This window comes from Corynebacterium sp. 13CS0277, from assembly GCF_002994655.1.
In the GTDB taxonomy this organism is placed as follows: domain Bacteria; phylum Actinomycetota; class Actinomycetes; order Mycobacteriales; family Mycobacteriaceae; genus Corynebacterium.
Map to the genome: position 1 here is coordinate 57,672 of NZ_PPDL01000010.1, position 45,225 is coordinate 102,896.

Here is a 45,225-nt window from a genome sequence, read left to right on the forward strand (position 1 = left end):
GGACGGCGTTGCCGGCGGCATCGTGACGGTCGCGGTCGACTTGTCCTCGACGGCGACGTTCTTCTCATCCGCCGGATCCTTGCGGGTACCGGCGGTGACCTCGACGAGGTTGACGATGTCGCGGCCCACGTTGACGTCGGCCTGGGTGACCTCGTACGCCTCGTTCAGGGTGCAGCGCAGCTTCGCCCCGGGGGCGAACTCCAGCTCGGCGGGGTTGACCTCGGTCTCGCCGTCGAAGCAGGTGAACGCCGGGGTGGCGGCAGCGCCCTCACGGTAACTGCCCTCACCGTTGTAGTCGAAGGTGTCGACCAGGTTGACGCGGTGGAGGGTGGTGTTACCGGTGTTGGTGACCCAGAAGTCGAAGAGCACCTTCTCGCCGGCAGCCTTCGCCTTGTAGTTCTGCGGCTCGGCTTCGTCGATCGGAGCGGACTCCTCGCGGGCTGCCTTGACCACCTTGATGGCGGGCTGCGTCGGCACGGGGCTGATATCCGCCGGGTCCTCGAGGGACTCCTCCGGGGAGTTGTCCGGGTTGCCCTTGTGGTAGTTGACCTGGGCAATGTTCTCGATCTTGACGCCCTCGTCGACGTCGGCCTGGGTGACGGTGTACTGGCCGGAGCACAGCAGCGTCTTGCCGACCTCGAGGGTGTCCTCGCCGTTGAGCGCGAACTCCTTGTTGTCGGAGTCCTTACAGGTGAAGGTGACACCGCGGAAGTCGTCGGTGAACTTCACCTTGGTGGCGCGCACGTTGGACTCGTTGGTGATACGCGCGGTCCAGGTGACGACGTCACCGGCCTTGACGTTCTCCTTGGAGTTGCGGCCGTCGACCATCTTGACGAGCTTGAGCTCGCCGTCGATGGCGGGGACGGTCACCGTGGCGGTCGCTTCGCCGCCGTCGATGAGCTCACCCTGGGGGGATTCGCCCGTGGCGGAGGCGGTGTTGGGCAGCTCCTTCTGGTTGTCGATGTCGTCCTGCGTCACCTCGTAGGTGGCGTAGCAGACGACCTCGTCACCAGCGCCGAGGGTATCGCCGCTGTTCCAGCCGTTGTCGCAGTTGAGGGCGAGCGGTGCACGACCGGCCCACTCGTCCTTGACGACGACGTTGCTCAGGGTGGTGTTACCCGTGTTCCGCAGCGTAATGGCGAAGGTTGCGGACTGGTTGAGGCCGCGCTCGATGGTCTCCTCGGTCGCGGAGTAGCGGTCGGCGCCGACGAACTTGTCGATCGTCAGGCCCGGCGACTGCGCCTTCGGAGTCACGGTGACGGAATCTTCACCGGTGACCGTGGTGCTCTCGTCGGGGTTGCGCGGGTTCGTTGCCGTACCCGTCACAGCCACGCGATTGACCATGTCTTCCTGGGTGTCGATCATCGACCCTGGCGTCGTCAGCACGTAGGTACAGGTGATCGTCTTGCCCGGTGCAAGTGCACGGGTGCCGTCGATCGGGAAGTAGCCGCCCTCGGAGTCTTCACACCGGATGGTGGCGTTCTCAACGGCGGTGCCGTTGTTCACGTCCTCGAACGTGACGTCGCGGAGCGTGACCTTGCCCGTGTTGGTGAAGACCACCTGGTACTCGACGCGCTCGTTGTTGCCAGCGAGTGCACCGCGATCGAAGCTGGTGTCATCGTCGAGGTTACGGACAGCCTTGACGACCTCGATGGCCGGGTCTTCCTTCGGGATGACGATCGTGGCCGTGTCGGGGTCGCCGACGAACGGTGCACGGTTGTCTTCCGTGGTGAAGTAGTCGCCCTTCGGCGTCGCCTTATTCGGCAGATCGCGCTGGGCATCCAGGTCAGCCTGGGTCACCTCATAGGTCGCAGAGCACAGGATCTCCTCGCCGGGAGCGAGGGTATCCGTCCCGAGCACGAACTCGTCCTCGGTGCCTTCGAAGACACAGGTCAGCGGTTCGGTGAAGACCTTGCCGCCGAAGTCGTCGTCGATGGCGACGTGGTTCATGGACACGTTGCCGTCGTTGACAACAGCGATGGTGAACTGGGCCTTCTCGCCGACGTTCTTTTCGACGCTCTTCTCATTGTCGACCTTCTTGGTCAACGTGAGGTGCGGCTTACGCTCGACGAGCGGAACCTTCGCCTCGCCCTTATCGTCGACGACGCGGGAGTTGTACTTACCCGTGATCGTCGCGGTGTTGAGGAGGTTGGTCTGCTTGTCGATGTCTTCCTGGGTGATGCTGCCCTTCGGCCACACTGCGGTACAGCGGTAGCCTTCGCCCACACCAAGGTTGATGCCGGGCTCGTCGAGGATGCTGGCGCCGGAGCCGGACAGGTCACGCTTCGCGCGGACCGGCAGGCTCATCGGAACCTCTCCGTCATCGTCATCATCGTCATCGGTCGACTCTGCGGTCAGCGAGTCGTCCGCCTCGTCGGATGCGACGGGCTCCATTTCCTGACCAGCGGCGTCGAAGTAGACGCACTCGAGCTCGAGCTGCGGGTCGCGCACGAAGACGTCCTTCAAGACGACCTCGGTGAGCGGCACGTCGCCGGCGTTCTTACCCTCGAGGGTGAAGGTGGCGTCGCCGTCGAGATCGCGGCCGACCTCGGGATCGTTGACAGTCTTGTCCAGGGTGATCTTCGGCTCGGCCACGTAGTAGCCAAAGTCGACGTCCTTGATGGCCTCGCGCTCGCCGCCGTTACGGACGGGGCTGAAGCCGTTGATGATCAAGGTGCCGGAGGTCCAGGAACCCACATTGGCCTTGTCCTTGCCGGACTCGGTGTTGATCTCCTGGTCGGAGGCCGGAGTGACGACGACCTTGTAGTTACCTGCAGGCAGGTTGTCGAAGGCGTAGTCGCCCTGGCCGGCGGGCACCACGGTCTCGGCGTAGGGCCGCTCGTCACAGCGTTCGCTGCCGTCGGCCTCCGCGTAGCAACGGAGAAGCTTCACCACGTGCGCGGTCGGCGCGGGGATGTCACCGTCGTTATCGTCACCGTCACGGTTCTTGTCTTCGTAGATGGTGCCGGAAATGAGGCCGGAGTACACCTCGGTTTCGACAGCATCCGGCGCCGGGGCACCCGGGGCGCCCTGCAGCTTGCCGTCCTCGGACGGGCTAATGGAGACCACACCAATGGAGTTGGCGTAGATATCGCCGTTGTTGTTGCGGTCCGTACCCATCGGAATGTAGTAGGTGCGGTTCGCCTCAGACACGAAGGACTTCGACTGGAAACGCAGTGCGGTGATACGCGGACCCTTGTTCGGGCCGCGCTGCTTCTCGATAACCTCGGGAGTCAGCACCTCCCACGTCGAGTCGTTGCGCTTCGCATCAACGCTGCGGCCCCACTTTTCGGCCATTGCCTGGCACAGCACCAAGTCCTCTTCGGACGCGGTGGGCGGGCACTGGGAAATCGAAGCCGAGGGTGCGGTGGTGTATTCGATCGGCAGGGACTGGTCGTCACCCGCGTAGCGGGGCATCTCTTCGAGCCAGTACTCACCGGAGTACTTGGTGCCGCGACCATCACCGTTGTAAGGCAGCAGGTCGATGTAGTCCGACGGACCGAAGGAGGCCTTCGTCTGGTTCTGGATGTTCACGGCGTGGGTGAACTTGTTGTTCACCGGAACCAGCGAATCCATGGCGGCCTTCTGCGCCAACACGACGTCCACAGCGGGGATCGTGATCTCAATACCATTGGACTGGGAGTCCAGCGGCTCGTAGGCTGCCGGCTCCGGCTGCCCCTTGGGGCCCCAGGTCACCTTGCTGATCACCTTGACATCTTGGCCCGGCTGTGCGGACAGGGTGTCAGTGAAGGGCGTCGCGTTGGGATCAACGTTCGGAGTACCAGTCAGACTCCACGTGTCCAGCACCTTGAAGTGGTTGTTCGGTGCCGCCCACACGGGGGTGAACACCGGGAACTCGAGGAGGTTCTGCTTCGTGCCGAAGTACTTGCCACTGAAGGGGGTGTCAGATGTGGCCGGATTCTTCAGGTACGTAGCCTGGTACTTTTCAAACTCTTCCGGGGTGTACCACGGCTGGTTGTACGGGTCGGTCGAGGGCTCGGTGCCCAGCGCCCAGGTCTGCTCGATGTAGCGGTTGGCATCGAAGCCACAGTCGCTCGGGTCATCGGAAGCCGGGCCGCCAATGAAACGGGAGTTCTTCGGCAGCAGGTCGACGTCCACATCCAGACACTTCGACAGGTAGGTGCGGTGCACGACCTGAACAGGCTTGTTGTCCGTATCGAGGATGGTGGAGTTCACGGCGTTGAGGCCGTTGACGAATTTAATGCCCGGAACGGACTTCACGACGTACTTCTGGCGACCCAGAGTCAGCACCTCGGGAGCCTTGTAGCTCAAGTCCACCTTCGACACTCCAGCCTTCGGGCGGGAGAACAGAATGCGGGATTCGAGCTTCTTGGGCTCCATGCAGCCACCCGTCACAGTGGCGTAATTCTTGGTAATCGAGTAGGTGCCGCCAGCCTTGGATTCAGCCTTCGGAGCAGCTTCCAAGTTGGTCGGGTTCGCGCCCTTGACCATGTACTGGATCGTGATGGGACGCTCAGACAGCTTGACACCCGGCAGCGCAATGTAGAAGCCGGAGATCTTCGTCAGGCTGCCAACAACGGCGTTGAAGTCCCGGTTGATGCCCTTATCGGCATCGTAGACGGTCTCCCAGTTGAGCTTGTCGCAGTTGGTGCCGTCACCAGACTCGGTGGTCAGATAAATCTTTGCGTTCGGGAACGCGTCCTGCAGACGACCGCCACCGGGGCCCTTGAGGAAGTTTTCGGCGACATACTGATCGCCGGCGGTCCAACCGATGCAGATCCGGGGATCCTGCTTCACCGCGTCGGGGGCGAGGATGATCTTCACGTCCGCCTGGTCGAGCGGTTCCACGTCGAGGTTGCTGTCCGCCATCGACACCCAGTCGACATTTTCAGCACTGGGGTTCGAGTTACGACGGGAATCGAACTTCTGGGTCACACCACACTGCTTATCGCCGGGAACACATTCCTTCTCGACGGTGATGGTGGTCTTGCCACAGTTGTTGTTCTTGATGCCGCCGCGCCCCTCAACAGAACCCTGGGCAGCGTCGGCCGTGGAGACGGAGCACTCCTGGCCGTTACCGGGGTCGACAACATTGTTGCCGAGGGCAGCATTGCCCGCGAACGGCGGCACGTTAATGCCGTCGCCCTGGAGCGATTCGAGCGACTTGGTCGGGTTACCTTCCGCGTCGACGACATCCATGCGCATCATGTACGAGTTCGCACCGAGCTGCAGACGGTTTTCGGGGATGTAGAACTTGAACAGCGCAGGGTGCGACAAGCCGCCAAGAACCTTCGGGTTCGCACTGGTGTAGCGGGCGTCGATGTAGGGGTTGCCCTTGTCGTCAAGCTTCGTTTCGACGGGCTTGCCGTCGTAGAACGCCAGCACTTCCTTGCCCCAGTCAGCGCCAGCCAGGTCCAGGGTGGCGCGCGTCAGCTGGTCAGCGGAGATGCTGTTGGTGATGCCAAGGTGCTTGTTGTAGTACTCCTTGCCATTGACCTTCGGCATGATGACGCCGGTCACCTCGTTCCAGGAACGCGGCAGATTAGCCTTCGCGGACACGCCACGGTAGCGGGTGCCCACCTGTGCACCAGTCTCGTCGTCGGCGATACATTCACCGGCGGGAGCCGTCGGAGAAAAGTCGGTCGAGCCGGCAGAGTCGCCGCCGAAGGTGGTCCACACCGGGTCGGCGTTCTGCACAAGGATCTGCTGATCGTAGCGGTTCGCCTCAAGCACGTTGAGCTTGCGCTCCGTGTGCGCGACACCGAGTTCGGTGACTTCCTTGCCTTCAATACCCTCGACGCGCACGCCGAGACCATAGGTGCCGCCCTGCTTTTGGCTCAGGCTGCGGGGCTCCTTGGTGCTCGCCGTACCCTTCCAGGCGATGGCGTACGTTGCACCGTCAAGCTGCTTGAAGTTGAAGGTGTAGGAACCATCAGTGTTCTTCTTGTACGTCACACCGGTGGTGGCCACGAGGTCGAAAACGATCTCCGGGCTCTGCGTCGGCGCCGCCTGGCCAGGCAATGCCTCAATGGTCTCCCAGAAAGGAGTGAGGCGCAGCTCGCGGTCCTTCGGGCCGGTTTCCACAGAGAACGACAGCTGGTACGTGGCCTTGTCGCCCGCACACATGTTGTTGTCCTCCGGGCTTTCATCACCGAGGGCATAGCCATTCTTCTCGTTGATGACACAGGGCCCGTCGCTCAGATTCGATGCGGTCCCGGGCTTCTGTCCGCGACCCGCACCGGCCAGCGCGGTGTTGAACTTAATGACGGCGCCGTCGTCACGGTAAGTGACGGATCCGGGGCCGTACACGTCATCGTCACTGTCGGCAGCTGCAGCAGTGATGAGGTCATCATCAGCTGCCGCAGGCGCTGCTGCAGCATCCGCCGGGGCGGGCGCAGGGGTCTCCTGCGCCAGCACAGCGGGCGGGCTTGCCACCAGAGCGATGACGACAAAGAGGGATCCGAGCAGCGCCACCACGCGGGTGGCGAAGTCTCGAACCAGACTTGTCTTGGGCATTGATACTCCGTTGATGGGTGTCAGGGGTTTTGCCTGGGCCTTTGCGGCGGGGTGACCGCCGAGGTGGACGCGCGCAAGGTACACGTGTGCCCAGGCCAGCACCCCCATGTTTCCAAATAGTCACACCAAAATCAAACAATTTTCTCAGGCTCGTCTCATGTGCTACCTCGACAGGCAGGCCATCCGGCCTGCACAAATGCATAAAATTCACAACCTGAGGACTATGCCCCCACCCGGGGGTGACACATCGCCCGAAAAGTCACACCAGGTCACGGAATGACACCAGTGTCACCCTTTTGACCTACCCCCAGGATGAGCCGTTGCGTCCGCGTCACCTGCCGAGATTCCCGTGCGGCCCAACGCGGCCATGCACCACACTCCCCACACTGTGAATATGACGAAGCTCACGGGCGCATATGACAGTGGTTGCCACACAGGTCACCTCCTTGCCGCCAGAATCCATCATCGTCGTGCTACGTCATCGGTACTATCGACCCATGGCTAAAAAGCAGCGCACCACCCACGTCTGTTCCGAGTGCGGGTACTCCAGCCCCAAGTGGTTGGGCCGCTGCCCCGAGTGCGGGGCGTGGGGCACCCTCGCCGAGCATGTGGAGGCCGCCCCCGGCACCCCTACCGCCGCGCCCCGCAGCCTGGCACCGACGAACCCGGCGCAGAAGATCACCGCCGTCGCGGCGACCGCCGCCCAGGCCTGGCCGACGGGCATCGGGGAGCTCGACCGGGTGCTCGGGCACGGCATCGTGCCGGGCTCCGTGGTGCTGCTCGCCGGCGAACCCGGCGTCGGCAAGTCCACCCTGCTGCTGGAGGTCGCGGCCCGCTGGGCGGGCACCGACGGCCGCACCGCCCTCTACGTCACCGCCGAAGAGTCCGCCGGCCAAGTGCGCCTGCGGGCGGAACGCACCGGCGGCCTCGTCGACACCTTGTACCTGGCCGCCGAATCCAACCTCGACGTCGTCTTCGGCCACGTCGACGCCATCCGCCCCAGCCTCCTCATCGTCGACTCGGTGCAGACGATGCACGCCTCCGGCGTCGACGGCGTGGCCGGCGGCGTCGCCCAATCCCGGGCCGTGACGGCGGCACTGACGTCGCTCGCGAAGACCCGCAACCTGCCCGTCATCCTCGTCGGCCACGTCACCAAGGACGGCCAGGTCGCCGGCCCCCGCACACTGGAGCACCTGGTCGACGTGGTGCTCAACTTTGAGGGCGACCGGCACTCCTCCCTGCGGATGCTCCGCGGCATCAAAAACCGCTTCGGTGCGACCGACGAGGTCGGCTGCTTCGAACAGCACGGGGACGGCATCCACGAGGTCGCCGACCCCTCCGGGTTGTTCCTCTCCCACCAGCAGGGCACCCCCGACGGCACCGCCGTCACCGTCGCCATGGATGGGGTGCGCCCCATCCTCGCCGAAGTGCAATCCCTCCTCGTCGACACCCCGGCGAAGAATCCCCGCCGGGCCGTCACCGGCCTGGACGCCACCCGGGTGCCGATGGTGCTCGCCGTCCTCGCCGCCCGGGCGGGACTTGTCACCGCCGACAAGGAGGTCTACATCGCCACCGTCGGCGGCATGAAGATCGGGGAACCGGCCTCCGATCTCGCGGTCGCCGTCGCCACCGCCTCCGCGGCCCGCGGCACTCCCATCCCCCAGGGCACCGTCATCCTCGGGGAGGTGGGCCTCGCCGGCGAAATCCGCCGCGTCCACGGCATCGAACGCCGCATCAACGAGGCCCGCCGCCTCGGCTACCCGCACGCCATCGTCCCTCACGGCTCCGGGGTCGACGGCGCGCACGAGGTCGCCACCCTCGCGGACGCGCTCCGCGCCGTCGGCCTGAAATAACACAACCCCGCACCACCAGGTGGTGCGGGGTTCACTGTTTAGCGCAGGTTGAAGGGGTGGGCGTCGGAGTGATTACTGCCGACGAGGGTGTGCAGGTAGTACGCACCGGCCGGCACCGGCTGGCGGTCCTTGCACGCATTCGGGGCGCTCGTCGTGCGGGACCACTGGGCTTCGTAATACACCTCGGCGCCGGCGGCGAAGGTGCGGGTGCGGGAATCCTCCGGCGGGTTACAGTCCACATCCGACCACACCCGGCGGTTGCTGTGCATGTCGTACACCTCGAAGCGCAGCACATCCTTGCCGAGGTCGATGGTGCAGTCGGCGGCGGTGGGGTTTTTCACCGTCATGTAGAACGTCGGCTGGGTCGACTCGTCGTAGCTCGGCCGGTCCGAGTTCGCGGTGATGACCAGGTCCTCCAGGGCGCAGGTCTTCTTCGCCGGCGCGGCCGGCGGGGTGCTGCTCGTGGTGGTGGGTTCCGCGGGCGCGGTCGTCACCTCGGAGGCCTGCACGTCCTCCGATTGGGCGGCCGCGGGCCGGGTGCTCGTCACGGCGGCGGCCTCCGGGGCGGGCTCTTCCTCGCCGCCGGTGAACAGACTGATGATGCCGACGATGAGGAGCACCAGGAGCACGAGCACCACGGCGGCCGCCATGCGGCGGCGCCGGTAGTACACCTCCGGCGGCAGGGGTGCGCGAGTAGTCACGGGTTGTCCTCTCTCGTTGAACTTCTCAGATCCCGAGGCTGGCGACGGGCTCCGCCATGCCATCAGACAGGCGGTAGCGCACACCCACCACCCCGAGCTCGCCCTTGGACACCTTGGCCTTGATCTCCGGGGAGCGGCTGAGCACCATGTCGACGGTTTCGGCGACGTGGTAGGCCTCAAACTCGGCGGTGGTGGTGCAGCCTGCGGCGCGGGCCTCCAGGATCGAGGGGCTCACCTTCTCGATGAGGACCCGCTGGTATCCGCCGGGGATTTCATGCCCGTCGAGGGCAGCCTGGGTGGCGGCGACCGCGCCGCAGGACTCGTGGCCCATGATGACGATGAGCGGCACGTGGAGGGACTCCACCGCGTACTCGAGCGAACCCATGACCGCCAGGTCGGTGATTTCACCGGCGGTGCGGATGACGAACACGTCGCCCAAACCCTGGTCGAAGATCATCTCCACCGGCACCCGGGAGTCACTGCACGCCAGCACCGCCGCGATGGGGTCCTGCCCCTGGGTGAGCTGGGAGCGGCGCCCCTGATCCTGGTTGGGGCGTTCCTCCTGGAAGTGCATGAAGCGCTCGTTGCCCTCCTGGAGGCTGCGCCACACGGCCTGCGGGGTTCGTTCAATAGCCATGCCCCCTATTGTGCACCACGGGGGAAGAAAAACTCATGCGCCCACGCGGTACTTTTCACCCCCTGTGGGGGCCAGCCGTAGAGTAGCCGCATGCACCGCGCCGAACTCGTCCGCGCCCTGGGGGCGTGGTTTGCCGCCCACGCCCGCGACTTGCCGTGGCGGGCCCCCGACACCACCGCCTACGGGGTGCTCGTCAGCGAAGTGATGAGCCAGCAAACCCCCGTCGCCCGCGTGGCGGAGCCGTGGCGGCAGTGGGTGGCGCGCTGGCCGACGCCGCGCGCCCTGGCGGAGGCCCCCACCGCACACGTGCTGCGCGCCTGGGGCACGCTGGGCTACCCGCGGCGGGCCCTGCGACTGCAGGAGGCGGCCCGCGCGATCGTCGACCGCCACGACGGGGTGGTGCCCCGGGATATTGATGAGTTGACTGCCCTGCCGGGGGTGGGGGCGTATACGGCAGCGGCGGTGGCGTGCTTCCACTACAAGCAGCACATCCCCGCCATCGATACGAATGTGCGCCGGGTGGCGCACCGGTATTTCTCCGCCCAGTTCCTCACTCCCCCACCCCGGGTCGCCGATAAGACGCTCGTCGCCCGGTTCATGCCGACACGCGAGGATCCGGCCGATGTGCGGGCGCTGGCCGCCACCGTGCCGCTCGCACTCATGGAGCTCGGGGCCCTGGTGTGCCAGGCGCGGGCCGCCCACTGCGACGCCTGCCCGCTGGCACCGGGGTGCGCGTGGGTGGCGGCCGGGAAACCCGCCCCCACCGCAGAGCAGCTGCGCAGCAAGCGGGTGCAGAAGTTCACCGGCACGGACCGGCAGTGCCGGGGCCGCATCATGGCCGCCCTGCGCGCCGCACCCCAGGGGGTGACCCTGGCAGAGGTGGCCTGGGAGAATGAGGCGCAGAAACAACAGTGCGCGGAATCGCTCGTCGCCGACGGGCTCGCCCGCGCCGAGGGTGCCCGGCTGCTGCTGCCCTAGCGCAGCGGCTTGTCGAAGTCGATGAGCCGGCCCAACGCCCAATCCTTGTCAGTGAGCATGCGGCTGACAGCCAGGCCGGCGCTGATGTAGACGACGATGAGGGCGGCCGTCGTCGCCTGCGCCAACGCCCCATCAATGTCATGCTGGTTGAGCGCATACGTCGCCTGATACATCGCCGCCCCCGGCACCATAATCACCGCCGCCGGCACCGTCATCGTGATCCGCGGCAGGCGGGCCGGACGCGCAATCGCCGCCGCAATGAGCCCGATGAGTACACCCGCAGCAAACGCCGCCAGCTGCGGCGGCCACCCCCACACCCCACTCATGACCAGGCGCACGAGGTTCGCCACACACCCCACCGAGGCGGCAATGAGGATCATCCGCTTCGAGGAGTTGAACAGGAACGCGAAGCCGCCGATGCCCAGCAGGCTGGCCAGTGCCGCACCCCACCACGGCAGGCTCGTCGTCACCGCCGGCAGCGGCGACATCCCCGTCACCATGCCGAAGACGCTAACCACCAGCGTCGCCGCCGTCATGATGACCAGCGCGTAGGTGAGCCGCGACAGGCCCGCCGAAATATCGAAGCGCGCCAAGTCCAGCATCGCGCTGTACAGGGGGAAACCAGGGATGACGAAGAGCACCGCCGCCACATAGCCGGGCGCCAGGTCCAGCGTCGTGGCGCACAGGTAGTACACCAGGCACGCCACCAACGTGGCCGCCCCCACCGCGCCCGGGGTGACGAAGTGCTTGCGGATGAGCAGGCCGCGCACGCACTGGCCGCAGACGGCGGCGAGGAACACGGCGGCAGCCTCCGCGAGGGGATAGTGGTTGAGGATCGCGAACGCCGCGCACGCAAACCCCGCCGCCAGGCACACGATGGGCAGCGGCCAGCGGTGCGTCACCAGCGTCTCAATGTCGTCGAGTTTCTTCGTCAACTCGCCCACCGTGATCGGCTGGTGCAGGGAGTGGGAAAGATCCTCGAGCGCTTCAATGCGGGAGGCATCCACCGTGGGGTTGTGGTGGTTCGCCACCACCGTGCGGAAGCGTTTCCCCCGGTGGAAAGTGCAGGTGATGGTGTTAACGGTGACGACCGCGTCGAGGCGGGTGAACCCCAGTGCGCGGGCCGCGCGCTTCATCGCCCGCATGACCCGGTACCCGGAGGTGCCGGCCCCCATGAGCAGCAGGCCCAGCCGCAGCACGGCGTCGGCTTCGACGCCCATCTGCAGCTGGGCGGTGTGGTCGTCGGGTGCGGTGGTGTCACTGGGTGCCACGACAAAGGGGCCTTTCTTCACGCCGAAGGGTGTCCTTCAGGCTTAGCACCACTGCGCGGGCGGCGTCCACAGGCAAAAACCCCGCACACCACGGCTGTGGCGTGCGGGGTTAATGGGCGGGGGTGGGCTTAGCGCCAGCGGCCGCGGAAGGTGAACCCGCCGGGCAGGCGGACCCACAGCCCGCCGCGGGAGTTGAACGTCACCGGGCCGATGCGGGTGGAGCCGCTCACCCCGGACTTGGAGACGTTAATCCACGAGTTCTTGCCGACCTTCTTGCGCTTGCGGTAGCTGAAGCCTTCGAGCGGGGACCGTGACATCGAGCTCTCCCGGCTTAGCGCTCGTCGGCGGCTTCGTCGGACTCGGCGATCGCGTTGTCGATCTCGAGCTCTTCCGCGGTGGCGGTTTCCGGCACCTCGACGTCGGCAGCGTCGGCGACGTCGCGGATGGCTTCCGCGACCTCGTGGGAGACGTCGGAGATCTCCGGCAGGGGGCGCGGCTTCGGGGTGAAGGTGTAGCCGGCCTCGTTGTCGGGGTCGATGTCGACGACGACGATTTCACCGGCACCGATTTCACCGAAGAGGATCTTCTCACTCATGGTGTCTTCGATGTCGCGCTGGATGGTGCGGCGCAGCGGGCGGGCACCGAGCACCGGGTCGAAGCCGCGCTTCGCCAGGCGGTTCTTGGCGGCCTCGGTGACCTCCAGGCCCATGTCCTTGGCGCGCAGCGCCTTCTCCAGGCGACCGAGCAGCAGGTCGACCATCTCGACGATCTGCTCCTGGGTGAGCTGGTGGAAGACCACCACGTCATCGATACGGTTCAAGAACTCGGGGCGGAAGTGCTTCTTCAGCTCGTCGTGCACCTTGTTCTTCATGCGCTCGTAGCGGCCCTGTTCGTCGGACTCGCCGACGCCGGAGAAGCCCATGCCCACGGCCTTGGAGATGTCCTGGGTGCCGAGGTTGGAGGTGAAGATCATGACGGTGTTCTTGAAGTCCACGACGCGACCCTGGCCGTCGGTGAGGCGGCCTTCCTCCAGCACCTGCAGGAGGGTGTTGTAGATCTCCTTGTGGGCTTTTTCGATCTCGTCGAAGAGGATGACGCTGAACGGCTTGCGGCGCACCTTCTCGGTGAGCTGGCCGCCCTCCTCGTAGCCGACGTACCCGGGGGGCGCGCCGAAGAGGCGGGAGGCGGTGAAGCGGTCGTGGAACTCGCCCATGTCGATCTGGATGAGGGAATCCTCGTCGCCGAAGAGGAACTCGGCGAGCGCCTTCGACAGCTCCGTCTTACCGACACCGGAGGGGCCGGCGAAGATGAAGGAGCCGGAGGGGCGCTTCGGGTCCTTCAGGCCGGCGCGGGTGCGGCGAATCGCCCGGGACACAGCCTTGACAGCGTCGTCCTGGCCGATGATGCGCTTGTGGAGCTCCTCCTCCATGTGCAGCAGGCGGGAGGACTCTTCCTGCGTCAGCTTGAACACCGGGATGCCAGTCCAGGCGCCCAGCACCTCAGCGATCTGCTCCTCGCCGACCTCGGCGATGTCCTCCAGTTCGCCGTTGCGCCACGCTTCCTCCTTCTCCTTGCGCTTCTCGCCCAAGGTGCGCTCCTTGTCGCGCAGGGAGGCAGCGAGCTCGAAGTCCTGGGCGTCGATCGCGGCTTCCTTCTGGCGGCGCACGTCAGCGATCTCATCGTCGACAGCGCGCACGGACGCCGGTGCCGTCAGCCGCTTGATGCGCATCCGCGCACCCGCCTCATCAATGAGGTCGACGGCCTTATCCGGCAGGAAACGGTCGTTGATGTAGCGGTCCGACAGGTTCGCGGCGGCCGCCAACGCCCCATCGGTAATCGACACGCGGTGGTGCGCCTCGTAGCGGTCGCGCAGGCCCTTCAAGATCTCGATCGTCATGTCGACGCTCGGTTCCGGCACCGTCACCGGCTGGAAACGACGCTCCAGGGCGGCGTCCTTCTCGATGTGCTTGCGGTACTCATCCAGGGTGGTCGCACCAATGGTCTGCAGCTCGCCACGCGCCAGCTTCGGCTTGAGCAAGGAGGCCGCATCGATCGCGCCCTCCGCGGCACCCGCGCCGACGAGGGTGTGAATCTCGTCGATGAACAGGATGATGTCGCCGCGCTGGTTAATCTCCTTGAGCACCTTCTTCAGACGCTCCTCGAAGTCACCGCGGTAGCGGGAACCCGCCACCAGGGAGCCGAGGTCGAGGGAGTACAGCTGCTTATCGCGCAGCGTCTCCGGCACCTTGCCGTTGACAATGTCGAGGGCCAGGCCCTCGACGACGGCAGTCTTACCCACACCGGGCTCACCGATGAGCACCGGGTTGTTCTTCGTGCGGCGCGACAGCACCTGCATGAGGCGCTCGATTTCGTTCTCGCGTCCCACCACCGGGTCCAGCTTGCCGTCCTTGGCAGCCTGAGTGAGGTTGCGGCCGAACTGGTCGAGCACGAGCGAATTGGAACGCTCGCCCACGCCACCCTGGCCGCCGGAACGGGAACCCGCGCCGACGGGGTCGCCGCCACGCTCCGCGGGCTCGCCCTCGCCGCCCTCGTACCCGGACAGCAGCTCCACGACCTGGGCGCGCACGCGCTTCAAGTCGGCGCCGAGCTTCACCAACACCTGGGCGGCCACGCCCTCGCCCTCACGGATGAGGCCGAGGAGCAGGAACTCGGTGCCGATGTACTTGTGGCCCATCTGCAGGCCCTCCCGCAGGGAGAGCTCCAGGACCTTCTTGGCACGGGGAGTAAAAGGAATGTGGCCCTGCGGCGGCGTGGTGCCGTGGCCGATAATGTCCTCGACCTCCTGGCGGACGGCCGACAGGCTAATGCCCATGGACTCCAATGCCTTCGCGGCCACACCCTCACCCTCGGCGATGAGGCCGAGGAGGATGTGCTCCGTGCCGATGTAATTGTGGTTGAGGTTGCGAGCCTCTTCCTGCGCCAGCACGATAACGCGTCGCGCCCGGTCGGTAAACCGCTCAAACATGGCGTCCCCTCACATACGTTGGTCTAGTTTTTATTGCTCTCACCCTAACGCGCCCACGAAGCGAATAGTCCCCGCGCGGCAGGCTTTCCGCCCCCAGGTTGAGCCACAGGCACGCAACCACACCACAAACCCGCAGGCCACAGCCACTTCACAGGCGGCGAAAGCCCCTGTACGCCGGTAGCGAACAGGGGCCAGAATCCGCCCACACCCCTACCCCCGGGGCGCGCGGGCGTCAGAAGTGCGTGGCGTTCTCCGTGACACGGCGGGAGCCGCTAGGCCGGATCTGAGCTTCCTGCACTGGATCCATTGTTCACAAGGTTCACGACCACAACGACAAGCCCGATCATTGCCGCCACCATTGCATAAGAGATCTGGCCGGGCTCATTGCCAATGAGACGGCGCGCCCCTGGATCGCTGACGGCAACAGCATGCGCTGGGGCAGCGATGGCCGGCGGGGACACCGCTTGAGGAACCCCCAGGGAGAGGGCAACGGCAAGCGCAACGGCGGCCTTGCGGGCATACAAGCGTCTGACCATGACTACTCCTTCACCAATGTCATCACGGTACCACTCAGTCGACGATCGCAACCTCACACCGACCCACGAATGGGCCCATATTTGGGCGGTGCACAGCTGACGCTAGCTGGGTTTTTCCGAACCCGGGGGACTGCCCAGACGAATGGCGCCAGGCAGGGGCCATCCGAAGCCCTACGCCCGCGGTCACTTTCGACCCACAACACCAGCGCCCTGCATGCATCGCGAACAGGCAGGATCCCACGGTGTCGTACGGGAGCGGATGACGGCCTAGCCCCCTAGCTGACCGCAGTACTTAGCTTTGTCCACAATCTGGGCAATCCGTCGATTGAGAACTGCTGTCGCGTATTCGACTTCCTCGGGTGTCTGAGGGAGATGGACTATCGTTCTGCGACCAAAGAGGGTCAACACAGCCAACTCGTCCGAGTCATGGACCCGTGAGAACTCCTCCAGAATGTTCCGAACAAATACATCTCTCCGAATCCACGCTTCAGCCCCCTCCGGCGTCATCGGACGCTCCGGGAGGAAGAATCGTGGAGTCAAGACCGAATATCCATCCGGGCATTCGTCGGCTATGTACGCCAGGTCCCACGCTACTGCTAAGGCGCGGAAGACATCGGTAGTTGTCGGAAAACCGTCGGCTTCATGCGGGACGTTGCCTGACGCTGGCGGCTCCGGAAGGCGTGGAATGGATACGGGGTCACTCGGCGGCTCAGATCCCGAGGAGTCCTCATCATCGATCGGCTCCGGGCCTAAGGACTCCGTCGTCGGAGGCGACTCCTCCTCCGCGTCTGCGATGGTCCAGCACATCGGATTGCCGTAGACAGGCATGACTTTCCACTCCCCTCCCCTTTCGAGACCGAAGAAGAAGGCCTTCGCAGTGAACGTCGCCGACGCCACGAAGCTGAAGCCGAGGGTCACACACTGCTCAATCTTCAGGTCTTTGATCTTGGCGTGCAGCTTCGCGATGAGCTCACCCCTGACACCGAGTTCGAGGCCTACTGCGGCTTTCAGCTCCTTGATTTTGTTGCCAATGAACAGGTCGGCGCCGGCGCTGGCATGCAGCTGGAGTTCCGCCTGACTCTCCTGCGTGAACTCGGGATCACCGTCACCAAGGTGGAAGTCGCTCGTGAAACGGCCGGTGCCGAGAGACATACTGAAGGGCTTTGTCTGCGTGACCTTGAAGTGATTGTCTACCGCTTGGACACTGCCGAACTTGAAGCGGGGGTTGAACGTGCCCGTGATCGGGCCGGCGATAAACAGAGGAGGGTAGACCCCCAGTGCATCATCGGCGGTCTTGCAGGTGAAGCCTGTGCTGCCCTTCGCCCGGATTTCTGCCTCGCTATGGAGGGCACCGCTGAACTTGATGCCCTTGTCACGGCCGACGAGGTTCGCGTCCACACTGGCATTGCGGAACCCCACCGAAACGCCGAGGCGGATCTTGATGTTGTCGTGGTCGCATTCCACCACCTTGGGGTCGAGCGTCTTGAGTCCCCCGCCGCGAAGCCGATTGTCGTAGCGGGGCGGAACGATGGGCTCAAGGTTGTCCGGGATGTCGACGTGGACGCTGAACTCGTCGTAGGCATCGTCGAGGGTGACCGGCTCGGTCGTGATGGTGGCGAGGCCGCCGGTGGCGTCAATGGCGACGATGCGCCCGAGGACACCGTGGGGCTGGGACTCACTGACTTCGCCGACGTAGATGTCGCCAACTTTCGGCACGGGCTTGCTGCCCAGCACCAGCTTGGACACCTGCCGTTCCCCGAGCATGCCCTGGACTGCGGTGACGCGCTCCGGGGAGGCGACGTAGGTGTCCTTCTTCGGGGTGATGACGTTGCGGTTGAGGCCCGGGTAGACCTCCTTGCCGCCCTGCGGGGTGTCTTTCGGCGGTGACGGCTTCGTGCTGGGCTTGGCGTCCTGCGGCGTATCCTTCGGCGGCTTCGCGCCGGGCGTGCCGCCGCCGGAGGAGCCGGACGAGGAGCCGCCACCCATGATGGCGATGAAGAAACCGATGAGGGCGACGACGCCGAGGGCGATCGCGCCGATGATCTGCTCCGGGGCGAAACGCCCGAAGGGGGTGTCGATGCCGGGGTCGGCGATGGAGTCGAAGTCGCCGAACCCGAAGCCGCCGACCGTGGCGAAGCCCCCGGGGGACTCGCCGGCGCCGAGGTCGAGGGCGTCCGCCTCCGCGGCGGAGACCACCTGCGCGATGGGTGGGATGGGGTCGGCCTGGGCTGGCGGGGTGCCGGCCAGGGTGGCGCCCAGGGACAGTGCGACGGCGAGGGCCACCGCAGCTGTGGGCGCGCCACGATGAGGACACATGGGTGCTCCTGATGTAGCTGGATTGTCGTGAACTGTCACGCTCAACCACTCCCAGGAGCACGGGAAAACTCCGTGTGACAGAGCTAGACAACCCTCACGCTAGCCAGGTACTTTTCCGCAGCCAAGTAGCTGCGCTCTTCGTGCACCCGCGCCGAGGGGCAACCACTCGAGTGCCCCCAGCCTCTCCCCCTTGAACAGGGGCCGAGGTGCTTAGCTGGAGAACTTGTCCCGTTCCCCGCGCAGCCCGTTCCACACCCAGTCGATCGGCAGGCGCAGCACGGCGAGGAGGAAGCCTGCCACCATGATCGGGGCCATGAGGATCCCCTGCAGGGTGTCTTCCCGCCGCGCGGAGGCGACGTCCTCGTCGGTGATGGGCGCGAGCGGGCAGGGGTAGTCGTAGCCGAAGTCTTTGGCCACAATGGGCTTCCCCTTCCACTCCTCCTGGCAGGCTTCGACGTCGGCCTGGGTGGTCACGCCGTAGTGGAGGATGGTGCGGCGGCGGCGATGGTCGCGCCAGCGCTGCTCCTGGGCGGCCTGGTTCTCCGGGGAGTCGGGGTCGTTGCCGACGGCGGCGGAAGCGCCGGCGCGGATGCCGCTGCTCAGCTGGTCGAGGGAGGGCATGCGGAATTCCGTGTCCTCGGCGGCGGCCGCGGGCATGCAGCCCAGGGTCATGCTGACGGCCACAAGGCCGGCGAGGGTGGCACGGGTACGGGTCATCATTGCGGTAGGCCCCTTCGTCTCGATGGGTAGGAGATGTGCTTCTATCCTCGCCGTCGTGTGCGGTGTCGCTTCTGTTACAGCAGCGGCCTAACATGAGGAAATGCTCAAACTAGCGTTTCGTGTTCTCGCGGGCCTCCTGGCCGCCGCCGGCGCCACCACGGTTGTGCTCTCCGGGGTGCGTGCCGCCACCACCGAGTGCGAGGAATGGCCCGCCTTCACCAGTGTGGGGGCCAAGGTGCTCACCCAGTACTCCTATTTCACCCTGTGGTCCGCCATCGTCGGCGTCATCGTCGCCGCGGCCTATGCGGCGGGCTTCGCCCGCACCCAGACGACGTGGGCGCGGGTCGCCCGCCTTGAGGCGGCCATGATGCTCATCGTGACGGGGTTGGTGTACAACCTCATCATTGCCGACGGCACTGCGAAGCAGGGGGTCGATGCGGTGACGAACGCGATGCACCACCTCGTGCTGCCGGTGGCCCTGCCGGCGCTGTGGGTGCTGAGCATGCCGCAGCGCTCCACGAGGGACATCACGTGGGGCGTGATCGGGCGGGCGTTGATCCTGCCGACGGTGTGGGTGGCGTGGTGTCTGGCCCGGGGTGCGGCGACGGGGTTCTACCCCTACGACTTCCTCAACGCCGCCACCCTGGGCTACCCGACAGCCCTGCGCAATATTGCCGGCGTGTATGTGTTGTTCTTTGTGCTCACAGGCCTGCTCAGCGGGGTGGAGCGCCTCCTGCAGCGTCCGCGCCACACCCAGGGCGCACCCCGATAAAAGGGACGCACCCGCACCCCGGGAGTGTGTCCGGGGTGCGGGTGCTCGTGGCGATCACCGCAGGCGCGCGGTGTCGCAGTGGCTGTGAACCAGCGGCGGGTTACTGCTTCGGCTCGGGCTTGACCATCGGGAACAGCACAGTTTCCCGGATGCCCAGGCCGGTGAGTGCCATGAGGAGGCGGTCGATACCCATGCCGCAGCCTGCGGTCGGCGGCATGCCCTGTTCCATGGCGGTGAGGAAGTCCTCGTCCAGCACCATGGCCTCGTCGTCGCCGCCGGCGGCGAGACGGGCCTGGTCTTCGAAACGCTCCCGCTGGATGACGGGGTCAACGAGTTCGGAGTAGCCGGTCGCGAGCTCGAATCCGCGCACGTAGAGGTCCCACTTTTCGGTGACGCCGGGGGTGCTGCGGTGCTGGCGGGTCAGCGGGGAGGTCTCCACGGGGAAGTCACGGACGAAGATCGGCCCGTAGAGCTGGTCGGAGCACAGGTGCTCCCAGATCTCTTCGACGAGCTTGCCGTGGCCCCAGCCACCCTTGGCCGGCACCTCGAGACCAATGACCTCGGCGAGTGCCTTGAGCTCCTCGACGGTGCTGTCGATGGTGACCTCCGGCTGGCCGGGGAACTTCTTCTGCAGCGCCTCATTGAGAGAGGGGTACATTTCGATCGTTTCCCACTCGCCGCCGAGGTCGTATTCGGTGCCGTCGGCGAGGGTGACGGTGGTGGAGCCGAACACGTCGAGCGCGACCTGCTGGATGAGGTTCTTGATCAGCTCGGCGCCGTCGTCGTAGGTGCCCCACGCCTGGTAGGTCTCCAGCATGGCGAACTCGGGGCTGTGGGAGGAGTCCACGCCCTCGTTGCGGAAGTTGCGGTTGACCTCGAAGACGCGCTCAATGCCGCCGACGACGCAGCGCTTGAGGTAGAGCTCCGGGGCGATGCGCAGGTAAAGGTCGATGTCGAGGGCGTTGGAGTGCGTCTGGAAGGGGCGTGCCGCAGCACCGCCGTGGAGGGTCTGCAGCATCGGGGTCTCAACCTCGACGAAGTCCTGCGATTCCAGGTAGTTGCGCAGGGCACGCATGACCTTGATGCGGGTCATGGCGTTGGTGCGGGCCTGTTCCCGCATGATGAGGTCGGTGTAGCGGTGGCGGATGCGGGTGTCTTCGCTCATGTCCTTGTGCGCCACCGGCAGGGGGCGCAGCGCCTTCGACGCCATCGCCCAGGAGGTCGCCATGACGGACAGTTCGCCGCGGCGGGAGGCGATGACGCGGCCGCGCACGGACACGAAGTCACCGAGGTCGACGTCCTGCTTCCAGGCGGCGAGGCGCTCCTCGCCAACCTCGGCGAGCGACAGCATGGCCTGCACCTGGGTGCCGTTGCCCTCCTGGAGGGTGGCGAAGCACAGCTTGCCGGTGTTGCGGACGAAGATGACGCGGCCGGCGATTGCCACCTCGTCGGTGGTTTCCTCGCCGACCTCCAGGACGCGGGCGCCCGCGGGGGCGACCGGGGCCTCCTCCCCGTCCGCAGCCGGCTTGTTCACGGAGTACTGCGCCCGCAAGTCGCTCAAGGAGATGGTGCGGTCGACGACGACGGGGTAGGCCTGCTCACCCTGCTCCAGCAGGCGGGCGCGCTTCTCGCGGCGGATGCGGAGCTGCTCGGGGACGTCCATGGTGTTCTTCTGCTCAGTCACAGCACACCAGAGTAGTTCACCGGGGGGCAAAAACCCACGCCGGGGCCAGCAGCGCCCGGCGCGCCCCACAGCCGCCGCGCGCACGCACGGGGTGCGTGGCGTGGGGGTTAGTCCTCCAGGAGGGCGGGGAGCTTTTCCGACCAGGCGACGGAGTCCCGCACGCCCTGGGCGATGGACAGTTCGGTCTCCCACTCGAGCAGCTCGTTGGCTTTGGCCGTGCGGGTGGCGCAGCCGGGGACGTCGCCGGGGCGGGGCGGGGCGGTCGCCACATCGAGTTCGACACCCATGGCTTCGTTGAAGCCGGCGACGAACTCGAAGACTGTGGTGCCGAGGCCGGTGCCGAGGTTGATGACGTCGTAGTTGGGTTTCGTCGCCTGCGCCATGACGCGGTCGAAGTGGTGCAGGGCGGCGACGTGGGCGCGGGCCAGGTCCCACACGTGGATGTAGTCGCGCAGGCCGGAGCCGTCGCGGGTGGGCCAGTCCACACCGGTGACGGTGAAGGTCTGGCCGGAGTGGAGGGCCTCAATCATCTTGCCGAGCACGTGGGTGGGGTGCGGGTCCTGCAGGCCGGTGCGGAGCTGCGGGTCGGCGCCGATGGGGTTGAAGTAGCGCAGCGCCAGCATCTGCATCGCGCCGGTGTTGGCGTAGTCGGCGAGGACGCGCTCGAGCATGAACTTGGAGGCCGAGTAGGGGGAGTTGGGCTCGAGGGCGGAGGTCTCATCGACCATGAAGTCCGCGTCGGGGGCGTACATCGACGCCGTGGAGCTCAGGATGAACTTCCCGACGCCGTGCTCGTGGAGCTTGTTCAGCAGCACCATCGGCTTGGCGACGTTGTTGTCGTAGTACATGATCGGCTCGGCCACGGATTCGGGCACGACGATCTTGGCGGCGCAGTGGATGACGGCCTCGATGTCCGGGTGGTCGGTGAGGAGGCGTTCGAGGAGAGCCTCGTCGGCGATGTCGCCTTCGTAGAAGTCGAAGCGCTCGCCGAAGGCCCGCAGGCCCCGGGAGAGGTCGTCGAGGATGACGACGTCGATGCCGTTGTCGGCGCAGCAGGATGCGATCGTGGAGCCGATGTAGCCGGCACCGCCGGTGATGAGAACCTTCAAGACTTTTCCTTACATCCTTGAGCAACAGTCATAGGGGGCTTCTCGGGCGGGGTGTGTCCCCGCCGAGGGCGCTCGGGGTGAGGGCACTCGCCCATCTTTTTCTAGACCCTAGCACCGTCCCCCACGCCGCACCCGGGACTTCCAGCACGCGCACCCCGCCCGCGCCAGGCACGTCCCCCCGCACCCCCGCACCAAGAGCAACCCCCGTCACAGCCGCCGCACGGTACCCCCACCGCGGCGGTCGGCGGGGGCGCAGACACAGACGCGCCGCAACCGGGCACCCCAGAGCCATGGGGTGCAGCTGGTCGCGGCGCGAGAAGGCGAGCTGCTTAGCGGATCAGCCAGTCGTTGGGGCTGAAGAGTTCGTAGTACACAGCCGCCGGCTGGGCGTCGGCGGGCAGGGCCGCGATCTGCTCGCGGACGTTCTGCAGGAAGCCTGTGCCGCCGCAGAGGTACACCTCCGCCCCGGCGAGGGTGCTGGCGCAGCCGCCACCGCAGCCGCACCCTGCCCCCAGCTCGAGGCGGCCGCCGTCGGCGCGGTAGATGTTGGCTCCCTTGGCGTGGGCGAGCTGCTCAAGGGCGGCGGCGCGGTGGGCGGCCAGGGCGTCGTGCTCCGCGTCCGCGTCCACGTGCCAGGAGGTCACGGTGCGGGGCGACTGTTCGGCCGCGAGGTGGTTGAGGATTCCCAGCATCGGGGTGACGCCGATACCGCTGGAGATGAGCACGATATCGCGGTTACTGTCGGCCCGGAGCACCAGGTCACCGGCCGGGAGGGTGGCGTCGACGGTGGAGCCGATCTCCGCCGCGGCGAGGTAGCTGGACACCTCGCCGGTGACATCCAGGGCGAGCTGCCAGGTGGTGGCGTCGCCGCCGATGATGGAGTACTGGCGGAGCTGGCGCGCCCCGTCGGGCAGGCGCACACCGATGGAGGTGTACTGGCCGGGCAGCGGCTCCGCGAGGCCACCGGTGATGGTGAGCGCGATGGCACCGCCGGGCAGTTCTTCCCGGTGAGTGAGGGTAGCGGTGCGGAACACGTCTCCTTCGGCCACGCCTGCGGAGGCGTACAAGGAGGCCTCGTACTCGATGAGGCAGTCGGCCATGATCCAGTACACCTCGTCCCAGGCGGCGGCGACCTCCGGGGTGATGGCCTCCCCGAGGACTTCGACGATGGCGGCGAAGAGGTTGTCGTGGACGATCTGGTACTGGTCGCGGGTAATGCCGAGGGAGACGTGCTTGTGACCGATGCGGGCGAGCATCTCCAGCGGGTCGGGGGCGTCCGGGTCGACGAGCATGGTGGCAAACACCGCGATGGAGGCCGCGAGTGCCTTCTGCTGGTCGCCGTCCTTCTGGTTGCCGCGGTTGAACAGGTCGCTGATGAGCTCGGGGTGCTTGCCGAACATCGTGCGGTAGAACACCGGGGTGATGTCGTTGATGTTGGCGCCGATGACGGGCAGGGTGTCGCGGACGATCTGCTCGTGTTCGGGGGTGAGTCGGCGGCGGGTGTCAGGGGTGTGGGTGACGTACACGTCGGTCTCCTTGTCTGGTGTGTGGGCTGGGTGCGCGCAGGGATACCTGCGCGGCAGGAGGAGGTGTGTACCCACCACCCTAGTTAAAGTCGCATCAAAAATGCATCTTTTCGCGGCACCTTTTCCCGCAGGTCACCCCCAGTTCCGCCAAAAGTTGCACCCACCCCTCCGCCGAAGCATCAACAGCACAGCCGCTACCCCACCAGGCCCAGCACCCGGCGCGCCCCACCCCCACGGGCTACGCGGCGCCGCCGACGCGCGGAGTGCCCAGGAACGCCGACCCCGCCGGCTGCACACTCGCCACCAGATCCGCAATCGTCGTCGTATCCAACGTCGCGAAAAACGCCTCCTGCGCCTGGGCAAGCTTGTGCTCCAGGAGGCACTCCATCGACGCGAACGGGCAGCGCGGCTCAAAACAATCCACGAGCGGCTCCACCCCCTCCAGTTCCCGCAACACATCCCCCAACCGCGCTGCATAGGCTTTCTCCGCGAGCACGACACCACCGCCGCGGCCACGAGTATTCGTCACCAACCCCATCTCCCCGAGGCGGGCCACCACCTTGGCCACATGATTCGCCGGGGCCTGGATATCTTCACTCAGCTGCTTAATGGTGCGGCGAGGCCGCTCGCCTACCCCGCAGACCATGATGATGCGCAGACCTAAGTCGGAAAACCGCGTGACGTGCACGAACTTCCTCCTTCTCCCAGCGCGGCGACGCTGACACCCCGGGGAACATGTCTCCTGGTCAGCCTGCGTGAAGGTGCCCGACCGCTGCGGCGACACACCCTCGCATGTCCATCCAACCACGGACCCCACCGAACAAGCGACCCCGTGCACACCCACCACCCGACGGTGACTGTGAACATCTTCACTTTTTGTTGTTAGCCCTCAAGCACCTCACTTAAGGTGAAGAAAAATCCTCGTCACAGCCAACACGCCAGTGACGCCTGAGAGCAACCTTCGCGCAGTGCCCTGACCATGTCGGCACGGGCACCACCACGCGCGGCCCCGCCCGGGGCTGTCGCTCCGGCAGCTCTTCCCCCTCGCGCAACTCACAGACAAGGACATTCGAGTCTCATTATGTTGTCTTCATCCCTGTCGTGGCTCCACGTCAACGTCCTCGGCCGAGTCTTCGCCTTGATCTACGGCATCGGCTCCCTGGTGCTCAGTTCCCTGGGCATCGGCCTCGACATGCACCGGAACCACGAGGTCGAAATCACCACCGTTGATTCTCTCGGCTTGCCCTACCAAGCCTGTGAAGTCACGAGCCCGTTCCCACCGCCGGTCACCGATATGGCTGAGCACACGAACTTCGATGGCACGCGTTCCTATCCCAACCCGGACCACCTGACCGGGGAGCAGACCATCACGCTCAAGTGCCACATCCCCCTCACGTTCGAGTATCGCGAACTGCAGCGCACGATCCACATCAACGACGATGGCACCGCCAAGGTGACACTCACCGTGGACCCGTGGTCCGAGTAGGACCACCCACCAGCCCTCGCTGAGGCAACCAGTCTCGCCATTTTTCGCCGGGGTCCACACCCCCGCACAGCACGTACCCGCCGATCGGAAACATCCCGTCGGCGGGTACGTGTCTGTGTGTGGGGACAGCGCGCTTAGCCGTTGTCTGAGGGGTCTGGGCGGACGCCAATACCGAAGGGCACGAACGCGACATCCCGATGAGCGCCCAGGTAGCCGAAGATGCAGCCCTCCCCCACTGCGGGCGCATCGCCCAGCTGAAGATCCGTCGCCCGGAACGTCGCCGCAGGAGCAACGCGGGCGGCGAAATCGAGGCAGGCCTGGGGGCCGTCCTCAGCGACGAGGGCGCAGCCCGCAAGCGCCGCACTCAACGCGATCGCGTCCTCCCCCGGGGTGTCCCCGGGGGCCACACTGCCGACGGGCACCCCGTCGGGGCGGCGCACAATCGGCACCCGCAGTACCGTCACCTCACCCCCGAAATCATGAGCGGCGCGCTGCGCCTGCCACAGGGCCGGGTACTCCGACTCGCACACCGCAAGCAGCGTCGCCCGGGTGAGTCCCACCACCCGCAGCAGCCGCGCCGCGGACGCGGCCGCATCCTCGAAGCCGGGCAGCGGCACGAGCGCAGTGCTGCCGGTGGCCAGTTCCTCCGGGCTGAGGTGGAAGACGACGTCGACGCCGAGATCAGCGCACTGCCGCACCACGTCGCTGTCGGTCGTCACCACGGCCCGCAGCACCCCCGGGCGGCGGCATGCCTCCACCGCGGCGGCGAGCTGCGCGCCGGACATCCCGGGCGCCACGACAGCCAGGGGGCGGGCGGTTTTGCCAAAGGCGTGCGCGGCCTGGCGGACGCGCTCGTAGCCGGTGAAGACGGTGGCGTTGCCGGGCTGAAAACTCATTGGTCGATACTCCTGAAGGGGCGTGTCGTCGCATCCAGCTGCGCGGCGGCCGCCGCCAGCTGGTCTTGGAGGTGGGTGTAGGTCGCGAGCGCCGCAAGGAAGTCGCCGCGGCGCGCATCGGGGACCTCGTGGGCGACTGTTGGCAGCAGCAATTCCGCCACCACCCGGGCAATGTCGCTGCCGAGGGTCACCACCCAGGGACCGGACTCCCAGGGGCGTTCGCCGGCGGTGTCACTGTCCCAGGGGAAGCGGTGCACGATGATCTGTACGTCCCCCGGCGGCAGTGCGGCCAGCCGGGCGCGGCGGTCGGTGCACAGCACGATCTGTGCGCCCACGTCCACCCCGGGCTCGTTGACATCGGCCAACACGAGGATCTCCGCTGTGCCGGCGGCCTCCTGGTGCCCGCTGCTGCGCAGGAACGCGGCAAGCGCGTCCGCGTCGGCGCTGTGGCCGCGCTGGGCGAACGTCGTCAGGTGCATGGTGTTCCTTCGCGTGGGGGGGGCGACCCACCCATGGGCAGGTGGGTCGGGATATGCGGGTGCCCTGCGCCGCGGGGGCGGGACAGGGCACACACAGATTCTTCAGGGGGCCACCGGGGTGGCGGGGTTTTTAGTCCTTGGCGCGGTGGCGGCGCGGGCTGCCGGAGGCACCGAGGTTCTTCAACAGGTCAGCAACACTGACGGAGTCGGCGGCCTCGTCGCGGCGGCGACGGCCACCAGCGGCGTGCGCCTGGGCGTCGCGGAAGGCCTGCGCGGCTTCTTCCTCGCGGCGCTTTTGTTCCTCGGCGCGGAGGCGTTCGTATTCCTGCTCCCGCTGCACGGCGGCTTCTTCGGCGGCCTGCTTGCGGGCAAGTTCTTCGGCCTGCTTCTTCGCCGCGGCGGCGCGGGCTGCTTCCTGGCGGACGCGGTCGCGTTCCTCGCGTTCGAGGGCTTCCTTGCGCTGCAGTTCGGCGCGCTTCGCGGCGGCCTCCTTGGCGCGCGCCTCGGCGGCGGCTTTCTCCTTCTCGGCAGCCTCCCGCGCGGCCTTCTCCTTCTCCGCTGTGTACTTCTCGGCCTTCTCGCGGGCGGCCTCGGCGGCCGCCTTCGCAGCAGCCTCCGCGTCGGCGCCCTTGGTGTCGGCGTCCGCGCGCGCCGTGGCGTCCTCGGCGAAGTCGGGGGTGGGGGTCGTACCTGCCGCCCAGTTCACCCGAGCGAAAGCGCCGGTGTCGAAACGGCCGCCCGCGTGTGGCACCGCATCGGTGGCCGTCTCAGCAGGGGTGGTTTCTTCCGCGGCGACGGGCTCCGCGGGGGAATCCTTGGCGGGCGCCGCGGCATTGGCGGCGGGCTGGGCGGCCTCAATCTCCTGGATGCGGCGGGCCTGCGCCTTCAGCGCCGTCGGCTCGTAGGTGAAATCCTGGCCGGTGAGCTGCCCCAACTGCTGGCGCATCTCGTCCAGCTGGGCGCGGATCTCCGCCAGGGTGTCATCCCGCTGGTCTTTCAGCGCTTCCCGGTAGTTCTGCTCCAGGAGCATCTCCTGCTCCCGGTGGGTGACCTGCTCCTTCTCCAGCTCGGCGGCGAGCAGCTCCTGCTCGTGGGCCAGCTTCTCCTGGGCACGCTCCGCATCGAAGCGGTACTTGCCGACGAGGAAGAAACCGATGAACGCCGACCACAGGGCCGCAATCACCGCCACCTTCATCGCACCAGCATTGTCGGTGACCAACATGATGACCGTCGCGACGGTCGCCAGGGTCAGCAGCAACGCAGCCAGCACCTGCAGGCCAGGACCGGAGGAGTTCTTCATGGGGGCCTATCCTACCCCACCCTTATCGGCACCCGGGGGTACAGCACAGCTGCGTTCGAGCACCACGCCCGCCACCGCCGCCGCCACCCCGGCCAGCGCACAGAGCGCCACCCCGGGGGCGTCGTCGTGGGCGGCCGCCAGGGTGCCGACCTGTGGGAGCACCCAGGCAGCGATTCCGCTGTACACCCCGCCGACGATGGCCCCCATGTGGGCGCTCGCGGTGCCGAGCACCAGCCAGGCGGCCGCCGTCAGGGGGTTCAATTGGCTGCGGTCGAGGCCGATGCGGCTGGTGCGGATGTTTTTCCGCACCACCCACGTGCCCAGCGCGCAGGCCACCGCCACACACAGCAGTGGTACCGCGTCGGTGACGCGGATGTGGGGGATGCTGCCGTAGAACCGCCACGTGAGGATGAGTGCCGCGGCAGCGAAGAAAGCGTAGAGGAACAGCACGCGCACCACCGGAGTGGTGCGTAAGCCGTGGGGTGGGGGCGTCATGACTGGGCCTCCTGGGGGCCTGCTCCGAGTGCGGTGTCCGGGGTGGCGTGGTTCTCCTCATCGTCGCCAAGGTTGGCCACGAGCTCCGCCACCGCCACCCCGCCGAGGGTGGCGTGGGGATCGATGTCCAGCCAGGGCCGCAGCACGAACGCCCGCAGGTGTGCCCGCGGGTGCGGCACCATGAGCTCCGGGTCCTCGCTTGTCACACCCACGATGTCAATGATGTCGACGTCGAGGGTGCGGGGCCCCCAGCGCAGCTCCCGGGTGCGGTGTGCGGCGCGCTCCAGCTCCTGGCAGGCGGCCAGCAGCTGCCGGGGGGTGCCGGGGAACTCCACCAGGGCGGTGACGTTGAGGAAGTCCTCCTGCGGCACCCCACCCCAGGGGGCGGTGCGCCACACCCGGGAGACCGCCAGCACCCTGCCCGGAAAGTCCTCCAGGGCGCGGCCCAGCAGCGCCCGCGAGTCGCCCATGTTGGACCCTAAGCTCAGCACCGCGGTGAGGGTCTCGGCGGGCGCGTTCACCGGTTGCTCCTGCGGGCCACGACCGCCACATCGGCAAACGCCAGCCCGATGGGGGCCTGCGGCTTGTGGATGGTGACCTCCACGGCATGGGGCCGGAAGCGCGCCATGATGGCGTCCGCGACCTCCGCGGCGACGGTCTCGATGAGGTTCCGCGGCTCCCCGGTGACGATGCCATGCGCCAGCTCAGCCATCTCCCCGTAGTGCACGGTGTCATGGACATCGTCGCTGGCGGCCGCCGCCCGCGAATCCACCCACAGGGTGATGTCCACGACAAAAGGCTGCCCGGTGGCGCGCTCCTCGTCGAACACGCCGTGGTAGCCGAAACACTCCAGGCCTTTCAGTTCAATCCGATCAGCCACGCTGGCCTCCCTGCAGGTGTGCCGCCACGGTGAGCGCGTCGACGGTGGCGGCCACGTCGTGGACGCGCACCCCCCACACGCCCGCCGCCCCCAGCAACGCGGACAACGCCGCGGTCGCGATATCGGGCTGCGGCTCCAGGTCGCGCTCCGCGCGCACCGCGGCGAGGAAACGCTTCCGCGACGCCCCAATGAGCAGCGGGAAATCGGGCAGCCGGTCCAGGTTGCGCAACAGCTCCCAGTTGCACTCGGCGCTCTTCGCGAAACCCAGACCCGGGTCGAGGATGATGCGCTCTTCCGCGACTCCCGCGGCGAGCGCCGCCTCGACGGACGACTCCAGGCCGCGGCGCACATCGTCGACGACCGTGACGGGGGTGTGGGCGCTGCCGGCGGCATCCCCGAACTGCTCCGCCGCCCAGTGCATGAGGCACACGTCCACCCCCGCGTCGGCCATGACAGCGAACATCTCCGGGTCGGCGCGGCCGCCGGACACATCGTTGATGAGACGCGCGCCGCGCGCCGCCGCCGCGGCGGCGACCTCCGCGCGCATCGTATCCACGCTCACCTGCATGCCCCGGCCGCTGAGTTCCTCCACCACGGGCAGCACCCGGGCGGCCTCCAGGGCGGGGTCGACGCGGCGGGCGCCGGGCCGGGTGGACTCCCCACCGACGTCGATGATGTCCGCCCCCTCGGCGCGCATCCGCTCCGCGTGCGCCACCGGGTCCGCCAGGTGCACCCCACCGTCGGAGAAACTATCCTCCGTCACGTTGAGGATGCCCATGACCCGCGTGCGGGTTGTCCCCCCGGCCATCAGCGCGACCCAATCAGGGCGAGCGCTTCCGCCCGGGAGCGCGGATCCGTCTTGAAGCCGCCGCGCACCGCCGACGTCGTCGTCGACGCGCCCGGCTTACGGATACCCCGCATCGCCATGCACAGGTGCTCGCATTCGAGCACCACAATGACGGCCGCCGGATCAAGTTTCTCCACGAGCGCGTCAGCGACCTGGCTGGTCAGCCGCTCCTGCACCTGCGGCCGCTTGGCGTAGAGATCGACCAGTCGGGCGAGCTTGCTCAAGCCGGTGACTTTGCCGTGCTTGCCGGGGATGTAGCCGATGTGGGCGGTGCCGTAGAAGGGCACGAGGTGGTGCTCGCAGGTGGAGTAGATGGGGATGTCTTTGACGAGCACGAGTTCCTGGTGGTCCTCGTTGAAGGTTTTCTCCAGGACCGTGGTCGGGTCCTGGTGGAGGCCGGCGAAGATTTCCTCGTAGGCGCGGGCCACCCGGGCGGGAGTGTCTTTCAGCCCCTCCCGGTCGGGGTCCTCACCGACGGCGAGGAGCAATTCGCGGACCGCCGCTTCGGCGCGTGGCAGATCGATCACGGCACCCTACTCCTGCTCGTTCTTCGCGTGGCGGCCACCGCGCCCCGCATCCTCGTCCGCGGCGTCGAGAACCACCGTGGCGGTGTCCTCCGCGGAATCCACGCTGCGGGTCTCCTCCGCCTCAGCGGCCGAGTCGGTCTCCGGGTGGTCGGGCTTCTCCCAGGCGGGCAGCTCGAAACCACGCAGCGGCTCCTGGGGGGTGTCCTCCCCTGCTGCTGCGGGGTACGCCGTCATGCCGGGGTGGGGCGCCGCGGGTGCTTGGGTGTAGGGGTTGCCGTCGACTTCCGCGGGCGGCCAGCCGGGCGCGGTCCAGCCGGCGGGGGCACCGTACTCGGGGCCCTTGGCCTGCTGCTCAGTTGCGTCCGCGGCATCGGCGGGGGCCTTGGCGGCGAGCTCCGCCTGCCGCTTCGCGCGGGCCGCGCGGGAGGCCTCCAGGATGCTGAAGCGCTTCGGCGGTTCCTCGCCGCGCTCCTTGGCCAACTCCACCGGGGTTTTCACCGGCTCCAGGCCCTGGCCGGGGAAGTAGTCCTCCTCCCCGTCGAAGACGATGGGGCGCTCCCGCTGCGGCATGTCCGCGAACAGGGCCTCCAGATCGGGGCGGCGCAGCGTTTCCTTCTCCAGGAGCTTCTCCGCCAGGCGGTCCAGGTACTCGCGGTTGTCCCGCAGCACCTCGTAGGCGATGCGGTGGGCCTTAGCGACGAGTTCGCGGACCTGCTCATCGATGAGGTTGCCGACGGTGGGCGAGTACTCGAGGCTGCCGCCGCCACCGCGGCCGGCGAACACGTCGCCTTCCTCGGTGCCGTACTTCACGGTCCCGAGCGCCGGCGACATGCCGTACTCGGTGACCATGGCGCGAGCAATCTTCGTCGCCTGCTCAATGTCGTTGGAGGCGCCGGTGGTGGGCTCGCCGAAGACGAGCTCCTCGGCGGCGCGGCCACCCATGGCGAAGACGATGCGGGCGAAGAGCTCGTTGCGGTTGTACATGCCCTTGTCGTCTTCCGGGGCGGTCATCGCGTGCCCGCCGGTGCGGCCGCGGGCGAGGATGGTGACCTTGTACACCCGCTCAATGTCCTTCATCGCCCACGCGGCCAGGGTGTGGCCGGACTCGTGGTAGGCGGTGACCTTCTTCTCCTTCTCGGAGATCATCTGGGAGGAGCGGCGGGGGCCGCCAATGACACGGTCGGTGGCTTCCTCCAGGGCATCGGCGGTAATGACGTTGCCGCCGACGCGGGCGGTGAGCAACGCCGCCTCGTTGAGGACGTTCGCCAAATCCGCGCCACTCATGCCGACGGTGCGCTTCGCCAGGGAGTTCAAGTCCACGTCCGGGGCGAAGGGCTTGCCCTTGGCGTGGACTTCGAGGATCTTCTGCCGGCCCTTGAGATCCGGGTTCGTCACCGGGATCTGCCGGTCGAAACGCCCCGGGCGCAGCAGCGCCGGGTCGAGGATGTCGGGGCGGTTGGTGGCGGCGATGAGGATGACCCCTTCGCGGCCGTCGAAGCCGTCCATCTCCACGAGCATCTGATTGAGCGTCTGCTCCCGCTCGTCGTGGCCGCCACCCATGCCGGAGCCGCGCTGCCGGCCGACGGCATCAATCTCGTCGACGAAGATGATGCAGGGGCTGTTCTCCTTCGCCTGCTTGAACAGGTCGCGCACGCGGGAGGCACCCACACCGACGAACATCTCCACGAAGTCGGAGCCGGAAATGCTGAAGAACGGCACCCCGGCCTCGCCGGCGACCGCGCGGGCCAGCAGCGTCTTACCCGTGCCGGGCGGGCCGTAGAGCAGCACACCGCGCGGAATCTTCGCGCCCAACGCCTGGTAGCGCTCCGGGTCCTCGAGGAAGTCCTTGATTTCGTGCAGCTCATCCACAGCCTCATCGGCGCCCGCCACATCGGCGAAGGTGTTCGTCGGCATGTCCTTCGTCAGTTCCTTCGCCCGGGAGGAACCCATGCCGAACATGTTCATGCCGGAGCCCTGCATGCGGTTAAACAGGAACATCATGAGACCCAGCAGCAGCAACAGCGGCAGGGTCATCGACAGGATCGACATGAGGAAGGAATCCCGCGTCACCTTCGTGGTGAACTTCTCCGCATCCGCGGACTCCACCTTCTCGAAGATGACGGGCGCGGTCCGCGCCGGGTACTCCGCCATGATCTCCTCGACACCGTCACGCTTGTCCACCGTGATGGGGTCCTTGAGGGTCAACTTCAGGCGCTGCTCCCGGTCGTCGATCTGCACCTCCTTGACGTTGCGCGCATCAAGCTGCTCCAGGGCGACGCTCGTGTCGACCTTGCGGTACGAGCGCGCGTCATTGCTGAAGAAGCTGACAGTAAACAGCATCACCAGCACAAGTGCCGCGATGCTGCCGTAGCGAACAAGTTTCTTGGTTTCCATGCAACGTCCCCTTTGGGGGTTTGGTGTGGGTGGTGGGCGAAAAAGATCAATCACAACGCGGGCGCGCACGAGCCGCGGGCCGCGAAAAGACACACAAGGCGAGAGAAAAAGGAAAAGAAATCAGCCGTCAAGGCACGAAGAGAGAAGATGTGCGGGCGCGCCCGTGGCGCGCACGCGTTACGCACTGCATAACGGCGTACCACCCCGGGGTGTTCCTGACGCGGGATGCGGGTAGGGCTGCGAAACGTGGCAAAACCCCGCGTGTCAGGCGCGAAGGGATGCACTCAGACGCGGGGAGAAAGCCACTGCACAGGCGCGGCGCCGCAGGGTGGGGCTTAGTGGCCGGAGTACACCTCGGGCTTGAGCGACGCCACGAACGGCAGGTCGCGGCCCATCTCGGCGAAGTCAAGGCCGTAGCCCACGACGAACTCGTTGGGGATGTCGAAGCCCAAGTCGAGAAGGTCAATCTTCGCCTTCACGGCCTCCGGCTTGCGCAGCAGGGCGACGACGTCGAGGGACTTCGGGTTGCGGTTCTTCAGGTTCTTCAGCAACCAGCTCAAGGTGAGGCCGGAGTCGATGATGTCCTCGACGATGATGACGCGCTTGCCTTCGATGTCGCGGTCGAGGTCTTTGAGGATCCGCACCACCCCGGACGAGGAGGAGGAGTTGCCGTAGGAGGACACGGCCATGAACTCCATCTGGCAGGGGATCTCCATGGCGCGGGCGAAGTCCGTCATGAAAAACACCGCCCCCTTGAGCACGCCGATGAGGAGCACGGACTCTTCGTCGCGGTATTTCTCTGAGACGTTTTTCGCGAGTTCTTTCACTCGCTTCTGCAGGGTGTCCTCGTCGATGAGAACTGCTGCAAGCTGGTCGTGGTAGCGGCCTTCCGGAATGGTGGTGTCCGGGTTGTCATACATGAGGAATCCTCGACATGTCGCGGGGTGGGCTAGCGAAGACAAGCTTGCCACGGATGCGGGCGACTGCCAACCGCTCGGAGTGCCCCCCGCTACCCCTGCCGACGGCGACCGCCCCTTGGCCACGCCAGCGGCGAATCTGGGCGACGGCGGCCGCCACGGCGGCCTGGGTGGGCGCCGCCCCCAGGGCCACCATGATGTCGCGAATAACGCGGGCGCACACCACCTCCGGGAGGGGGTCCACGGCGGCCACGTCGAGTGCGGCGCGCACGAGGAAGTCCTCCGGCAGTCCCGCCCGCCGGCCGGGCAGTTCCGCCACCGCACACCCCACCATCCCCGGGGCGCCGGCGCCCGCATCTGCTGTGGGCTGGAGGGCGGCGCGCACGAGGGGCGCGGCCCACTCGCCGATGGCCGCATCCGCGGCAGCCGCCTGTTCGGCTGCGGCCGCCAGCTGCGGGATGGGATCGGAGCCGACCGTGTCGTGCAGGGCGGGCAGTACCTGGGTGCGCAGCGCACCCCGCCGGTAGGTGGGGTCGAGGTTCGTCGGGTCAGAGAACAGCTCCACGGGGGCGCCGCGATAGCTGAGCTCCGTCGCCACGGCGTGGGTGTCGGCGCGGCGGATGCCCAACAGGGGCCGGTGGATGAGGAGCGATCCGCGGCGGCTCACCGCCTGCATGCCTGTGGCGTGGCCGCGTAAGGCCCCCAGCAGCCAGGTTTCGGCCTGGTCGTCAGCGGTGTGGGCGACCGCGATGGCGCAACCGGCGGCAGCGAAGGCGGCGTAGCGGGCCTCCCGAGCGGCGGCTTCCTCGCCCACACCGGTGGCGCGGCGGGCCGCCACCGCAGCACCCACAGCGTGGATCTCCACGGCAGCACCAAGGGCTTCGGCACGCTCCGCCGCGGCGGCGGTGATGGCGGCGTGCTCGGGGTGGAGGCCGTGGTCGACGATGACGGCGACCGGGTTGAGCTCTTCCGCGCAGGCGGCGGCGAGCAGCGCGAAGCTATCCGGCCCGCCGGAGAACCCCACCCGCAGGCCCCTGGCCCCAGCACCCGCGGCGCGGGTGTCGTCGTCAGTAGCGCTGGCGGCGAGGTGCTGGCGCAGCGCCCGCCGGCAGGCCTGCAGGCCGGGGGCGTCGTAGGCGACATCCATGTCGCCGAGGCGTGCAGGCACGGCAGCCTAGCCGCGCAGCCCGCTGACGAGCTCGTCGAGGGCTTTCCGCGCCGGCAGGACGGAAGACTCGTTGCTGATGAACGCGTACGCGTAGACGTGGCCCGTGGCGGAGGTGATCGTGCCCGCCAGGGCGCTCGTCGTCGTCAAGGTGCCGGTCTTCGCCCGCGCCCAGCCCCGGCCCGGCTGCCCCTCAAAGCGGGTGGCAAGCGACCCGGTGGCACCCGCGACGGGGAGCACCTGGAGCAGGGGGCGCAGCTGCGGCTCGGATGCTGCGCGCTGCAGGATGCTGGTGAGCAGCTGCGGGGGAATGAGGTCATTGTCCGACAGGCCACTGTTGTCTTTGAGTTCCACGCCGGTGGTGTCGAAGCCGTGGCCGGCCAGGGTGTCGAGGGTGGCGCGGGCGGCCGCCTCCTGGGAGGCCTCCACGCCGACGGCGCGGGCCACGGCCCGCCCCTCAGCCTCCGCCATGATGTTGTCGCTCGTGAGCATCATGCGCCGCAGCCGCTGCAGCAGCGGCGCGGACTCCACCCGGGCGACAGGCTCCGCGTCGGCGGGGGCGGGGCCAAAGCCGAAGGCGGCGACGCCCAGCGCGTCGGCCAGGGCGTGCGCCACATCCAACGCCGGGGTGGCGCTGCGCGGCAGATCGCCGGAGTCGCCGCCGATGCGGGCACCCATGAGCATGACCGGCTGCATCGGCGCAATAAAGCCCGCCTCAATGTCCTCCCGGTGCCACTCGGGGCTGAACTCCTCCCCCGCCCACGCGGAGGTATCCACGAGCACCGCCGTGGGCGCAAGCCCCGCGGCCTGCACCTGGGAGGCCAGGTCGGCGATCATCTCAGCACTGACCATGACGTCGCCGCCACCGCGCAGCACAATCGACCCATCGCCGCCAGCCACCACCTCGGTGGTGAGCACACTGTCCGGCGCCTGCGTCAACAACGCTGCCGCCGCGGTGAGCACCTTCGTCGTGCTCGCCGGGCGCACCGGCTGGGCGGCGTCCTTCTGCCACAGCACCTGCCCACTGGTGGCGTCGACGACTTCCCCGACGAGCTGCCCCAAGTCCGGGTTCGCCGCCAGCTGGTCCAGCCGGGCGGCCAGCGCCGGCTCGTCGACCGGCTCCGTGCCGGTGGCCGCCGCCAGGCCCGTCACCGCGGGCTGCCCCGGGTAGGCGGGGGCCACCTGCACCTGGTGGCCCTGGGTGGCTTTCCACACCGCCACACCGGTCGTCCCGGCGACGGCGGCGGCAACAACAATGGCGGTAGTGGCCCACAGGCGGTTCTGCATAAAGACCAAGCCTAGTATGCTTGGGAACCATGAGTATCGAAGTCACCATTGAGATCCCTAAGGGTTCCCGCAACAAGTACGAAGTCGACCACGAGTCCGGCAAGGTCTACCTCGACCGCTACCTGTTCACCCCGATGGCCTACCCCGCCGACTACGGCTTCATCGACCACACCCTGGGTGAGGATGGTGACCCGCTGGACGCCCTGGTGATCCTCCCGGAGCCCGTGTTCCCGGGCGTCATCGTCAAGGCCCGCCCGCTCGGCGTGTTCAAGATGACCGACGAAGCTGGTGGCGACGACAAGCTGCTGTGCGTCATCGACGACGTGCGCTACGACCACTTCCAGGACATCTCGGACGTCTCCGATTTCATCAAGGATGAGATCGAGCACTTCTTCGTCCACTACAAGGACCTGGAGCCCAACAAGGAAGTCACCGGCTCCGGCTGGGGCGACAAGGCGGAGGCGGAGAAGATCCTCGCCGAGGCCATCGAGCGCTACGGGAAGTAACTCACCTCTTCCCCGCGCGCCCGCCCCGCACTCTCAGGGGCGGCTGCGCACCACAGAGCTGGCTGAAAGCAGTCAGCGGACACATGTCACTTCTGTGACGAGGGTGGGTGCCTGTGCGCAGGCACCCACCCTCTTTGTCACCCGCATCCCGGGAGGTTTGCTGCAACCGTGGACGAGTCGAACCGGCGCTATTCCCCCTCGGCGTGGCTGCACGCAGCCCGGCGCGCCTGGGGCCACGTCTTCCACCGGGAGGTGCCCCCGGGTGCCAGCCGGCAGCAGCGGTGGGAGGCCCGCTTTGAGGGGCCGCTGCTCATCATTTCGGTGATTTTCCTCGGCATGTTTGCCTGGGCGTCGTTGGCGGATTTGGGGCCGTGGGCGCAGCATGTGACGCGGGTGAGTTTCACCGCGATTTGGGTGGTGTTCCTCATTGACTATGTGGTGCGCCTGGTGCTCGCGGAGAACCGGTGGCGGTGGTTTTTCCGCCACCTGCCGGAGTTCCTTCTCGTGGCGTTGCCGTGGTTTCGGCCGCTGCAGATTTTGCGCATTGTGCCGACGCTGCTTCTCCTGCAGCGGGTGAGTGCCACGAGCCGCAATATTACGGTCGCGACCTACACGATTGTCGGCTCGGTGATCATGGTGTTGGTGGCGGCGCTGGCGATTTATGACGTGGAGTCCCCGGACCCGTCCTCCCAGATTGATTCTTTTGGGGATGCGCTGTGGTGGTCGATCGTGACGGTGACGACGGTCGGCTATGGCGATATCGCACCCGTGACGGGCTTTGGCCGGGTGGTGGGTATCGCCCTGATGTCGGGTGGCATTGCTTTGGCGGGTGTGCTCACGGCGACGGTGTCGGCGTATTTGGTCCGCTCCGTGGAGGGCACCGACGCGGATGCCGCCCAGGATGCGGCGGATCGGGATGAGTTCACCCACACCACCTTGGCCGAGTTGCGGGCGGACAATGAGCGGCTGGCCGCCCAGGTGGAGCAGTTGGGCGCGAAGCTGGATGCGGTGTTGGCGGCCGTGCAGCCCGGCTCGCAGGCAGGCGCCGACGGGCAGCATCCTGGGGGTGCGCGGTGAGCGACGCGCAGGACACGACGGGCCGCGAGCCTTACGACCCCGCCCCGGAGCACACTCCCCCGCAGCAGGCGAGCCCCACAACACCAGCCCCCGCGGGGGCGCGGGGGCCGCACGCCCGGCAGCCACGCTCCGCCCGGGGTGCAAAGACGACGTCCTCGCGGCCGCCGCGGCCCGCACCGGACTTCCTCGCGGGGGTGCGCATGGTGCTGGTGAGCCTGTTTCGGCCGGAGATCCCTGAGGATGCCACGCCACAGCACCGCTGGGAGGCCCGCGTCGAAGGCCCCCTGCTCATCGTCAGTCTGCTCTTCGTCGCCATGTTCGCGCTCACCTCTTTGAGTCCCGGGGAGTCCGCCTGGACCCGGGCCGCCGATCTTGGGATGACGTTGGCGTGGTTGGCGTTCGGGGTGGACTACGCCGCCCGCCTCTATCTCGCCGAGCCGCGGGCCCGCTGGTTTTGGCGGCACCTGCCCGAGTTCGCCCTCGTGGTGTTGCCGTGGTTCCGGCCGCTGAAGATGCTGCGCATCATGCCCAGCCTGTTCTTGCTGCAGCGGATCTCGCCGACCACGAGGCGCACCACCGTCGCGGTCTACACCGCACTGGGCACGGTGCTGCTCATCCTGGTGGCGGCGCTGGCGATGTTTGATGCGGAAGCCACCAATGAGCTGTCGGGGGTCAACACCTTCAGTGATGCGTTGTGGTGGTCGATCGTCACCGTCACCACGGTCGGCTATGGCGATATCGCCCCTGCCACCGGCTTCGGCCGCCTGTTGGGCACCATTTTGATGTTCGGGGGTATCGCCATCGCGGGCGTGATCACCGCGCTCATTGCTGCCTGGTTTGTGGAGCAGCTCGAGGGGGAGGCCGACGAGCAGCGCAGCGACAACCAGCAGGAACTGCTGCAGGAGATTCGGCAGCTGCGCCGGGAGTTGGCGGACGTGCGCGCCGAAATCGGGGCACTGAAGCGGGCGGGCCGGAAGACGGCGAAAACACCCCCGAAACATTCCCACCCCGAATAGTGGGTCTTCCATCGGGCAACACGCTACAGTGAAACGAGATGTTTCTCGGGCCATCCAAGACAAGAAAGGTGGATGTCACCATGCGGGAAGTCGCTGTGACTGAGGTCCCTGCGGGCGCCCAGCTGATCGATGTGCGGGAACCGGAAGAGTTCAGCCAGGTGCATGCGGCGGGCGCGGTGAACGTGCCGCTCGCGCAGGTGCCGAGCGCGCTGGGCACGTTGGATGTGGACCGCGACGTCTACGTCATTTGCCAGTCCGGTGGGCGTTCCGCCCGCGCCGCCCAGTACTTGGCGGCCAACGGCATCGACGCCATCAACGTTGCTGGTGGCACGTCCGCGTGGGTGGCGGCCAACCTGCCGCAGGAGCACTAATGCCCCACCATCCTGATGTGCCGACCGCACTGCTGGAGTCCCCGTCGTTCCAGTTGGAGCGGCTGCGTCGCCGCACCCGCGACCACGTCGAGGCGGACCTCGCGGGCCACAAGACGACGCTGCGGGAATTCTGGGTGCTGACCTGCCTGGTGTCGGGGGATGCGGCCAGCCAGTCCGCCCTGTGCGATGTGCTGGCGGTGGATGCCTCCGACATGGTGCGTCTCGTCGACGCCCTGGAGAAGCGGGGCTGGGCGAAGCGGGAACGCGACCCGAAGGATCGCCGCCGGCAGATCGTGGCGTCGACGAAGAAAGGCAAGTCCGCCCAGAAGGAACTCGCCGTTCTGGTCGCCGCCGCCGAGGATCGTGCCCTCGATGAGTCGACGTCGAAGCAGCTCAAGCACCTGCGGAAGTTGGCGAAGTCGATCATCGCCGCCGACGACGACTAACACCCCGCACCCTCCCCAGGGGCGCACCCCGGGAACGACGTGTGTGCGCGTGGTCGTCTGCTGTCCCTCGTCTGTCTCACCCCGTACCGGCGTCTCACCCGGTGCGGGGTTTCGCGCGACTGGAGAACCGCCACCTTCGCACGCATGTCCGCGCCTGCGGCCCGGTGAGATTCTTCTTCTTTCTACCCCCTCGACCCCTTCTTTTGGATGTCGTCGTGTTGTCTCTTCTTCCTCAGTTTTCTCTTTCTCTTCTTCTATCGTCCTCGCAGCCTCCCGTGAGCGTGTGCCCCCATGTCTTCCCCCACTGAGTTTCTCCGCGCGGCGCACGCCGCCCCGCCGCGCACCCTCCTCGACGTGCTGGAGGCCACCGCCGCACGCTTCCCCGATGCGGCCGCCATCGACGATGGGCAGGTCATCACCTACGCCGAACTCGTCGAGGAAGTCCACCGCACCGCCGCCTGGTTGGCCTCGCTGGGTATCGGCCACGGGGATCGGGTGGGGTTAAGGATGCCCTCGGGGCATAAGGATCTCTACATCGCGCTGTTGAGCGTGCTGGCGGCAGGCGCAGCCTATGTGCCGGTGGACGCCGACGACCCGGAGGAGCGCGCCGAGATCGTCTTCGGGCAGGCGCAGGTGGCGGCCATCTTCGGTGCCAGCGGGTTGCGGCTGACAGGCCCCCGCCGGCCGGCCCGCCCCATCCAGCGCCCCAGTTGCGGCGATGACGCGTGGATTATTTTCACCTCCGGGTCCACGGGCCTGCCGAAGGGGGTGGCGATCACCCACCGCAGTGCCGCCGCCTTCGTCGACGCGGAGGCCTCCCTCTTCGTCCAGGACGCACCCCTGGGCCCGGAGGATCGGGTGCTGGCGGGCCTGTCGGTCGCCTTCGATGCCTCCTGTGAGGAAATGTGGTTGGCGTGGCGGCACGGCGCCTGCCTGGTACCTGCGCCCCGGGCGCTCGTGCGCTCCGGGGGCGACTTGGGCCCCTGGTTGGCCTCCCGGGGCATTACGGTGATCTCCACGGTGCCGACGCTCGCCGCCCTGTGGCCGGAGTCCGCACTCGTGGGGGTGCGGCTGATGATTTTCGGCGGGGAGGCCTGCCCCGCGGAGCTCATCGCCCGCCTCGACGATGGCGAGCGGGAAGTGTGGAACACCTACGGCCCCACGGAGGCCACCGTCGTGGCCTGCGGGGCGCGGCTGCGGGCGGGGGAGCCGGTGACGATTGGGTGGCCGTTGGCGGGCTGGGATCTCGCCGTCGTGGATGCGCACGGCCAGCCCGCGGAGCACGGTGAGCTCATCATCGGTGGAGTGGGGTTGGGGCGGTACCTCGACGAGGACAAAGACCGCGTGGTCTACGCCCCGCATGAGGGGCTGGGGTGGGCGCGCGCCTACCGCACGGGCGATATGGTGCGCGTGGGTCCCGACGGCCTGCACTTCATTGGGCGGGTGGACGACCAGGTGAAGATCGGTGGCCGCCGCATTGAGCTCGGGGAGGTCACCGCGCAGCTCAGCCAGGCGCCCCACGTGCAGGCGGCGGCGGTGCTCGCCCAGGAGACTGCCGCCGGCACGAAAGTGCTGGTGGGCTACTTCAGCCCCACCGCAGACGCCTTCGGCGATGGGCTCACCCCGGCCGACGACCCGGCGGCCGCCGCGCGCCTCGTGGAGGAGGTGCGCGCCGACCTGGCGCGCCGCATGCCGGCGGCCCTGGTGCCGCGCCTGCACCTCATGCCGCAGCTGCCGGTGACGACCTCCGGCAAGGTGGACAAGAAGGCCCTGCCCTGGCCCCTGGAGACCACCACCCAGGAGTTCTCCTGCCCCCGCCAGCGGCTCATCGCCGCCGCGTGGGCGGACGCCGGGGTGGAAGCCCAGGACGACAACACGGATTTCTTCGCCGCCGGTGGCACCTCCTTGGCGGCGGCCGCCGTCGCGGCCGGCCTGCGGGCCCACGCCCCCAGCCTCAGCGTGCGGGACATCTACGACTACCCGCGCCTCGGCGCCCTGGCGGAACGCCTCCTGGCCCTCGCCCCCGACATTGATGCGGCCCTCACCGCCCCCACCGGCACGGCCGGTGTCCCCGGGCCGGCAGGATCTGCCGCGGACGACGCAACTAAAGTACCGGTGCGCCCGGTGCCGCGGGCCACGCAGGCCGCCCAGCTGGCGGCGTTGCCGGTCTTTCTTGGGGTGCGGGCACTGCTGTGGCTCGCCTGGCTGCTCATCGGCCTGTGGGGGGCGGGCGTGGCGGGCCCCGGGTGGGCGCTCGCGGGGGCGCTGTACGTGCTGCCGCCGGTGCGGATGCTGCTCAGCGCCGCCAGCTGCCGGGCACTCACCGCCGGGCTGCAGCCAGGTGAGTATCCCCGGGGTGGGGTCGTGCACCTGCGGGTGTGGGCCGCGGAGCGCCTCCAGGAGGCGTTCGGCGCCCACGGCACCGCCGGTGCCGTGTTCATCGGCGTCTACGCCCGCCTGCTGGGCTGCCGCGTCGGCCGGGGCGTGACCCTGCACTCCGTGCCGCCGGTGACGGGCATGGCCCGCTTCGGCGCGTACTGCGCCATCGGCCCCGAGGTCGACCTGTGCGGCTACGAGGTGCGCGGGGACCGCTTCCTCCTCGGGCCGGTGCGCATCGGCCCGCAGGCCCGCGTCGGCGCCCGGGCCGTGCTGGCCCCGGGGGCGCATGTGGCGCGCGGCAGCCACCTGGAGGCCCACGCCCACCTCGACCGGCGCACCACCCCCGGTAGCCGCTGGGCGGGCAGCCCCGCCGTGCGGGTGGGCCGCCCGCGCCGCACCTTCCCCACCGACCCGCCGCCCGCGGCCCGGCTGTGGGTCGCCGCCCACGGTGCCGCGGCCGCGCTCGCGGGGGCGCTGCCCGTCCTCAGTGTCGCCTGCGGCGCCGCACTCGTCGGCCTGCTGCCCGCGCGGCTTGGTGCTGTAGGCGCGGCCCGGGTGGGCTGGGCGCTCGCGCTTGCGCCGGTGGGCGCGGTCGTGGCGCTGGGCGTGCTGGCGCTGCTCATCGCGGTCGTGGTGCGGCTCGCGCAGCGCGGCCTCGACGAGGACATCCACCCTGTCCGCAGCGCCCACGGGGTGCGCATCTGGCTGGTCTGGCGCCTCATGGACGACGCCCGCCGCCACCTGTTCCCCCTCTACGCGGCGCTGCTCACCCCGCACTGGCTGCGGCTGCTGGGGGCCCGGGTGGGGCGCGATGCGGAAGTCTCCACCGCGGTCCTCATCCCCCGCTTGACGGAGGTGCGGGAAGAAACCTTCTGCGCCGATGACACCCAGCTTGGCGGCTACCAGCTCGGCAACGGCTGGATCCGCACCGGGCGGGTCACCATCGGTCGCCGCAGCTTCGTCGGCAACTCCGGGCTCGTCGCCCCCGGGCGCAAAGTGAAGAAAAACAGCCTCATCGCGGTGCTCTCCCAGGCGCCGAAGCAGGCGAAGGCGAACTCCGACTGGATGGGCTCCCCGCCGGTGCGGCTGCGCCGCGTCGCCGTCTGCGCGGACGGGGCCCGCACCTACCAGCCGGGAACCGCGCTCAAGGTCGCCCGCGCCGCCGTGGAGACCCTGCGGCTGACCGCCCCCATGACGTCGAGCCTGCTGGCCTGCGGTGTGGCCGCCGCCGGCGCGGTGACGTGGGTACACACGGGTAGCGTGCTCGCGACGTGGGCGGCGCTGCTGGCCGCCCAGGCCACCGCCGGGGTGGCGGCGCTCATCATCACCGTGTTGGTGAAGTGGGCGTGCGTCGGCCGCATCCGCCCCGGCGCCCACGCCCTGTGGACGCCGTTTATCTGGCTCAACGAACTCCAGGACGCGTTCGTGGAATCGGTGCTCGCGGTGTGGCTGCTCACCAAGGCCCCCGGCACCCCGCTCATCCCGGCCGCCATGCGGCTACTGGGGGCGCGTGTCGGCCGGGGCTGCTGGCTGGAATCCTATTGGCTGCCCGAGGCGGACCTCGTCCGCATCGGCGATGGTGCCACCGTGGAGCGGGGCTGCGTGGTGCAAACCCACCTCTTCCAAGACCGCGTCATGTCCCTCGACGTGGTGCGCCTGGGGGCGGGCAGTAGCCTCGGCCCCCACAGTGTGATCCTCCCCGGTGCGTCCCTCGGCTGTGGCACACTGGTCGGCGGCTCCTCCCTCGTCCTCAGGGGCGACGCGCTGCCCGCCGGCACCCAGTGGGCCGGCAACCCCGTCGAGGCCCTCACAGCGCCCCACACAGGCGCACAGGACGCCAACGAGCCGACGCCGCAAAAGGACCCCGAGTCACGCAGTGCAGGCGACGCCATCCCGCTGCCAGCAGCGGCCGCACCGCCCGCCGCAGCAGACGACGAGGACGACTAGCTCGCCGCCACACAGACCGCGAGAAACGACGACGCTCCCCGGGCACCACCACACAAAGGGGGTGCACACGGGGAGCGTGTGAGCTTCAGGCGACGCGGGCGATGTTAGTCGCCGATCTGGTCGCGGCCGCGCAGCACGATCTTCGGATCGGGCTGGCCCACCAGCTCGTGATCCTTACCGGTGTACTCGAACTTCGACAGCACATAGCGCATGGCGTTGATGCGGGCGCGCTTCTTGTCATTCGACTTGATCGTGATCCACGGCGACTCGTCAGTATCCGTGTAGCGGAACTGCTCTTCCTTCGCGCGGGTGTAATCGTCCCAGCGGTCCAAGGACGCCAAGTCCATCGGCGACAGCTTCCACTGGCGCACCGGATCCACCTGGCGGATCGCAAACCGGGTGCGCTGCTCCTTCTGGGTCACGGAGAACCAGAACTTCGTCAAGCTAATCCCGGAGCCCATGATCATGTTCTCCAGCATGGGCACCTCGCGGAGGAACTCGGCGTGCTGCGACTCGGTGCAGAAGCCCATGACGCGCTCCACGCCGGAACGGTTGTACCAGGAGCGGTCGAAGAAGACGATCTCGCCGGCGCAGGGGAAGTGCTGAATGTAGCGCTGGAAGTACCAGGAGGTCGACTCGCGCGGGGAGGGCTTCTCCAGGGCGACGGTGCGGGCACCACGGGGGTTGAGGTGCTCGTTGAAGCGCTTAATGGTGCCACCCTTACCGGCGGCGTCGCGGCCTTCAAACAGGATGATGTGGCGCTGGCCGGTATCCTTCGTCCAGTTCTGCCACTTCAGCAGCTCGATCTGGAGGCCGCGCTTGATCTTTTCGTACTCGTCGCGCGACATCCGCTCGTCGTAGGGGTAATTCTCCCGCCACGTATCAATCGGCTTCCCCTCGGGAGTCAGCAGGACCGGATCGTCTTCGTCAGAATCGTCGACGATGTAGCCCTCCGTGGCCGCCAAATCGACGATGGGCAGTTCCTGTTCTTTTGCGTCAGCCATGCTTCCGATTGTAGACCCTCCCCCGGGTATCCCCGCCCCGTTTTGCGCATCGACCTGGGCACACACCCCACTATTGCCCCCATCTAGGGGTGCTCGGGCAGCCGCACCCGCCGCTCAGCCTGTAGCGGAAGCGCTACACCGCTGGGCGGATTCAAGTGATGGTCGCAACACGTGGGTTTAATCAGACTCTAGCAACTTGGCAAGGACTTCAGCCGGAGT

General features: G+C 67.6%; 35 protein-coding genes (1 of these 35 cut by a window edge). 10 read left to right on the forward strand and 25 right to left on the reverse strand.

Features of this window, described 5'->3' with window-relative positions; genetic code table 11:
• On the reverse strand, positions 1-6,498 hold the start of the coding sequence (locus C1Y63_RS05830) for a DUF11 domain-containing protein (protein WP_146128875.1). 6,753 nt of this gene lie to the left of the window's left edge; only the first 6,498 of its 13,251 coding nucleotides appear in the window; its start codon is at positions 6,496-6,498; its stop codon lies off the left edge, out of view.
• Between the two features lie 497 nt (positions 6,499-6,995).
• Here C1Y63_RS05830 and radA point away from each other — a divergent pair, with 497 nt between their 5' ends.
• Complete coding sequence (gene radA, locus C1Y63_RS05835) at positions 6,996-8,351, forward strand: DNA repair protein RadA (RefSeq protein WP_106015533.1); 1,356 nt, start codon at positions 6,996-6,998, stop codon at positions 8,349-8,351.
• A 38-nt stretch (positions 8,352-8,389) separates the two neighbouring features.
• Here the strand turns inward: radA and C1Y63_RS05840 are convergent, their stop codons facing one another.
• Positions 8,390-9,001 carry a hypothetical protein gene (locus C1Y63_RS05840; RefSeq protein WP_233195600.1) on the reverse strand — a complete coding sequence of 204 codons (612 nt, stop codon included), beginning with the start codon at positions 8,999-9,001 and terminating at the stop codon, positions 8,390-8,392.
• 76 nt (positions 9,002-9,077) lie between these two features.
• Positions 9,078-9,689 (reverse strand): carbonic anhydrase, encoded by a 612-nt coding sequence (locus C1Y63_RS05845; protein ID WP_106015535.1) that lies wholly within the window; start codon positions 9,687-9,689, stop codon positions 9,078-9,080.
• Positions 9,690-9,779: 90 nt separating this feature from the next.
• Here C1Y63_RS05845 and C1Y63_RS05850 point away from each other — a divergent pair, with 90 nt between their 5' ends.
• Positions 9,780-10,667, forward strand: a complete 888-nt coding sequence (locus tag C1Y63_RS05850; protein ID WP_106015536.1) for an A/G-specific adenine glycosylase — start codon at positions 9,780-9,782, stop codon at positions 10,665-10,667.
• Here the strand turns inward: C1Y63_RS05850 and C1Y63_RS05855 are convergent.
• The 5 genes from C1Y63_RS05855 to C1Y63_RS05875 form a co-directional block, all read right to left on the reverse strand.
• Positions 10,664-11,887, reverse strand: coding sequence for a threonine/serine exporter ThrE family protein (locus C1Y63_RS05855; protein WP_106015566.1), 1,224 nt, complete (start codon positions 11,885-11,887; stop codon positions 10,664-10,666). The two genes, C1Y63_RS05850 and C1Y63_RS05855, sit on opposite strands and share 4 nt — an antisense overlap.
• 179 nt (positions 11,888-12,066) lie before the next feature.
• Complete coding sequence (locus tag C1Y63_RS05860) at positions 12,067-12,255, reverse strand: DUF4236 domain-containing protein (RefSeq protein ID WP_106015537.1); 189 nt, start codon at positions 12,253-12,255, stop codon at positions 12,067-12,069.
• A 14-nt stretch (positions 12,256-12,269) separates the two neighbouring features.
• Positions 12,270-14,924 carry an ATP-dependent Clp protease ATP-binding subunit gene (locus C1Y63_RS05865; protein ID WP_106015538.1) on the reverse strand — a complete coding sequence of 885 codons (2,655 nt, stop codon included), beginning with the start codon at positions 14,922-14,924 and terminating at the stop codon, positions 12,270-12,272.
• A gap of 803 nt (positions 14,925-15,727) precedes the next feature.
• Positions 15,728-17,776 carry a hypothetical protein gene (locus C1Y63_RS05870; RefSeq protein WP_146128876.1) on the reverse strand — a complete coding sequence of 683 codons (2,049 nt, stop codon included), beginning with the start codon at positions 17,774-17,776 and terminating at the stop codon, positions 15,728-15,730.
• A gap of 210 nt (positions 17,777-17,986) precedes the next feature.
• Positions 17,987-18,496: a hypothetical protein gene (locus C1Y63_RS05875; RefSeq protein ID WP_106015540.1), complete on the reverse strand. Its 510-nt coding sequence runs from the start codon at positions 18,494-18,496 to the stop codon at positions 17,987-17,989.
• A gap of 100 nt (positions 18,497-18,596) precedes the next feature.
• Between C1Y63_RS05875 and C1Y63_RS05880 the strand changes: the two genes are divergently transcribed.
• On the forward strand, positions 18,597-19,268 hold the full coding sequence (locus tag C1Y63_RS05880; RefSeq protein WP_106015541.1) for a Pr6Pr family membrane protein: 672 nt from the start codon (positions 18,597-18,599) through the stop codon (positions 19,266-19,268).
• 100 nt (positions 19,269-19,368) lie between these two features.
• Here the strand turns inward: C1Y63_RS05880 and lysS are convergent, their stop codons facing one another.
• From lysS to C1Y63_RS05900, 4 genes are all read right to left on the reverse strand, one after another.
• On the reverse strand, positions 19,369-20,931 hold the full coding sequence (gene lysS / locus C1Y63_RS05885; RefSeq protein WP_106015567.1) for a lysine--tRNA ligase: 1,563 nt from the start codon (positions 20,929-20,931) through the stop codon (positions 19,369-19,371).
• Between the two features lie 128 nt (positions 20,932-21,059).
• On the reverse strand, positions 21,060-22,061 hold the full coding sequence (galE, locus tag C1Y63_RS05890; protein WP_106015542.1) for a UDP-glucose 4-epimerase GalE: 1,002 nt from the start codon (positions 22,059-22,061) through the stop codon (positions 21,060-21,062).
• Between the two features lie 329 nt (positions 22,062-22,390).
• The gene (locus C1Y63_RS05895; RefSeq protein WP_106015543.1) at positions 22,391-23,587 is read right to left on the reverse strand and encodes a globin domain-containing protein; all 1,197 of its coding nucleotides are present in this window, start codon (positions 23,585-23,587) and stop codon (positions 22,391-22,393) included.
• Between the two features lie 238 nt (positions 23,588-23,825).
• Positions 23,826-24,275, reverse strand: a complete 450-nt coding sequence (locus tag C1Y63_RS05900; RefSeq protein WP_106015544.1) for an Rrf2 family transcriptional regulator — start codon at positions 24,273-24,275, stop codon at positions 23,826-23,828.
• 393 nt (positions 24,276-24,668) lie between these two features.
• Between C1Y63_RS05900 and C1Y63_RS05905 the strand changes: the two genes are divergently transcribed.
• Positions 24,669-25,073 (forward strand): hypothetical protein, encoded by a 405-nt coding sequence (locus C1Y63_RS05905; RefSeq protein ID WP_106015545.1) that lies wholly within the window; start codon positions 24,669-24,671, stop codon positions 25,071-25,073.
• Between the two features lie 134 nt (positions 25,074-25,207).
• On the opposite strand, the gene C1Y63_RS05910 is transcribed toward C1Y63_RS05905, so the two are convergent.
• The 12 genes from C1Y63_RS05910 to dacB all read right to left on the reverse strand — a co-directional run bounded on the left by C1Y63_RS05910 (position 25,208) and on the right by dacB (position 36,260).
• Complete coding sequence (locus C1Y63_RS05910; RefSeq protein WP_106015546.1) at positions 25,208-25,969, reverse strand: hypothetical protein; 762 nt, start codon at positions 25,967-25,969, stop codon at positions 25,208-25,210.
• Positions 25,966-26,448 (reverse strand): hypothetical protein, encoded by a 483-nt coding sequence (locus C1Y63_RS05915; protein ID WP_106015547.1) that lies wholly within the window; start codon positions 26,446-26,448, stop codon positions 25,966-25,968. The genes C1Y63_RS05910 and C1Y63_RS05915 overlap by 4 nt, the downstream gene beginning before the upstream one ends.
• A gap of 130 nt (positions 26,449-26,578) precedes the next feature.
• The gene (locus C1Y63_RS05920; protein ID WP_106015548.1) at positions 26,579-27,748 is read right to left on the reverse strand and encodes a DUF6779 domain-containing protein; all 1,170 of its coding nucleotides are present in this window, start codon (positions 27,746-27,748) and stop codon (positions 26,579-26,581) included.
• 6 nt (positions 27,749-27,754) lie between these two features.
• Complete coding sequence (locus tag C1Y63_RS05925) at positions 27,755-28,243, reverse strand: DUF3180 domain-containing protein (RefSeq protein ID WP_106015549.1); 489 nt, start codon at positions 28,241-28,243, stop codon at positions 27,755-27,757.
• Positions 28,240-28,764, reverse strand: a complete 525-nt coding sequence (gene folK, locus C1Y63_RS05930; RefSeq protein WP_369831024.1) for a 2-amino-4-hydroxy-6-hydroxymethyldihydropteridine diphosphokinase — start codon at positions 28,762-28,764, stop codon at positions 28,240-28,242. The genes C1Y63_RS05925 and folK overlap by 4 nt, the downstream gene beginning before the upstream one ends.
• Positions 28,761-29,123 (reverse strand): dihydroneopterin aldolase, encoded by a 363-nt coding sequence (gene folB / locus C1Y63_RS05935; RefSeq protein WP_106015550.1) that lies wholly within the window; start codon positions 29,121-29,123, stop codon positions 28,761-28,763. Before folB ends, folK begins: the two co-directional genes overlap by 4 nt.
• The gene (gene folP / locus C1Y63_RS05940) at positions 29,116-29,931 is read right to left on the reverse strand and encodes a dihydropteroate synthase (protein ID WP_233195597.1); all 816 of its coding nucleotides are present in this window, start codon (positions 29,929-29,931) and stop codon (positions 29,116-29,118) included. The genes folB and folP overlap by 8 nt, the downstream gene beginning before the upstream one ends.
• Positions 29,931-30,497 carry a GTP cyclohydrolase I FolE gene (gene folE, locus C1Y63_RS05945; RefSeq protein ID WP_106015552.1) on the reverse strand — a complete coding sequence of 189 codons (567 nt, stop codon included), beginning with the start codon at positions 30,495-30,497 and terminating at the stop codon, positions 29,931-29,933. Before folE ends, folP begins: the two co-directional genes overlap by 1 nt.
• A gap of 6 nt (positions 30,498-30,503) precedes the next feature.
• Positions 30,504-32,891 carry an ATP-dependent zinc metalloprotease FtsH gene (gene ftsH / locus C1Y63_RS05950; RefSeq protein WP_106015553.1) on the reverse strand — a complete coding sequence of 796 codons (2,388 nt, stop codon included), beginning with the start codon at positions 32,889-32,891 and terminating at the stop codon, positions 30,504-30,506.
• 335 nt (positions 32,892-33,226) lie between these two features.
• Complete coding sequence (hpt, locus tag C1Y63_RS05955) at positions 33,227-33,811, reverse strand: hypoxanthine phosphoribosyltransferase (protein WP_106015554.1); 585 nt, start codon at positions 33,809-33,811, stop codon at positions 33,227-33,229.
• Positions 33,804-34,976, reverse strand: a complete 1,173-nt coding sequence (gene tilS / locus C1Y63_RS05960) for a tRNA lysidine(34) synthetase TilS (protein WP_106015555.1) — start codon at positions 34,974-34,976, stop codon at positions 33,804-33,806. Before tilS ends, hpt begins: the two co-directional genes overlap by 8 nt.
• Before the next feature lie 6 nt (positions 34,977-34,982).
• On the reverse strand, positions 34,983-36,260 hold the full coding sequence (gene dacB, locus C1Y63_RS05965) for a D-alanyl-D-alanine carboxypeptidase/D-alanyl-D-alanine-endopeptidase (protein WP_106015556.1): 1,278 nt from the start codon (positions 36,258-36,260) through the stop codon (positions 34,983-34,985).
• Positions 36,261-36,289: 29 nt separating this feature from the next.
• Between dacB and C1Y63_RS05970 the strand changes: the two genes are divergently transcribed.
• The 6 genes from C1Y63_RS05970 to C1Y63_RS05995 all read left to right on the forward strand — a co-directional run bounded on the left by C1Y63_RS05970 (position 36,290) and on the right by C1Y63_RS05995 (position 44,002).
• The gene (locus tag C1Y63_RS05970) at positions 36,290-36,766 is read left to right on the forward strand and encodes an inorganic diphosphatase (protein WP_106015557.1); all 477 of its coding nucleotides are present in this window, start codon (positions 36,290-36,292) and stop codon (positions 36,764-36,766) included.
• Positions 36,767-36,934: 168 nt separating this feature from the next.
• A complete protein-coding gene (locus C1Y63_RS05975; RefSeq protein ID WP_106015558.1) occupies positions 36,935-37,843 on the forward strand; it encodes a potassium channel family protein in 909 nt (302 codons plus the stop codon).
• The gene (locus C1Y63_RS05980) at positions 37,840-38,859 is read left to right on the forward strand and encodes an ion channel (RefSeq protein ID WP_146128877.1); all 1,020 of its coding nucleotides are present in this window, start codon (positions 37,840-37,842) and stop codon (positions 38,857-38,859) included. The genes C1Y63_RS05975 and C1Y63_RS05980 overlap by 4 nt, the downstream gene beginning before the upstream one ends.
• 80 nt (positions 38,860-38,939) lie before the next feature.
• The gene (locus C1Y63_RS05985) at positions 38,940-39,230 is read left to right on the forward strand and encodes a rhodanese-like domain-containing protein (RefSeq protein ID WP_106015560.1); all 291 of its coding nucleotides are present in this window, start codon (positions 38,940-38,942) and stop codon (positions 39,228-39,230) included.
• Positions 39,230-39,676 (forward strand): MarR family winged helix-turn-helix transcriptional regulator, encoded by a 447-nt coding sequence (locus C1Y63_RS05990; protein ID WP_106015561.1) that lies wholly within the window; start codon positions 39,230-39,232, stop codon positions 39,674-39,676. Before C1Y63_RS05985 ends, C1Y63_RS05990 begins: the two co-directional genes overlap by 1 nt.
• Positions 39,677-39,967: 291 nt before the next feature.
• Positions 39,968-44,002 (forward strand): Pls/PosA family non-ribosomal peptide synthetase, encoded by a 4,035-nt coding sequence (locus tag C1Y63_RS05995; RefSeq protein WP_106015562.1) that lies wholly within the window; start codon positions 39,968-39,970, stop codon positions 44,000-44,002.
• 104 nt (positions 44,003-44,106) lie between these two features.
• Here C1Y63_RS05995 and ppk2 read toward each other — a convergent pair whose 3' ends face one another.
• Positions 44,107-45,006 carry a polyphosphate kinase 2 gene (gene ppk2, locus C1Y63_RS06000; RefSeq protein ID WP_106015563.1) on the reverse strand — a complete coding sequence of 300 codons (900 nt, stop codon included), beginning with the start codon at positions 45,004-45,006 and terminating at the stop codon, positions 44,107-44,109.
• Positions 45,007-45,225: the final 219 nt, after the last annotated feature.

Excerpts from the sequence above, each read along its gene's own strand:
- radA (WP_106015533.1), top strand. The coding sequence starts at position 6,996 with ATGGCTAAAAAGCAGCGCACCACCCACGTCTGTTCCGAGTGCGGGTAC.
- folP (WP_233195597.1), bottom strand. The coding sequence starts at position 29,931 with ATGGCCGGGGGGACAACCCGCACGCGGGTCATGGGCATCCTCAACGTG.
- ppk2 (WP_106015563.1), bottom strand. The coding sequence starts at position 45,006 with ATGGCTGACGCAAAAGAACAGGAACTGCCCATCGTCGATTTGGCGGCC.
- C1Y63_RS05870 (WP_146128876.1), bottom strand. The coding sequence starts at position 17,776 with ATGTGTCCTCATCGTGGCGCGCCCACAGCTGCGGTGGCCCTCGCCGTC.
- C1Y63_RS05845 (WP_106015535.1), bottom strand. The coding sequence starts at position 9,689 with ATGGCTATTGAACGAACCCCGCAGGCCGTGTGGCGCAGCCTCCAGGAG.
- ftsH (WP_106015553.1), bottom strand. The coding sequence starts at position 32,891 with ATGGAAACCAAGAAACTTGTTCGCTACGGCAGCATCGCGGCACTTGTG.
- C1Y63_RS05920 (WP_106015548.1), bottom strand. The coding sequence starts at position 27,748 with ATGAAGAACTCCTCCGGTCCTGGCCTGCAGGTGCTGGCTGCGTTGCTG.
- C1Y63_RS05915 (WP_106015547.1), bottom strand. The coding sequence starts at position 26,448 with ATGCACCTGACGACGTTCGCCCAGCGCGGCCACAGCGCCGACGCGGAC.
- C1Y63_RS05970 (WP_106015557.1), top strand. The coding sequence starts at position 36,290 with ATGAGTATCGAAGTCACCATTGAGATCCCTAAGGGTTCCCGCAACAAG.
- C1Y63_RS05860 (WP_106015537.1), bottom strand. The coding sequence starts at position 12,255 with ATGTCACGGTCCCCGCTCGAAGGCTTCAGCTACCGCAAGCGCAAGAAG.
- hpt (WP_106015554.1), bottom strand. The coding sequence starts at position 33,811 with ATGTATGACAACCCGGACACCACCATTCCGGAAGGCCGCTACCACGAC.
- C1Y63_RS05925 (WP_106015549.1), bottom strand. The coding sequence starts at position 28,243 with ATGACGCCCCCACCCCACGGCTTACGCACCACTCCGGTGGTGCGCGTG.
- C1Y63_RS05995 (WP_106015562.1), top strand. The coding sequence starts at position 39,968 with ATGTCTTCCCCCACTGAGTTTCTCCGCGCGGCGCACGCCGCCCCGCCG.
- C1Y63_RS05910 (WP_106015546.1), bottom strand. The coding sequence starts at position 25,969 with ATGAGTTTTCAGCCCGGCAACGCCACCGTCTTCACCGGCTACGAGCGC.
- C1Y63_RS05990 (WP_106015561.1), top strand. The coding sequence starts at position 39,230 with ATGCCCCACCATCCTGATGTGCCGACCGCACTGCTGGAGTCCCCGTCG.
- dacB (WP_106015556.1), bottom strand. The coding sequence starts at position 36,260 with ATGCAGAACCGCCTGTGGGCCACTACCGCCATTGTTGTTGCCGCCGCC.
- C1Y63_RS05850 (WP_106015536.1), top strand. The coding sequence starts at position 9,780 with ATGCACCGCGCCGAACTCGTCCGCGCCCTGGGGGCGTGGTTTGCCGCC.
- lysS (WP_106015567.1), bottom strand. The coding sequence starts at position 20,931 with ATGGACGTCCCCGAGCAGCTCCGCATCCGCCGCGAGAAGCGCGCCCGC.
- C1Y63_RS05880 (WP_106015541.1), top strand. The coding sequence starts at position 18,597 with ATGCTCAAACTAGCGTTTCGTGTTCTCGCGGGCCTCCTGGCCGCCGCC.
- C1Y63_RS05855 (WP_106015566.1), bottom strand. The coding sequence starts at position 11,887 with ATGGGCGTCGAAGCCGACGCCGTGCTGCGGCTGGGCCTGCTGCTCATG.
- C1Y63_RS05905 (WP_106015545.1), top strand. The coding sequence starts at position 24,669 with ATGTTGTCTTCATCCCTGTCGTGGCTCCACGTCAACGTCCTCGGCCGA.
- C1Y63_RS05865 (WP_106015538.1), bottom strand. The coding sequence starts at position 14,924 with ATGTTTGAGCGGTTTACCGACCGGGCGCGACGCGTTATCGTGCTGGCG.
- C1Y63_RS05840 (WP_233195600.1), bottom strand. The coding sequence starts at position 9,001 with ATGGCGGCCGCCGTGGTGCTCGTGCTCCTGGTGCTCCTCATCGTCGGC.
- C1Y63_RS05985 (WP_106015560.1), top strand. The coding sequence starts at position 38,940 with ATGCGGGAAGTCGCTGTGACTGAGGTCCCTGCGGGCGCCCAGCTGATC.
- C1Y63_RS05875 (WP_106015540.1), bottom strand. The coding sequence starts at position 18,496 with ATGATGACCCGTACCCGTGCCACCCTCGCCGGCCTTGTGGCCGTCAGC.